Origin of the sequence: Streptomyces lunalinharesii, from assembly GCF_039532155.1 — a bacterium.
In the GTDB taxonomy this organism is placed as follows: Bacteria; Actinomycetota; Actinomycetes; order Streptomycetales; family Streptomycetaceae; genus Streptomyces; species Streptomyces lunalinharesii.
This window is the reverse complement of the sequence record NZ_BAAARK010000029.1, coordinates 1-56446: the sequence shown is the minus strand read 5'-3', so window position 1 is coordinate 56446 and position 56446 is coordinate 1. Positions and strand designations below refer to the sequence as shown.

Annotated in this window: 52 protein-coding genes and 1 pseudogene (1 of these 53 cut by a window edge); 21 read left to right on the top strand and 32 right to left on the bottom strand. The window is 72.4% G+C overall.

Annotated elements, in window-relative coordinates; translation table 11 throughout:
• From ABD385_RS31400 to ABD385_RS31380, 5 genes and pseudogenes are all read right to left on the bottom strand, one after another.
• Window positions 1–978: the 5' portion of an NAD(P)/FAD-dependent oxidoreductase gene (locus ABD385_RS31400; protein ID WP_344582409.1), read on the bottom strand. It extends 252 nt beyond the left edge of the window; 978 of the gene's 1230 nt are visible here — the first part of the coding sequence; the start codon lies at window positions 976–978; its stop codon lies beyond the left edge, outside the window.
• Window positions 979–1049: 71 nt separating this feature from the next.
• Window positions 1050–1754 (bottom strand): helix-turn-helix domain-containing protein, encoded by a 705-nt coding sequence (locus tag ABD385_RS31395; protein WP_344582408.1) that lies wholly within the window; start codon window positions 1752–1754, stop codon window positions 1050–1052.
• A 208-nt stretch (window positions 1755–1962) separates the two neighbouring features.
• Complete coding sequence (locus tag ABD385_RS31390; RefSeq protein ID WP_344582437.1) at window positions 1963–2838, bottom strand: Vgb family protein; 876 nt, start codon at window positions 2836–2838, stop codon at window positions 1963–1965.
• 57 nt (window positions 2839–2895) lie between these two features.
• A pseudogene (locus tag ABD385_RS31385) lies at window positions 2896–3486 on the bottom strand (alpha/beta hydrolase fold domain-containing protein); the annotation flags it as partial.
• Window positions 3487–3986: 500 nt separating this feature from the next.
• On the bottom strand, window positions 3987–4154 hold the full coding sequence (locus tag ABD385_RS31380; protein WP_344582407.1) for a hypothetical protein: 168 nt from the start codon (window positions 4152–4154) through the stop codon (window positions 3987–3989).
• Window positions 4155–4508: 354 nt separating this feature from the next.
• On the opposite strand from ABD385_RS31380, the gene ABD385_RS31375 reads away from it, so the two are divergent.
• Window positions 4509–5435: a DMT family transporter gene (locus ABD385_RS31375; protein ID WP_344582406.1), complete on the top strand. Its 927-nt coding sequence runs from the start codon at window positions 4509–4511 to the stop codon at window positions 5433–5435.
• A 123-nt stretch (window positions 5436–5558) separates the two neighbouring features.
• On the opposite strand, the gene ABD385_RS31370 is transcribed toward ABD385_RS31375, so the two are convergent.
• Window positions 5559–6941 (bottom strand): STM4012 family radical SAM protein, encoded by a 1383-nt coding sequence (locus ABD385_RS31370; RefSeq protein ID WP_344582404.1) that lies wholly within the window; start codon window positions 6939–6941, stop codon window positions 5559–5561.
• Window positions 6942–7195: 254 nt separating this feature from the next.
• Here ABD385_RS31370 and ABD385_RS31365 point away from each other — a divergent pair, with 254 nt between their 5' ends.
• Window positions 7196–8311, top strand: coding sequence for a DUF1152 domain-containing protein (locus tag ABD385_RS31365; protein WP_344582402.1), 1116 nt, complete (start codon window positions 7196–7198; stop codon window positions 8309–8311).
• Window positions 8312–8498: 187 nt separating this feature from the next.
• Complete coding sequence (locus ABD385_RS31360; protein WP_344582400.1) at window positions 8499–9200, top strand: metal-dependent hydrolase; 702 nt, start codon at window positions 8499–8501, stop codon at window positions 9198–9200.
• Here the strand turns inward: ABD385_RS31360 and ABD385_RS31355 are convergent.
• The 4 genes from ABD385_RS31355 to ABD385_RS31340 all read right to left on the bottom strand — a co-directional run bounded on the left by ABD385_RS31355 (window position 9193) and on the right by ABD385_RS31340 (window position 13240).
• Window positions 9193–9843 carry a nucleoside deaminase gene (locus ABD385_RS31355; protein WP_344582398.1) on the bottom strand — a complete coding sequence of 217 codons (651 nt, stop codon included), beginning with the start codon at window positions 9841–9843 and terminating at the stop codon, window positions 9193–9195. The genes ABD385_RS31360 and ABD385_RS31355 overlap by 8 nt on opposite strands.
• A 44-nt stretch (window positions 9844–9887) precedes the next feature.
• Entirely contained in the window at window positions 9888–10880 is a 993-nt protein-coding gene (locus ABD385_RS31350; protein ID WP_344582396.1) for a PDR/VanB family oxidoreductase, read from the bottom strand.
• Window positions 10881–10892: 12 nt separating this feature from the next.
• Window positions 10893–11951, bottom strand: a complete 1059-nt coding sequence (locus ABD385_RS31345) for a Rieske 2Fe-2S domain-containing protein (protein ID WP_344582394.1) — start codon at window positions 11949–11951, stop codon at window positions 10893–10895.
• 422 nt (window positions 11952–12373) lie between these two features.
• Window positions 12374–13240, bottom strand: a complete 867-nt coding sequence (locus tag ABD385_RS31340) for a helix-turn-helix transcriptional regulator (RefSeq protein WP_344582392.1) — start codon at window positions 13238–13240, stop codon at window positions 12374–12376.
• Window positions 13241–13311: 71 nt separating this feature from the next.
• Here ABD385_RS31340 and ABD385_RS31335 point away from each other — a divergent pair, with 71 nt between their 5' ends.
• A complete protein-coding gene (locus tag ABD385_RS31335; protein ID WP_344582391.1) occupies window positions 13312–14028 on the top strand; it encodes an SDR family oxidoreductase in 717 nt (238 codons plus the stop codon).
• Window positions 14029–14057: 29 nt separating this feature from the next.
• On the opposite strand, the gene ABD385_RS31330 is transcribed toward ABD385_RS31335, so the two are convergent.
• The 6 genes from ABD385_RS31330 to ABD385_RS31305 all read right to left on the bottom strand — a co-directional run bounded on the left by ABD385_RS31330 (window position 14058) and on the right by ABD385_RS31305 (window position 19071).
• Window positions 14058–14282, bottom strand: a complete 225-nt coding sequence (locus ABD385_RS31330) for a hypothetical protein (protein ID WP_344582389.1) — start codon at window positions 14280–14282, stop codon at window positions 14058–14060.
• Window positions 14283–14481: 199 nt separating this feature from the next.
• Complete coding sequence (locus tag ABD385_RS31325; protein ID WP_344582387.1) at window positions 14482–16203, bottom strand: acyl-CoA dehydrogenase family protein; 1722 nt, start codon at window positions 16201–16203, stop codon at window positions 14482–14484.
• 72 nt (window positions 16204–16275) lie between these two features.
• Window positions 16276–16833, bottom strand: coding sequence for a PadR family transcriptional regulator (locus ABD385_RS31320; protein WP_344582385.1), 558 nt, complete (start codon window positions 16831–16833; stop codon window positions 16276–16278).
• A 112-nt stretch (window positions 16834–16945) separates the two neighbouring features.
• Complete coding sequence (locus ABD385_RS31315) at window positions 16946–17518, bottom strand: dihydrofolate reductase family protein (protein ID WP_344582384.1); 573 nt, start codon at window positions 17516–17518, stop codon at window positions 16946–16948.
• Window positions 17519–17662: 144 nt separating this feature from the next.
• Window positions 17663–18403 carry an SRPBCC family protein gene (locus ABD385_RS31310; RefSeq protein ID WP_344582382.1) on the bottom strand — a complete coding sequence of 247 codons (741 nt, stop codon included), beginning with the start codon at window positions 18401–18403 and terminating at the stop codon, window positions 17663–17665.
• Between the two features lie 2 nt (window positions 18404–18405).
• Window positions 18406–19071 carry an ArsR/SmtB family transcription factor gene (locus tag ABD385_RS31305; RefSeq protein ID WP_344582380.1) on the bottom strand — a complete coding sequence of 222 codons (666 nt, stop codon included), beginning with the start codon at window positions 19069–19071 and terminating at the stop codon, window positions 18406–18408.
• 244 nt (window positions 19072–19315) lie between these two features.
• On the opposite strand from ABD385_RS31305, the gene ABD385_RS31300 reads away from it, so the two are divergent.
• Window positions 19316–19936 carry a GrpB family protein gene (locus ABD385_RS31300; RefSeq protein WP_344582378.1) on the top strand — a complete coding sequence of 207 codons (621 nt, stop codon included), beginning with the start codon at window positions 19316–19318 and terminating at the stop codon, window positions 19934–19936.
• An 11-nt stretch (window positions 19937–19947) separates the two neighbouring features.
• Here ABD385_RS31300 and truD read toward each other — a convergent pair whose 3' ends face one another.
• The 8 genes from truD to ABD385_RS31260 all read right to left on the bottom strand — a co-directional run bounded on the left by truD (window position 19948) and on the right by ABD385_RS31260 (window position 28327).
• A complete protein-coding gene (gene truD, locus ABD385_RS31295; protein WP_344582376.1) occupies window positions 19948–21009 on the bottom strand; it encodes a tRNA pseudouridine(13) synthase TruD in 1062 nt (353 codons plus the stop codon).
• On the bottom strand, window positions 21006–22529 hold the full coding sequence (locus ABD385_RS31290) for an MFS transporter (RefSeq protein WP_344582374.1): 1524 nt from the start codon (window positions 22527–22529) through the stop codon (window positions 21006–21008). Before ABD385_RS31290 ends, truD begins: the two co-directional genes overlap by 4 nt.
• 64 nt (window positions 22530–22593) lie before the next feature.
• The gene (locus ABD385_RS31285; RefSeq protein ID WP_344582373.1) at window positions 22594–23406 is read right to left on the bottom strand and encodes a 2OG-Fe(II) oxygenase; all 813 of its coding nucleotides are present in this window, start codon (window positions 23404–23406) and stop codon (window positions 22594–22596) included.
• Entirely contained in the window at window positions 23399–24862 is a 1464-nt protein-coding gene (locus tag ABD385_RS31280; RefSeq protein ID WP_344582371.1) for a hypothetical protein, read from the bottom strand. The genes ABD385_RS31285 and ABD385_RS31280 overlap by 8 nt, the downstream gene beginning before the upstream one ends.
• A complete protein-coding gene (locus tag ABD385_RS31275; RefSeq protein ID WP_344582370.1) occupies window positions 24847–25473 on the bottom strand; it encodes a 2OG-Fe(II) oxygenase in 627 nt (208 codons plus the stop codon). The genes ABD385_RS31280 and ABD385_RS31275 overlap by 16 nt, the downstream gene beginning before the upstream one ends.
• A gap of 15 nt (window positions 25474–25488) precedes the next feature.
• A complete protein-coding gene (locus tag ABD385_RS31270) occupies window positions 25489–26301 on the bottom strand; it encodes an SDR family NAD(P)-dependent oxidoreductase (protein WP_344582368.1) in 813 nt (270 codons plus the stop codon).
• A 357-nt stretch (window positions 26302–26658) separates the two neighbouring features.
• The gene (locus ABD385_RS31265; protein WP_344582367.1) at window positions 26659–27363 is read right to left on the bottom strand and encodes a tyrosine-protein phosphatase; all 705 of its coding nucleotides are present in this window, start codon (window positions 27361–27363) and stop codon (window positions 26659–26661) included.
• A 190-nt stretch (window positions 27364–27553) separates the two neighbouring features.
• Window positions 27554–28327, bottom strand: a complete 774-nt coding sequence (locus ABD385_RS31260) for a DUF6071 family protein (protein WP_344582365.1) — start codon at window positions 28325–28327, stop codon at window positions 27554–27556.
• A 372-nt stretch (window positions 28328–28699) separates the two neighbouring features.
• On the opposite strand from ABD385_RS31260, the gene ABD385_RS31255 reads away from it, so the two are divergent.
• The 5 genes from ABD385_RS31255 (at window position 28700) to ABD385_RS31235 (ending at window position 34752) form a co-directional block, all read left to right on the top strand.
• Window positions 28700–30070: a B12-binding domain-containing radical SAM protein gene (locus ABD385_RS31255; protein ID WP_344582364.1), complete on the top strand. Its 1371-nt coding sequence runs from the start codon at window positions 28700–28702 to the stop codon at window positions 30068–30070.
• Window positions 30067–31272, top strand: a complete 1206-nt coding sequence (locus ABD385_RS31250; protein ID WP_344582363.1) for an aminotransferase class I/II-fold pyridoxal phosphate-dependent enzyme — start codon at window positions 30067–30069, stop codon at window positions 31270–31272. The genes ABD385_RS31255 and ABD385_RS31250 overlap by 4 nt, the downstream gene beginning before the upstream one ends.
• Window positions 31273–31416: 144 nt before the next feature.
• Window positions 31417–32889, top strand: a complete 1473-nt coding sequence (locus tag ABD385_RS31245) for a carbamoyltransferase family protein (RefSeq protein WP_344582361.1) — start codon at window positions 31417–31419, stop codon at window positions 32887–32889.
• The gene (locus ABD385_RS31240) at window positions 32870–33640 is read left to right on the top strand and encodes a P-loop NTPase family protein (protein ID WP_344582359.1); all 771 of its coding nucleotides are present in this window, start codon (window positions 32870–32872) and stop codon (window positions 33638–33640) included. Before ABD385_RS31245 ends, ABD385_RS31240 begins: the two co-directional genes overlap by 20 nt.
• Complete coding sequence (locus ABD385_RS31235; protein ID WP_344582357.1) at window positions 33637–34752, top strand: methyltransferase; 1116 nt, start codon at window positions 33637–33639, stop codon at window positions 34750–34752. The genes ABD385_RS31240 and ABD385_RS31235 overlap by 4 nt, the downstream gene beginning before the upstream one ends.
• A gap of 73 nt (window positions 34753–34825) precedes the next feature.
• Here the strand turns inward: ABD385_RS31235 and ABD385_RS31230 are convergent, their stop codons facing one another.
• The 4 genes from ABD385_RS31230 to ABD385_RS31215 all read right to left on the bottom strand — a co-directional run bounded on the left by ABD385_RS31230 (window position 34826) and on the right by ABD385_RS31215 (window position 38684).
• Entirely contained in the window at window positions 34826–35992 is a 1167-nt protein-coding gene (locus tag ABD385_RS31230; protein WP_425585517.1) for an agmatine deiminase family protein, read from the bottom strand.
• A 109-nt stretch (window positions 35993–36101) separates the two neighbouring features.
• The gene (locus ABD385_RS31225) at window positions 36102–37196 is read right to left on the bottom strand and encodes an agmatine deiminase family protein (RefSeq protein ID WP_344582355.1); all 1095 of its coding nucleotides are present in this window, start codon (window positions 37194–37196) and stop codon (window positions 36102–36104) included.
• A gap of 295 nt (window positions 37197–37491) precedes the next feature.
• A complete protein-coding gene (locus tag ABD385_RS31220) occupies window positions 37492–38076 on the bottom strand; it encodes a TetR/AcrR family transcriptional regulator (protein ID WP_344582354.1) in 585 nt (194 codons plus the stop codon).
• 50 nt (window positions 38077–38126) lie between these two features.
• The gene (locus ABD385_RS31215; protein WP_344582435.1) at window positions 38127–38684 is read right to left on the bottom strand and encodes a TetR/AcrR family transcriptional regulator; all 558 of its coding nucleotides are present in this window, start codon (window positions 38682–38684) and stop codon (window positions 38127–38129) included.
• Window positions 38685–38863: 179 nt separating this feature from the next.
• Between ABD385_RS31215 and ABD385_RS31210 the strand changes: the two genes are divergently transcribed.
• From ABD385_RS31210 to ABD385_RS31175, 8 genes are all read left to right on the top strand, one after another.
• Complete coding sequence (locus ABD385_RS31210; protein WP_344582352.1) at window positions 38864–40405, top strand: serine/threonine-protein kinase; 1542 nt, start codon at window positions 38864–38866, stop codon at window positions 40403–40405.
• 409 nt (window positions 40406–40814) lie between these two features.
• The gene (locus ABD385_RS31205; RefSeq protein WP_344582351.1) at window positions 40815–41825 is read left to right on the top strand and encodes an agmatine deiminase family protein; all 1011 of its coding nucleotides are present in this window, start codon (window positions 40815–40817) and stop codon (window positions 41823–41825) included.
• A gap of 100 nt (window positions 41826–41925) precedes the next feature.
• On the top strand, window positions 41926–43581 hold the full coding sequence (locus ABD385_RS31200) for an ABC transporter substrate-binding protein (RefSeq protein ID WP_344582349.1): 1656 nt from the start codon (window positions 41926–41928) through the stop codon (window positions 43579–43581).
• On the top strand, window positions 43578–44537 hold the full coding sequence (locus ABD385_RS31195) for an ABC transporter permease (RefSeq protein WP_344582347.1): 960 nt from the start codon (window positions 43578–43580) through the stop codon (window positions 44535–44537). The genes ABD385_RS31200 and ABD385_RS31195 overlap by 4 nt, the downstream gene beginning before the upstream one ends.
• Window positions 44534–45391 carry an ABC transporter permease gene (locus ABD385_RS31190; protein ID WP_344582345.1) on the top strand — a complete coding sequence of 286 codons (858 nt, stop codon included), beginning with the start codon at window positions 44534–44536 and terminating at the stop codon, window positions 45389–45391. Before ABD385_RS31195 ends, ABD385_RS31190 begins: the two co-directional genes overlap by 4 nt.
• A complete protein-coding gene (locus tag ABD385_RS31185) occupies window positions 45391–46404 on the top strand; it encodes an ABC transporter ATP-binding protein (RefSeq protein WP_344582344.1) in 1014 nt (337 codons plus the stop codon). The genes ABD385_RS31190 and ABD385_RS31185 overlap by 1 nt, the downstream gene beginning before the upstream one ends.
• Entirely contained in the window at window positions 46397–47194 is a 798-nt protein-coding gene (locus ABD385_RS31180; RefSeq protein ID WP_344582343.1) for an ABC transporter ATP-binding protein, read from the top strand. The genes ABD385_RS31185 and ABD385_RS31180 overlap by 8 nt, the downstream gene beginning before the upstream one ends.
• Window positions 47195–47256: 62 nt before the next feature.
• Window positions 47257–48417, top strand: a complete 1161-nt coding sequence (locus ABD385_RS31175) for an agmatine deiminase family protein (RefSeq protein WP_344582342.1) — start codon at window positions 47257–47259, stop codon at window positions 48415–48417.
• A gap of 12 nt (window positions 48418–48429) precedes the next feature.
• Here the strand turns inward: ABD385_RS31175 and ABD385_RS31170 are convergent, their stop codons facing one another.
• From ABD385_RS31170 to ABD385_RS31155, 4 genes are all read right to left on the bottom strand, one after another.
• Window positions 48430–49377, bottom strand: coding sequence for a DNA-3-methyladenine glycosylase family protein (locus tag ABD385_RS31170; protein WP_344582434.1), 948 nt, complete (start codon window positions 49375–49377; stop codon window positions 48430–48432).
• A 224-nt stretch (window positions 49378–49601) separates the two neighbouring features.
• On the bottom strand, window positions 49602–50483 hold the full coding sequence (locus ABD385_RS31165) for a trypsin-like peptidase domain-containing protein (RefSeq protein ID WP_344582340.1): 882 nt from the start codon (window positions 50481–50483) through the stop codon (window positions 49602–49604).
• Window positions 50484–50857: 374 nt separating this feature from the next.
• On the bottom strand, window positions 50858–51436 hold the full coding sequence (locus ABD385_RS31160; RefSeq protein WP_344582338.1) for an MSMEG_1061 family FMN-dependent PPOX-type flavoprotein: 579 nt from the start codon (window positions 51434–51436) through the stop codon (window positions 50858–50860).
• Window positions 51437–51565: 129 nt separating this feature from the next.
• The gene (locus ABD385_RS31155; RefSeq protein WP_344582336.1) at window positions 51566–52336 is read right to left on the bottom strand and encodes an SDR family NAD(P)-dependent oxidoreductase; all 771 of its coding nucleotides are present in this window, start codon (window positions 52334–52336) and stop codon (window positions 51566–51568) included.
• 161 nt (window positions 52337–52497) lie between these two features.
• Here ABD385_RS31155 and ABD385_RS31150 point away from each other — a divergent pair, with 161 nt between their 5' ends.
• From ABD385_RS31150 to ABD385_RS31140, 3 genes are all read left to right on the top strand, one after another.
• Window positions 52498–53112: a TetR/AcrR family transcriptional regulator gene (locus ABD385_RS31150; protein WP_344582334.1), complete on the top strand. Its 615-nt coding sequence runs from the start codon at window positions 52498–52500 to the stop codon at window positions 53110–53112.
• A 108-nt stretch (window positions 53113–53220) separates the two neighbouring features.
• Window positions 53221–53451: a hypothetical protein gene (locus tag ABD385_RS31145; protein ID WP_344582332.1), complete on the top strand. Its 231-nt coding sequence runs from the start codon at window positions 53221–53223 to the stop codon at window positions 53449–53451.
• Between the two features lie 783 nt (window positions 53452–54234).
• Window positions 54235–56446: Pls/PosA family non-ribosomal peptide synthetase (locus ABD385_RS31140; RefSeq protein WP_344582330.1), on the top strand; the 2212-nt coding region annotated here is incomplete at its 3' end.

Sequence of the window (56446 nt, the reverse complement as noted above, 5' to 3'; positions counted from 1 at the left end):
CCGGAACCCGCCGTAGGCGCGCATCACCACGGCGCCGGCCAGCGTCGGGAACAGGCGCAGTGCCTTGGCGGCCACGGCGGCCAGCACCGCGGGCCGCAACCGGTCGTCGAACCCCACCCGGCGGCGCGACGAGCCCAGCAGGACGCTGCCGCCGCGGGTGGCTTCCACCACCGCCGAGGTCTGCAACGCCTCGGCGCTGCTGCCGACCGCGCCCACGTAGTCGGCGTCGTAGACCTTGTGGAAGACGGTCGGCGGCAGTGGCGCGGTGACCAGGACGTCACCGCGCCGGGGCCGGACGTCGACCGGTGCGCCCAGGCGCGCGGCGAGCACGCCGGCCCACGGACCGGCGGCGTTGACGAACAGGTCCGCCTCGACGGGGCCGGTCGTGGTGCGGACGGCCGTCAGCCGTGCGCCGCGGGTGACGGCGCCGAGCACCTCGCACCCGGTCCGCAGTTCCGCGCCGGCGGCGAGCGCGTCGGTGAGCAACGCGGTTGCCGCGGCGGCCGGTTGGACCTGGGCGTCTTCGGGGTAGTGCAGCGCCGCGGCGTGGTCGCGGGTGGCGAACGGTTCGGCCGCCGCGAGCGCCCCGGGGTCGAGCACGTCGGCCCGCACCCCCGCCGCGCGTTGGGCCGCGGCGAAGCGGGACAGGGCCCGCGCGCCGGCGTCGGTGGTCGCGATGACGATGCCGCCCTTGGCGTCCCACTCCACCGCACGGGCCGTGTGCGGGTGCCGTTCGGCGAGCGCGGCCAGCGTCTCGGGCCACAACCGGCGGGACAGCAGGGCAAGTTCCAGCTCCGGACCGGGCCCCTTGTCGGAGACCAGGACGTTCCCCTCACCGTGGGCCGTGGTGGCCCCGCCCGCGCCACCACGGTCGACCACGAGCACGTCGAAGCCCACCAGGGCCAATTCGCGTGCACAGGCGGCACCGATGATTCCGGCGCCCAGCACCACCACGCGGCTACCGAGCGTTCCCTTCATCGAACCCTCTCCGTTCGTCAGAACGAACGAGACGAAGGGAGGCTATGAGGTCACCGGAGACGTGTCAACGGTCACACCGGCTCCGGATCTCGGCCCGTCGGCGCACCCCCGTCCGGATCCGGCGGCGCCTCCTGCCCGGCCGCCGCCGCGTTCCGCCCGCCGGTCACCGGGTCCGACAGGTGCAGCCGCTGGTCCGCCCGGTACTGCAACAGCAGCACCGAGCGCACGGCGCCTTCGACCGCGGTGTAGCTGTGCGGCAGCGTCGCGTCGAACCCCACGTAGTCCCCGGGCCCCAGCTCCACCTCGCGGCCGTCCACCCGCACGCCCAACCTGCCGGCCTGGACGATGGTGTGCTCGGTGCCCACGTGTCCCAGCGAGTCCTGCCGGCGGCCGGCCCGCACCCGCTGGTCGTAGACCTCGAAGACGGCGTCGCCCGACTCGATCCGCCGCAGCGGGCGGAGGTCCACGCCCGCGCCGCTGAGCGCCTCCACCTCCTCGGCGCGCACCACGGTCAGCGCGCGGGCGGGGGCGGCGTCCAACAGGTCCGAGATCGGTACCTCAAGGACGCGGGAGAGGCTGAACACGGTCTCGATGGTGGGATTGCCGGTGCCGGACTCGACCTGCGACAGCGTCGCCTTGCCGATCTTCGAGCGCCGGGAGAGTTCGGAGATCGACCACCCCCGGTGGGTCCGCACCCGCCGGAGGTTGGCGGCCAGCCGCTCCCTGATCGACTCCATCGGCCCCTCGCAATGCCCCGCGGTCTCGGACGCGGACATGACCGTCCCCCTTCTCTCGCGCGCCCGCCCGTTCGGTATGACGTACGCATGCTCATGGATGCGTACATTATTCCGATCGCGCTTCGGGGGCGCCGGCAGTCCCCCCCCCACCATTGCGCGATACGGGCCGCCGGGCACGAACGGGGCACTGGCACGGCGGCAACTCCCCTTCCGCTCACCGGACTTGACCCCGCCCCGGGCGCTTCCGCTACTCGGCGGGCACCGCGATCCTGGCCAGGGAACCCGTCTCCAAGGCGCACCACAGGGCACCGCGGTGCTGGACGATGCCGTGCGGTTCGCTGGCCGGGCGGGGCAGTGCGTAACCGGTGATCAGACCGTCCGTGGTGATGCGCCCGACCCGGTTGCCGCCCCACTCCGTGAACCACACGGCGCCGTCGGGGCCGGTGGTGAGGGCGTGCGGTCGTGCCTGGCGGTCGGGCAGCGGGAACTCGGTGATCTCGCCGTCCGTCGTGATCCGCCCGATCTGGCCGGCGCCGATCTCGGTGAACCACAGGGCCCCGTCCGGTCCGACGGTGAGGCCCACCGGGGCGGCGGACGGCGTCGGCAGCGGGTACGTCGTGGTCCGCCCGTCCGTGGTGATCCGGCCGATCGCGCCGGCGCGGTTGAGGGTGAACCACAGGGCGCCGTCCGGCCCGGCGGCGAGGGCGGAGGGGAAGCCGTCGGGCACCGGGTACTCGGTGATCTCGCCGTCCATGGTGATCCGGCCGATCCGGTCGGCGGCGGACAGCGTGAACCACATCGCACCGTCGGGTCCCGCGGCGATGCCGAACGGCCCGCCCTCGGCGGTCGGCGGCGCGAAGGACGTGACGTCGCCGTGCACGGTGATCCGTCCGATCCGGTGGCTGCCGTACTCGGTGAACCACAGTGCGCCGTCCGGCCCTTGGGCGAGGAGCGTCGGGCCCGCGCCGACCGCGTGGACCGTGACGGCACCGTCCGCGTCCCGGCGCCCGATCGCCCCCTGGTGGACCAGGGTGAACCACAGGGCCCCGTCGGGGCCGTCCACGAGGGCGTACGGCCCTGCGTCGGGGCCGCTGACGGTGACCTCCCGGACCGGGTCGGCCAGCCAATGGGCGAGCCGGTCGAAGAACGCCTCCCCGGGCTCGGAGAGGTGGAAGGCGTGCGGCATGTCCTCGTACGCGTCGAGCCGCACGCTCACGCCGGCGGCGTCGGCGGCCTCGGCGAAGCGGCGGGCGTCGTCCCACAGGACCTCGTCGGTGCCGGCGGCGACCAGCAGGGGCGGCAGTCCGCGCGGATCGCCGTACAGCGGCGACTGCGGCGCCGCCTCGGGATCGGCGCCGGCCAGGTACTGACCGGTGACGGTCTCCAGGACGGCGCGGGACAGCACGTCCTTGCCGTCGTTGGCGGTCAGCGACGCACCGGTCAGTGCGAAGTCGGTGACCGGTGAGACCACGACGGCGGCGCCGGGTTGCTCCCGCCCGGTCCGCTTGAGCTCCAACAGGGCGGAGAGCACCAGGGTGGCGCCGGACGACTCGCCGACGAAGACGACCTCGTGCGCCGGAACGCCCTGGTCCAACACGTCCTGCCAGGCGGCGAGCAGGTCCTCCAGCGCGGCGGGGTAGGGGTGGGCCGGCGCCAGGCGGTAGTCCACCCGCAGGGTCGGCCTACCGGCCGCCTGCGACAGTCGGTAGGCCACGACGCGCTCCGCCTCGGGCATGGTGTGGGCGAAGCCGCCGCCGTGGACGTAGAGCACCGCACCGCACCGCGCACCCGGCGCGCGGACCCAGTCGCCGTGCACCTCGGCATCGGCCGGGAGCGGCGCGGCGATCAGCGCGCCGGCGCGGTCGCGGGCGGCCCGGGCAGCATCGGGCGCCGCGGGAACAGCAGTGACGTTCAGCAACGGTCCTCCGTCGTGAGGGGTGCGGGTGGTCGTCCCGCGAAGTCGGGGCGGGGCGGGCGGGGCAGCGATCGGGTGCGCAGCCGTGCGGTCGTGAACGCGTCGTGCCCGTGCGGGACTTGGGGATCGGCCGCGTCCGGGACGGCACCGGCCCTCCCGCGGCACGCCCGACCGAGGGAAGTTACGACGAACGTAAATTTATTCGCCGGGCAAGCCGAGCGTCAACATCAATACCTCGCGGGGCACCGCCGCCGGTCGCCACCACCACCGCCCAAGGGCCCCGGCACGTATGACTGCTCGTCAACGCCGCGGGTCCTCCCGGGCGGGCGCCGGTCACCGACGCCCGCCCGGGGCGTTCACCTCGGGTCCGGCCCGGTGTGTATGGAGTCGGCCCAGACGGTCAGCAACTGCTCGTACTCGGCTTGCTCTTCGGGCCACAGCGCGCGACCGGCGCGGGCGGCCATGAAGGCGCGTATGCGTTCGTTGGCCTCGGTGGTGGCCTCCGGGGCCCATGTGGGCGTCATGTCACCGATCATATGCGCCGAGAGGTTCTGCGGCTATTACCGCTTTTGGATGACATGCGCAAGCTATGCCCTTGACTTCGCTGTCGTGTACCTGGCCGGAGAGGCCGGGGCGTCGTCCACCCCGGAAACGACCTGCGGCTACCGGTGTTCGGCGCGGTCGCGGCGCCGGCCCGTGAACGTCCCTTGTTCGAGGGCGGGTTCGGGGGTACCTCCAACCGTCCGCCGCGGACCTGGTGCCTTCCCCCAATGGGGTGCGGGCGTGCGGAACTCGTAGCGTCGGGGCCAGGAATCGTCGGGTGTGCCGCCGCGGCGCGCTTGCCACGGATCCTGCCCGGCCCCTCGGATGGGGAGAGCGTGACGAGCGCAACGGGCACAGTGGAGCGTGCCGTCGTGGCGAGCGGGGTGGCGCCGGTCCTGGCTGCCGCCTTCCTCTGGGGCACGGTCGGCCCCGCCCAGATCCTGGCCGCAACCAGCGCGTCACCGGTGGCCATCGGTGCCTGCCGGATGCTGCTCGGCGGCTTGGTGCTGGGGCTGTTCACCGCGCGGCGGGCGGGCATCCGGTCCTTGTGGCAGCGGGGTGCCCGGCCGTGGATGGTGGTGAGCATCGCCGTCACGGCGGCCTTCCAGGCATGTTTCCTGGAGGCGGTGGCCCGCAATGGCGCGGCCCTGGCGACCGCCGTCACCTTCGGCACCGTCCCGGTCGTGTCGGGGGTGTGCGGCCGGGTGTTGGGCGGTGAACGGCTCGGCGGACGTTGGGTCGGTGGCACCGCGGGCGCGGTCGCCGGCATCGCGCTGCTGCTCGCTCCGACCGGCGACGGGCCGGCCGACGGCGCGGGCGTGCTGCTCGGGATCGTCGCCGGCGCCAGTTTCGGGGTGTACATCTCGGCGACCAAACGACTGGCGGAGCACGGGGCGGACACGGCCGCGGCGGCCCCGGCGAGCGTGTTCTGCGCGGGGCTGCTCGTCTCGCCGTGGGTCCTCGCCCACCCGCACGGGCTGGCCGAACCGCGGACTGTGGTCCTGATCGGCTGGTTGGCGCTGGCCACGACGGCCCTGGGGTACCTGCTGTTCACCCGGGGGGTCCGGCACCTCAGCGGGGCGACGGTCGGCACGCTCAGCCTGGCGGAACCGTTGGTGGCCGCGGTGTTGGGGGTGGCGTTGTTGGGCGAGCGGTTGAGCCCGCCGGCACTGGTCGGTGCGGTGCTGCTGCTCGGCGGGCTCGTGGTGGTCTCCGTGCCGGGCCGGCGCCGCGACCGCCCCGGGGACGACGACCGGGGGTGACGGGGACTGCCTGCGGACGCGTGGCCGCCCGTCCGGCGGGCGGGGAGCACGTCCCCCCGCCGCCCGGACGGTGGCGGGCGAGGGGACGTGCGCCTCAGCGGGCCGCGGGCCCTGGCCTACCGGTCAGCGGTCCCGGTAGGACGCCATGGCCTCGTTCACGCGCGGCGAGAAGAACAGCGGGCCGATGGCGTCCGCCCAGGCGGTCCCCTCCGGTGTCAGCCGCAACAGTCCCCCGTCGTCGTCCAGCCAGCCGCGCTCGGCGAGGAGGGCGAGTTGGGGGCCGAAGTCGTCCTGCGGAACGGTGCCGAACTGGGCGCGGTAGCGCTCCACGCGCAGGCCGTCCGACTCCAACAGCATGCCGAGGACGAACATCCGGCGGCGCTCGTCGTCGTCCATGCGGAACGACCACTGCGCGCGGTGGAACTGCTCGGTCGGCGTGGCGATGTAGTCGTCGATGATGCGCCGGACTTCCGGCACGGCGACGGCGTAGTCGGTGGTGTAGTGGAGATCGGTCGTGAAGGACCGGGCGCCCACCCCCAGGCCGACCATGCCGGCCTGCTGGTTGTACTCGTTGATGTTGCTGTCGTCCGCGCCGTCCACGGCGGCGGTGCCGATCCGGCTGAAGACCCGCATGGAGGTCTGCCGGTAGCCGGCGGCGAGCAGGTGGTCGCGGCCGTAGCGGTACAGGCGCAGCCGTTGTTCGTCCCAGAGTTCGCCGCTCTTGTCGTGCCGGGCCATCAGTCCGGTCAACGGGCGGACGTACAGCGGGTAGAGGTAGATCTCCTCCGGCTCCCAGCTGAGCGCCGCGTCGAGCGAGACGCGGAAGCTCTGCTCGGTCTGGCCGTCGATGCCGTAGATGAGGTCGATGTTGAGGATGGGGAAGGCCGCCTCCTTGAGCCTGGCGAGCGCGGCCTCCACCTCCGTGCGCTTCTGCGGGCGGACGGCGGCCCGGGCCTCCTCGTCGACGAAGCTCTGCACGCCGATGCTGAGCCGGGTGGCGCCGCGTTCCGCGAGGACGGCGATGCGGTCGGCGGTCGCGGTGGCGGGAGAGGTCTCGACCGACCACGGAACGGCCTTGAGGTCCGCGCCCATGACGTTCTCGCAGATGTCGCACAGCCGGACCAGTTCGTCGGCGGTGAGGTACGTCGGGGTGCCGCCGCCGAACGCCGCGAGGGTGAACCGGGGGGTGCCGTTGGCGTCCAGCGCCGCGCGGGTCGCGCCCGCCTGGCGTTCGAGGGTGTCCAGGAAGCCACGGGTGACGTCCTGGGGCGCACCGGTCCGGGTGAAGAGGTTGCAGAAGCCGCAGCGCATCTCGCAGAACGGCACGTGCACGTAGAGGGAGAGCGCGTCGAGGCGCTCACCGGCCCACAGGTCGGACAGGAGCGGCCGGTCTTGGCCGAGCCGGTACGCCTTCTGGTGCGGGTAGGCGTAGACGTACTGCTTGTAGGGCGTCGTCGGCTCTTCGGGAACGGAGGAGGTTATCTGGAGCGGTAACGAGGTTGCCACTTCCGCGGGGTTTCCTTCCAGGTCGGATCGGATCCAGACGGATCTGTCGCGCCACGTGACAGCTTGGTCTACAACCAGTCACCGAAGACATCGGGCGAACCACCGAAGTACGCGCCCGCACCGCGGCTGATGTTGGAAGCTTCCGCACCTTGCACATACCACCGATATCTGATCATAAGAAACTCCACGGGTGGTCCCGGTGGAAATCGAGACACCCTGGAATCAGCCCCCGCTTTGGGATATCCATGTCGTCCATGAAGCGACTTCTCATAGCGGCCGGAGGTGGCGGTGACGCCATCACGACGGCGATGGTGCACGCCGCTCTCCACGGGGCCGACGCACCCGCCCTGGTGCTGACGTACGCCTGGGAGCGGCTGGTGGTGGACCCGGTGCCGGGGCCGCGTCGGCCGTCCGACTTCACCGGCACCGTGCCGGCCGGCCCGACGCTGCGCCTGGTCACCCCGACCTCCGCGCCCCGCCCGCCGGCAGGTTCGCTGCTGCCCCGTCTGGCCGCCGACCTGCGGCCGGAGTTGGGCCTGCTCGACCCCTACGGCGGCGCGGTGGGACTCGCGCAACAGATCACGGAGGCCGCGGCCTACTGCCAGGCCGACCGGATCGACGTCGTCGACGTCGGCGGCGACGTTCTGGCCGACGGCACCGAACCCACCCTGCGCAGCCCCCTCGGCGACGCCCTGGCGCTGGCCGCCTGCGCGCACACCGCCCTCGCCACCGCGGTGCACGTCGCCGGGCCGGGACTCGACTCCGAGGTGCCCGAGTCCGCCCTCCTGCCCCTGTTGGGGACGCCCCTGCACATGCTGACCGCCGCCGACACCGTGGCGGTGGAGCGCGTCTTCGACTGGCACCCCTCGGAGGCGAGCGCCTTGTTGGTCGCGGCGGCTCGGGGCACGCGCGGGGTCTGCGGGACGCGGGACTCCGCCCGACCCGTCACGCTCACCGCCGCCAGTCCCCACGTCTACCGGCTCCCCCTGGCGCGCGCCCTCGAAATCAACCCCTTGGCACGGGCGTTGGCTGGGACCACCGCGCTGGCGGCGGCGGAGCGGGCGAGCGAGCGGGTGTGCGGGTTCTCCGAAATCGCCCGGGAGCGTGACCGCGCGGCCCGGCTGGCACCGCCGGCGGCCCCGGCTGCCCCCGTCGACGACCGCGCCCTCGCACCGCAGGCACTGGCCGAGCGCTTCGCGCAATGGGAACGGGCGACCGTCCGGAGCGGGATCGCCTACGTCACCACGCGCCGCATCGTCGAGGAACTCGACCTGGGTCAGGACGAGTTCGCGACCCTGCGGACCCACCTGAGCACGACGGCCCCGACCCGGCACGTCCCCCCGCTGTGGCGACTGGCGGCGGAGGGCTGACCACGGCCGACGCCCCGCCCTGGGTGGTCCGCACGCCAGGCACGGGCGGCGCGGATCCCGTCGGGCGGGGCGTTCCGTTGCTGCGGGCGCAGTCCGCCCGGTACTCCGGGCGGACACGCTGGTAGCGTCTGCGCCGTTGTTGAGTGCGTGTCACCTGCACGCACCGTACGGGGAGGACGAACGCACCATGATGGGCCATTCGCACGCGATGAGCGGTGCCCTGCTCTTCGCGGCCACCACACCCTTCCTGCCCCCGCTGGTGATGCACGCCCACCTCGCGCCGCAGGAGATCCTGATGGGCACGGTGCTGTGCGCCGGCGCCGCGCTGCTGCCGGACCTGGACCACCACGACGGCACCATCGCCAACTTCCTCGGTCCGGTGTCCAAGGTCCTGTGCCGCTTCGTGGCCTGGATCTCGGGCGGCCACCGGCACGCCACCCACTCGCTGTTGTTCGTGGTGCTGATGACCGTGGGCACCTGGGCCGGTGTGACGTACCTGGGACGGCCGTTCACCCTCGGCATGACCTTCTTCCTCCTGGCGCTCGCGGTCCGGGCGCTCAACCTGTGCCCGCCCGGCCACGGGTTCTCCGCGTGGAGCACGATCGTCGCCATGGCCGGGATCGGCACCGCGGTGATCGCCAAGTTCATCCCCTCGGCGCCGGGCTGGCTGCCGTACGCCGTCGGTCTGGGGTGCCTGGCCCATCTGTTGGGCGACTCCATCACCAAAATGGGCGCCCCGTGGCTGTGGCCGCTGAAGAACCGCTACGAGATCGTCATCATCAAGCACAGCGGCAACAAGCTGGAGACGGAGATCCTCACCCCGATCATGGGCGTGGCCACCGTGGTCCTGCTGTGGTTCACGGCGCTGTCGCCGCACACCTTCAGCTGAGGCCGCGCCCCGGCCTCGGGTCGGGGGCGTCCGCTCGCGCGCCGTGGGTTCCGCGGGCGTTGTAGACCACGGCGTCGTCGCGTTCGGCGTAGTCCTTCAGGACCTCGATCGCGTCCTCGCGCAGGACGTTGCGGTGGACCTGGATGCCGCGGCGGAGGAACTCCTGGACCCAGTCGTCGTGCAGGGGTCCTTCGTCGAAGCCGGTGAGGCTTTCGAGTTCGCTCCCGTCGCCGCCGATGACGAGTCTGCGGACCCCGGACCACATCGCCGCTCCGTAGCACATCACGCAGGGACGCCAGTTGACGACGAGTTCGAGTTCGGGCGTCCCGGACGCGCCGAGGTCCCAGGCGTCGAGGCGGATCTGGGCCAGTGACAGCGCGACGACCTCGGCGTGCGTGGAGGACAGTCCGGAGTCCAGCACCAGGTTGACTCCGGCGGAGACGATGCGGCCGGTCCCGGTCACGACGACCAGTGCCGCGAACGGGCCGCCGGTGTCCTCGCGGTGGTTGCGGGCCGCGAGCCGGTTGACGAGGCGGACCCGGTCCTCGTCGGTGGGCAGGTGTTCGGGGACGTCGGCCAACTCCGACAGCACCCAGGCGGGGAGCTGGACGTCGAAGGTCGTCGCGAGGGGGGAAGCGTCCATGGAGCGGGTTCCGGTTCTGTCGTGAGCGGTGGTGGGCGGCATGGTCAGAGGTCCAGCAGGAGTTCGGGGCTCTTCGCCCGCGAGCAGCAGAGCGTGATCTGGTTGTTGGCGGCCCGCTCCTCGGCGGTCTGGACCTCGTCGCGGTGGTCGGGGTCGCCGGCCAGGACCGGAGTCAGGCAGGCCCCGCACATCCCCTGCTCGCAGGAGAGCGCGACCTCGACGCCGTTGGCGGCCAGCACCTCCGCGATGGTCCGGTCGCCCGGCACCGGATAGCCCTGCCCCGTGCTCGCGATCCGCACGGTGAACTCGGCGCCGGTGGAGCCTTCAGCGTCGCGGCGCACGGCGCCCGGGGTCGCCGGCGCGAACCGTTCGATGCGGAGCTGGTCGTCGCGCCAGCCGACCGCCGTGGCCTCCTTGATCACGTGGTCCATGAAGGGGCCGGGGCCGCAGAGCTGGACGACCGCCTCGGGGTCAGCGGTGCGCAGGGCGGCCGGGAGTCCGGCGCGGACGCCCCCGTCCACCTCGTCGTAGTGGAACTCCATGCGGTCGGCGTAGGGGGCGGCCCGCAACTCCTCCAGCAGCGGCGCCTCCGCCGCGGTGGAGGCGTAGTAGAGGAAGCTGAACTCCGCCTGCCGCCGGGCCAGGACCTCGGCCATCGCCATCAGCGGGGTGACGCCGATGCCGCCCGCCACCAGGACGTGGCGGGCCGCGTCGGCCAGCGGGAAGTGGTTGCGGGGTGCGGATATCCGCAACCGGGCGCCCACCGCCACTTCTTGGTGCAGCGCGATCGACCCGCCGCGACCGCCCGGGGTGCGCCGTACGCAGATCAGGTAGCGGCCGGTGTCCTCGGGCGAGCCGAGGAGGGAGTACTGGCGGATCAGGGACGGCCCCATGTGGACGTCGATGTGGGCGCCCGGTTCGAAGGGCGGGAACGACCCGCCGTCGACGGGCCGCAGTTCGAACGTGCGGCAGCCGCCGGAGGCGGAGGCCAGCGTGATCGCGTGGACGACGGCTTCGAGGGCTCGGGGAGCGTGCACGGCCATCCCCGATCAGGCCGTGAAGAAGTGGCTGAGGCCGAGCCGGCGCAGGCCCTGCCGGTAGGCGATGGAGCTGCGGTCCGCCGGGATGTGGACCTCCAGCTTCGGGTCGAGCGGAAGGTTCTCCGGCTTTTGGACCTCCACGATCGCCGCGTCCTCCTCGAAGACCTGCTGGTTGAAGTCGTACACGTCCTGCACGGGGCGGTCGGTGTCGAAGTTGCGGGCGATCGGGCAGAACATCCGGGTCTGCCGCGCCGACATCGGGGAGGCCGCGTTCATGATGTTCAGCAGTCCGTCCTCCGGGAAGTGCACGACCAGCGTGGCGGTGAAGGGCAGGTGGACGGTGAAGTGCCGGAGCCATGCGAAGCCCTCGGGCGGCGTCTTGGTGCCCTTCGGGTAGTTGCTCACCGAGCACGTGTAGCGCGCGGAGAACCCGTGCTCGTCGGGGACGGCCGTGTAGTCCGGCACCGCCGTGTCGTCGGGGTCGCCGAACGAGTCGACGTGGATGAACCCGAAGTGCGCCACGTCGATGAACCCCTCGACCTGGCGTCCGGCGAACGCGGCGATGTCGATGGGCGGGCAGTTGATCTGCTGGAACCCCGCGTCGTCCCAGTGCTGCATGCGCGGAACGACCGCCGCGCCCGCCGGATCCGCGACCGCTTCCGGGGTCGGGCGCAGACAGGTCCACACCAGCCCGTACCGCTCGACGGCGGGGAAGGTGCGCAGGTGCAGCTTGGCGGGAATCTTCGACGCGGGGTGCGCGGGCACGGCCGTGCACCGTCCGCCCGCCCCGAAGCGGAGGCCGTGGTAGGCGCAGGTGATGCCCCGTCCGTCACCGGCGCCCAGGCTGAGCGGCACACCGCGGTGCGGGCAGATGTCGTGGGCGACGACGACGGTGCCGTCGACCCGGTAGGCGACGAGCGTCTCGTCCAGGAGGCGCACCGCCACGGGCCGGTCGCCGACCTCCCGGGACAGGGCGATCGGGTACCAGTGCCGGGCCAGGATCGCCCAGTCCTCGGGGTCGAACGTGCACTCCCGAGGCAGCGCGGGCAACGATGCGGCGGTGGTCATCTCAAGTCCTTTCGGATGGTCTACATCAATTCCGCTGGTGTTTTCCGGCAGGGCGGAACACACGAAGTACCGGCTGGAAAAGGGCAGCGGAAAACGGTGAGCGGGGCGTGGCACGGTCACCGATAAACGACGGCTCACAGGGGAACGGAAGAGCCGAAGAACGGGTGGGTCGCAGCGCGGACGGGCGTCAGGCGCGGTGTGCGGCGGTGCGGTGAACGCCGCTGCCGTGCGCGATGCGCCCCCGTGTCCAGGGCGAACCGAGCGGCCCGGAGGGCAGGCGCGCCGCGTTCAGGTCGGTCGTGACCACAGCACTTCCTCCCTTGCGTCGCCCGGGCGGGCGAGCGACCGGCAATTGGCCACCCGCTCCCGGGAATTCCCTCGAACCGTGCCCAGGAGATTACCGAACGGCCCTGCCGAATTGGCTATGCCGGACCACCGAAAGACCCGAGAGGACCGCCCGACGGCTCTGTAGAAAAACACGAAATCCGTTCCAGCCGGCGCAGCGCCCGAGCCGAGGGGGAGCCCGGATCGGCCGTGATCAGGACGACTTCCTGGTCGTCCTCGGGAACGAGGAGCACGTCGCAGTTGAGCCGGAGGCTGCCCGCCGTCGGGTGGTCGACGGACTTGGTGCGGTGACCGGGGGCGTGCACCGGGCGGGTCTCCCAGAGGTGACCGAACTCCTCGCTGCCGGCGCGCAGTTCGGCGAGCAGCGCGGCCAGCTGCCGGTCGTGCGGGTAGCGGTCGGCGGCCCGGAGCAGCCGCGCGACCACGACGTGCCCGAACTCCTCGGTGCTGGAGCTGTCGTGGCTGGGCCCTCCCCCGAGGAACCGGCGTCGGGCCAGGTTCACCGTCCCCTGGCCGAGGTCGTCGCCCAGGAGTGCCTGGGCCAACGGGTTCCAGGCGACGACGCCGTAGGCCGCGTCGGTGACGAGCGCACCGGTCTCCGGCAGGCGTTGCAGCATCCGGGCCACGTGCGGGCGCACCCGCCGAACCGCGCCGCCGGCGGGCGGCGGCGCGCCCGTCCCGGCCAGGCGGAACAGGTGGCTGCGTTCGGCCGGCGTCAGGCGCAGGGCCCGGGCCAGTGCGTCGAGGATGCGGGGCGAGGGGCGGGGGCCACGGGCCTGTTCCAGGCGCACGTAGTAGTCGACGGACATGTGGGCCAGCTCCGCCACCTCCTCGCGGCGCAGCCCGGCGGTGCGGCGCGGGCCGCTCGTGGGCAGTCCGAAGTCGTGCGGGTGCAGGGCCGTGCGGCGGTCCCGCAGGAATCGGGCCAGTTCCTGCCGCGCCATGGTCGCTCCCTCCGCTGCCTGGTACAGGTCGTCCCTGGCAGCGGGTTCGGCGCCAGGGGACCGTGGGTGTCATGAACGATCGCACGGCACTGGTCACCGGTGCCAACAAGGGAATCGGCAAGCACATCGCCCGGCTGCTCGCCGCGGAGGGCTTCGGCGTGTACGTGGGCTCCCGCGACGCCGGACGCGGGCGGCAGGCCGCCCGGGAGATCGGCGGCGGCGCACGCCTGTTGCTCCTCGACGTGACGGACCCGGACCGCATCGCCGCGGCCGCGCAGCGGGTGGACCGGCTCGACGTGCTGGTCAACAACGCGGGCGTCGCGCCGTCGCTCGCCTCGCCGACCGACACCGGCCTGGACGACCTCCGGCGCACCTTCGAGACCAACGTGTTCGGGGTCGTCGCGGTCACCAACGCCTTCCTGCCCGCCCTGCGCCGCTCCCCGCACCCCCGGATCGTCAACGTCTCCAGCGGGACCGGCTCGTTGACCTGGAGCACGCACCCGAACCCCCAGTTCGCCCCCGGCAGCGGCGGTGCGGCCGCGTACCGGTCGTCGAAGGCCGCCCTGAACGCCCTGACCGTCCTGTACGCCCGCACCCTGGTCGAGGAGGGCTTCAAGGTCAACGCGCTGGCCCCCGGTCTGCGGGCCACCGACCTCAACTCCCGGGCGGCCGAGGCGGGTGGGGACCCGGCGGAGGCCGCCCGGGGCGCCGTACGGCTGGCGCTCCTGCCGGACGACGGGCCGACGGGCGGGTTCTTCTCCTGGGACGGTACGCCCGTGCCCTGGTGACTTCGGCGCCCCGCGAGGCCCGACGAACCTCAGATGCCGAGGCCGACCAGGGCGCCGAGGTTCGTTTCGTAGCCCGCGTCCCGCTCGGCGCCGGTGTCCGCGGAGGCGGCGGAGGCCGCTCCGACCGACAGCAGGACGGCCATCAGGGGAACCGCGACGAGCCGGCGGAGCCGGGAGCGGTGCGGGGCGGCGCCGGTGGCGGGGCGCTCCTGGTCGACGTCGTGGGTGTGCGCTGCCAGCTGCGTGGGGTTCATGCGACAAGGGGTAGTGCATGCGCGGGCGCGTGGCGCGTGGCGCGCCGTGGAGGCGGTGCGCGAGGGCACGTTCGGCGGGTCGTCGGCGGGCAGCTGTGACGCCGGTCCCCGTCCGCCGGTGCCTCGTTCCGGCGCGGACTGCTCGCCGCCCCGGGGCCGGTCGTCCGGCTCCGGGGCGGCGAGCGGGTCGCGGGGTGCGTTACGGCGCCATCTCGTACGCCCCGGCCAGTGCCTCGACGCGCTGCCAGACACGGGCGGACCGGGCCTCGTCGGTGACCGGGCGGCGGACCGCGCCCAGCGCCCAGCGCTGCTGGTCCTCGGTGGCGGAGTCCTTGCCGTGCAGCTCGACGGCGTGCGCGGAGAAGTCCCGGACGAGGACCGCGAACAGCTCGTCCAGGACGTCGCTCTCCAGGCCGGTCAGGTCCGCCTGCTCCAGGATCAGCTGGCCGTGCACGACCAGGGCGAAGAGCTGGCCGACGGCGAGGAGGAGGTCGAGGTCGCGGCTCTGCTCCTCGTCGGGGGCGGCAGTGGTGACGAACTCGCAGAGCGCGTCGGCCTGTTCGCGGAAACGGGCGACGTTGGGCAGCTCGGCGTAGCGGTCGTAGGCGGTGCGCCAGTCGTGGAAGCGGATGGCGCCCAGGCCGCGGGCGGGCCCCTGCCGGAAGAGGAAGGCGTCGTCGGTCGCGTCGAGGCGGGTGGGCACCGGCGCGTACTCGGCGGGGTTGAGCAGGTGGTTGCCCATGAACTTCAGGATCAGGGCGAGGTTGACGTGGACCGTGCCCTCCAGCTTCGGCAGGCCCCGGATCTCGGTGGCCGCCTGGGCGAAGTAGGTGTCCTTCTCGAAGCCCTTGGCGGCGATCACGTCCCACATCAGGTCGATGACCTTCTCGCCCTCGGTGGTCACCTTCATCTTCGTCATGGGGTTGAAGAGCAGGTAGCGGCGGTCGTCGGGCCCGGCGGAGCGGAAGTAGTCGACGGCGCGGTCGCTGAACAGCTTCATTCCGACGAGGCGGACGTAGGCGTCGGTCAGTTCGCGGCGCACGTGCGGGAAGGCGGTGACCGGGCGGCCGTAGAGGATGCGGTTCTGCGCGTGGGTGACCGCCTCGTACATGGCGTGTTCGCAGATGCCGATGGCGCCGGTGCAGAGGTTGAACTTGCCGACGTTGACGGTGTTGAGCGCGGCGTCGAAGGCGGCGCGCCCGGTGTGCAGGACGTCGTCGGGACCCACCGGATAGTCGTCGAGGCGGAACTCGCTGACGTACTTGGAGGAGTCGACGACGTTCTTCACCAGGTGGTACGCGGGGTGGCGGCTGTCGGCGGCGAAGAAGACGTAGCCGTCCGGGCCCTCGACGTCGGTGCGGCGGCCGAAGACCGAGACCAGGCCGGCGGCGTTGCCGTTGCCGATGTAGTACTTGGCGCCGCTGGCCCGGAAGCCGCCCTCGCCGTCGGGCTCCAGCAGCATGTCGGTGGAGTAGATGTCGGCGCCGTGCGCCTTCTCGGAGAGGCCAAAGGCGAACACCTCGCCCTGGTCGAGGAGGGCGGCGGCGCGGTCGCGGGCGGCGGCGTTGTCGCTCTGCCAGACCGGGCCGAGTCCGAGGATGGTGACCTGCCAGGCGTACCAGTAGTCCAGCCCGTAGAAGCCGAAGATCTCGTTGAGGGCGGCTATCCGGGCGGTGTCCCAGCGCTTGTCCGGCTGCCCGTCCGCGGCGGAGGCGGGGGTGAGGAACTTCGCGAACAGCCCTTCCTTCGCGGCGAATTCGAGGAAGTCCGCCAGCCAGGCACGGGAGCGGTAGTCCTCGATGAGCTTGCGCTTGCCGCGCGCCTCGAACCAGTCGACGGTGGCGCGCAGCAGTCGCCGGGTCTCGGCGTCGAAGTGCGCGGGGTCGTAGGTGCGGGGGTTGAACAGCAGGGAATCCGCCATGGGAGGACGCCTTTCCGAGCTCGGTGGTGTGGGGTGCGGGGTGCGGTGCGGGGCCGTGGCGCCCGCGCGGGGTCAGGGCGCGGGGCGGAGCCGGTGGAGGGTGGCGAGGACGTCGTCGAGCCAGGCGATGGTCATCCGCTCGTAGGCGATGCCGCCGCGCAGCACGACGTGTTGCAGTTCCTGTCCGGCGTCGAGCGGGGCCTCGGCCCCGGCGCCGGTGAAGTCGCGCTGCTCGCCCGCGAGGTAGTGGGTGAGCCGGTCGGCGTGTGCCTGGCGGTGTCGTTCGACCTCGCGGATCAGGGCGGCCGGGTCGTCGAAGACCGCGCCGCGGATCTTGACGGCGAGGTCGTGCCGGACGCTCTCGGGTTCGACCGGTTCGTGGAGCCACCCGGAGAGGGCGGCGCGGCCGGGACCGGTGACGGAGTACTCCTTCTTGTCCGGCCGGCCCTGCTGCGGCACGTCGCGGACGTCGATCCAGCCGTCCTGTTCCATCCGCTTGAGCACGCGGTAGATCTGCTGGTGGGTCGCGGTCCAGAAGTAGCCGATGGACCGCTCGAAGCGCCGGGACAGCTCGTAGCCGGAGCCCGGTTTCTCCAGCAGGGAGACGAGGATCGCGTGTTCGAGCGCCATGCCCCGATCTTGCTATGCAACTCGTTGCATAGACAAGCGGCACCGCCCGGGTGAGACGCGGCTCACCCGGGCGGTGCCCCCGGTCGGACGGCCGTCACGGCCGGCGACGTCGTCAGCGCACGACGTCGAAGACCTGCTTCTGCACGCCGTTGGCGTAGACGTCGTGCTCGACGAGCTTCAGCTTCTGGGCGTCCTTGTCCGCGGCGCTGAACAGGCGCTTGCCGGCGCCGAGCAGCAGCGGGTAGACGAGCAGGTGGTACCGGTCGATGAGTCCGGCGTCCGAGAGGGCGCGGTTCAGCGCGGCGCTGCCCTGGACGATGATCGGCCCGCCCTCGGTCCGCTTCAGGTCGGCGACCTCGTCGAGCGAGCGCAGGATCGTGGTCTCGCCCCAGTCGGAGACCAGCTGGTCCTTGGTGAGGGCGGTGGAGACGACGTACTTCGGCAGCGTCTTGTAGCGGGCGAACTCCTGCATGCCGGGCCATACCGGGCTGAACGCCTCGTAGCTGACCCGGCCCATCAGGACCGCGGTGGCCTCCTCCTGCTCCCGTCCCTTGATCTCGAACGCCTCGGGGACGAACTCGACGTCCTTGAAGGTCCAGCCGGCGTTGCGGTAGCCGGCTTCGCCGCCGGGGGCCTCCACGACGCCGTCGAGGGAGACGAAGGCCGTGCTGATCAGAGTGCGCATGGGTGATTCCTTGGTTTCTCGGGTGCGGGCGGCTTCTCGTGCGTGCCCGGCGCGGGTTCCGGTCGGTCGGCGGCCGGTGCGGGCCGACGGGGCGGTGGTGGAGCACGCGGGGCCGGACGGCTCGGACCCGCGGTGACCGCGGTGTCAGGCGAGGGCCGCGGTCAGCCACTCCTGCCAGGCGGCCTCGGCGCCGGGCGCGTGCGGGCCGAAGAGGTGGTGGAACATCAACGCCGGGCCGCCGATGCCGTGGTGGAAGGTGTAGAGCCCGTCGTCGGTACGGACCTCGAAGCGCTCGTCGTCCGCCCAGACGACCTCGCCGTCCAGGGGCGGCAGGCCCGCCGGCTCCGCGTGCACCCGGGTGCCGACGGCGATCGGGGCCGGCAGCGACAGGGCCCGGAAGAGCGCCGCGCGCACCTCCCCCGCCGGCCGCTCGCCCGGCATCGCCACGGCGAAGACCGGAACGCCGGTGCGGCCGCGGAAGTGCCCGAGGTACTGGCCCAGGGTGTGGAGGTGGAACGGCCAGCCGCGGCGCAGCGCGTCGTACTCGTCCTCCCAGTCGTCGCCGAGCAGACCGCTGTGGACGACGCGGAGCACGGTGCTGCCCTGCTCCCGGCCCTCGATCAGGTACTCGAACGCCATGAAGCGGCCGTCGTCGGCGGTGGCCGTGCGGGTGGCGAAGCGTCGGCCCGGCTCGTAGGCGGTGACCACCGCCTCTTCGCGGTGGCCGCCGGTCACCATCCCGGCGACACCGCCCTCGCGCGCTTCGACGTCGTTGCGCCCCATGAACCAGGAGTCGATCCCCGGCCCCGTGGCGATGGCCTCCCAGACCTCTTCCGGGCTCGCCGGCAGGGTCGTCGCCAGCTCGATCTCGAACGGATGGGTCATCTTCACGCGTCCTGTCCTGCGGTGGTGTGCGTCGTTGTGGTCCCCCCGGACTGCTGCGGATCCGGCTGCCCGCCCGGGTCCGTGGGCTGCGCGGCGGGGATCTGGTGGAGCCCGACCACCACGCGGTGGCTGCGGCCCCGTGGGGCGGACTCGTCGTGGTAGCGGCCGACGAGGTCCGCCACGGTCCGGGTCAGTTCGTCGGCGAACGCCGCGCGGTCGGCCGCGGACGCGAACCGCACCTCACTGTCGATGCCGAAGGTGGCGACCCGCTTGCGGGCCCGGGAGGCGCCGCTCAGCAGGGCCCCGACCTCCTGCACCAGCCGGGACCCCAGCGCCAGCAGCCAGTGGGCGGACAGCTGGTCCGGCGCGCGGGACGGATCCGGGCTGACGGCGCTCAGGGCGCTCGGGGAGATCACGTAGGAGGCGGCGGTGGCCTGGTAGATCCGCTCGGTGACGTTCCCCTTGCGGCGCTCCTCGGCGAGCTCGACCAGTCCGTGGCGCTCCAACTCCTTCAGGTGGTAGTTGACCTTCTGCCGGGGCAGCCCCAGCCGGGCCGCCAGCATGGCGGCCGAACCGGGCTCGGCGAGGGCGGCGAGGATTCCTGACCGTATGGGGTCCAGGGACGCCTCGGCCGCGGCGGGTTCTTCGATCACGGCGACATCCAGCACCGTTCCAGAATCCTACCGACAAAAAAATTTGTCAAGGAAAAACGAACTGTCGGCGTGTCCTCGCCCGGCGGGCCCACAGGAGCCCGCTCCCGCGCCCTCCCCCGTCGGGACCCGGGCCGCGCTCCGTACGCCGGCCCGGCCGCGCGGCGGAACGCGGGCCTCGCTCCGGACGACGACCTGGTTCACCGGTTTCAGGGATGTGCCGTCCCGCACCCCTTCGTGCCGGAGTGCCTACAATCGCCTGATGCACAAGGACAGCTCCCCCGACGTCGTAGTGGTCGCGCCCGATCCCGGCTGGACGGTCCAAGGCGAGGACCTCGCAGAAGAGTTGTACGGCCTGCTCCGGCCGCTCGCGCTCCATGTCGAGCACATCGGCAGCACGGCGGTCCCCGGCATGGCGGCCAAGCCCGTGCTCGACCTCCAGGTGAGCGTGCGCGAACTGGCGGAGGCCCAGGCGGCGTTCGCCGGACCGTTGGCCGAGCGGGGCTTCGTCCTCGCGCCGTATCGGCAGGACCACGTTCCCGCCGGCAGTGACGACGATCCGGCGCGCTGGACGAAGCGGCTGTGGACCCGTCAGGGCCATCAGGGGCTGGACGTCAACCTCCATGTCCGGCGGTCCGGTTCGCCGAACGAGCGACTGGCGCTGCTCTTCCGTGACTGGTTGCGGGCGCATCCCGAGGCGGTACCGGCCTACGCCCGCTTCAAGCAGGTGCTCGCGCAGGCCCTTCCGGACCTCGCCAGCTACGCCGACGTCAAGGACCCCGTGGTCGATCTCGTGGTCGCCGTCGCCGAGCCCTGGGCGCGGGCCACGGGGTGGCAGCCGTCCGCCACGACGACGGCTCGGCCCGCGGCCCACCGGCGCTGACTGCCTCCTCCCTACGGTTCGCTCGTCGCGGCCGTGCGGGCGGTCCAGGCGACCCACTGCGCCACCGCGTTGGTGGCGTAGCAGCCGGTGGGCAGGAAGAGGACGAGTTCGCAGGCGTACCGGCCCGGTGTGTCGGTGTCCTCGCCGGTCCGGTCGACGCGCACCCGGGTCTGCACGACCGTCGGGCGCAGGCCCTCGGTCCGGCGGACGGCCCCGTCGGTCCAGCGGTAGCGGGCGTAGGGCAGGGTCGGCGCCTGTTGGAGCAGGGACAGCACGTCGTCGCGGTGCGTGGCGAAGGCGTACGGGATGCCGTCGCGGTGGGTTTCGTCGAGCGGGTGCCGGTGGAGGTGCCGCAGCCGTGCCGTCAGTTGGTCGTTCCAGACGTACGAGGCGTGCGCGCACAGGTAGAAGGCCCTGACCCGGGGGTCGAGCGCGGCGAAGAACTCGGCGGCGGGTCCGGAGAAGTGGCGGGCGTGCTCGGCCTCCGAGGACTTGGAGTCCCGGACGAGGTCGAGTGCGGCCCGGTGGTCGTCCGCCAGCAGGGCCCGGCCGATGTGGTGGGTGGTCTTGGGGCCGCCGGCCACGCCGAAGCGCTGGGTGTCGTAGTAGTTGACGAAGAACAGGTCCCTGGTGCGTTCGCCGAGTCCGTCGAGGGCGGCGGCGAACGTGGGGCTCAGCCCGCGGACGGTGATCCGGAAGCCGTTGCCCTCCAGGTGTCCGGCGCGCAGGTCCTGTCGTCCGTAGCCGTGGGGGGTGAGGCTCATGGCGCGGTCGCCGGCGGCGTGGCGCGCGTTGAACTCGGCGATGCGGTCCGGGGAGAGGCCGCCGCGGCAGGCGAGGTGCTGTTCGGTGACGGCGTCCTCGTCCTTGAGTCCGGCCGCCGTCACGTCGGACGCGGGGACGCCGCAGACCTCGGCGATCCGGTCGATCGCCTCGAACGTGGTGTAGCCGCGCTTGCGCAACCTCAGGTACTGGTAGGGGGCGTCCGGTTCGTCCTGGACGGGCAGGACGAGGGTCTCCTGGACTATGAAGTCGGTGTGGCGGGCCTTGAGGACGGGGTGCTCCACGGTCACTTCGTGCCTTCCGTGCTGAGGGAACTGGCGGGATCCGGACGGTGCGTGCCGCCGCGCAGGAGGGAGACGCCGGTGGCGGCCAGGCAGAGGAAGAACAGGACGAGCAGGGCCGTGCGGTGGGATTCGGTGAGGCTCCGGGCGCCTGCGGACACCACGCTGAGCGGTGCGCCGATGTCGTCGGGGGACGGGGTCCTCGACGGCCCGTGGACGGCCACCAGGGCGAGCGAGAGGACCGTGCTGATCAGGTATCCGGCGCTCTGGAGCACCGAACGGACGCCGTTGGCGATGCCGCGCCGGTGCGGCGGCACCAGCGTCATGAGTTCGCCGGTGTTCGGCACGCCGAAGATGCCGGCGCCCGCGCCGGTGAGGAACAGCCCCAGCCCGATGAGGACCGTGGGCGCCGGCGGGCCGAGTGCGATCACCAGCAACGCGATGCCCAGTGCGGACGTCGCGGTGCCCGCGCTGGACAGCACGCGGGCCGGATGGCGGGCGGCCAGGCGTCCGGCCAGCGGGGCGGTGAGCATGGCGCCGACGGACATGAGCATGACCTGGAGGCCCGCGGCGAGGGCGTTCAGGTGCTCGACCGTCTGGAGGTAGAGGGACATCACCAGCACGACGGAGAAGTACGACACCGACGTCAGGAAGGCGGCCACCAGCGCTATCGTCCGCCGCCGGTCGTGGAAGAGCCACGGGTCCATCAGGGGGTACCGGCGACGGCTCTGCACCACGGGGAACACGAGCAGGGCGGACACCGACAGGGCGGCGCTGAGCAGCACGGTCGTGCTCGTCCATCCCCCCGTGCCGCTGCCGTCCCCGCGGCCGCTCCCGGTCAGTGCCAGCGCTCCACCGCCCAGGAACACCACGGACAGCAGGGCACCCGCCACGTCGAACCGTTCGGCGGAACCGTGGCCGTGGTCCGGGCGCAGGAGGGCGGCGGACCAGGCCAGGGCCGCCAGTCCGGCGCCTGCGCTGGTCCAGAAGACTCCCGACCAGCCCCAGGCCTGCGTCAGCAGTCCGCCCAGGAGAGGTCCGGCGGCCTGGGTGGCGGAGATCAGTATGGCGTTGATGCCGAGGGCCTTGGTCAGCCGCTCGGAAGGAAAGGCGTCCGCGAGCAGTGCGGTGGTGTTGGTGATCACCGCCGAGGCACCCACGCCCTGGAGGACCCGGCCGACGACGAGGATCCAGGCGTCCGGGGCCAGGGCACAGCCGATGCTGGCGACGGTGAACGCGGCAATGCCGGCCAGATAGAGCCGACGGCGTCCGAAGAGGTCCGCCAGGCGTCCCCAGACCAACAACAGGACGGTGCTGGCCAGGAGATATCCGACCATGATCCAGCTGGTCTGGGCGGCGGACGCCTCGAAGTGCCGGACGATGTCGGGCAGGGCCACGTCCAGGCCGCTGGTGTTGAGCCCGGTCAACAGGGCGGTGAACGAGGTCACGGAGAGCACCCGGCGGCCGTAGCCGATCGAGGGCGGGCTGGGGGCCGGGGCCGTGCGGACGGTGTCGTGGGGGCGGGTCAAGGAAGGGATCCCCGATCGGTCGCGGGACTGACGCGGTCAGTAGAGCAACCTGCGCGACGGCCTCTCAGTCACGCGCCGGCCCGGGGCCCGTACAGCCACCCGTTGCGCCGGGCCGCCGCGCGTCGTCGAGGGTGCGGTCGTCCGGGGGTGCCTCCTGGTGGCCGGAGCCGGTGTCGGCGGTGGGGTCGATGAAGTGCAGCAGGAGGGTGCGGCGGTCCTGGCGTGCGTCGGCGGAGACCGGGGTGACGGAGTGCCAGGAGTCGGCCGACCGGACCAGCAGCACCGAGGAGCCCTGGTGGGGCGCGACCTCGGTCGTGACGTCGTCGGGTGCGCACGAGCCGAGGATGCGCAGCGTGCCGCGCCAGTGGGCCGGCCACTGGGAGTTGAAGTACCAGAGCTGGGTGACCACCTTGTCGGCGCGGTCGGTGTGCGGTGCGATCCAGTAGCCGGGGCCGTAGCGGACCGCCCGGGCCTCGACGGCGCAGTGGTCGAGCCGACGGCCGGTCGCCTCGGCCACGGCGGCGCGGTACTCGGGTGCGGCCAGCTCGTCGACGAGCCGTCGCCACAGGGGCGTGAGGGCGTGGCGGCTGTCGGCGACCGGGCGGCCCTGGGTGATCAGGGGGAGGTTGCGCGTGCGGTAGGTCTTCTCCGCGCCGTGGCCCGTGCGCTCGGTCAGGTGGAAGCCTCGGGTGGGGAATTCGGCCTCCAGTCTGCGCGCCGTCTCGCCGGCGGCGGGGCCGTCACACAGGGTGTCGGGGATCTCCGCCCAGCGGTAGGGCCGCTCGGCCAGTTCCGCCCGTCGCAGCGCGGACAGGTCCAGGAGGCGGTCGGGGCTCCGGGACGGGGTGGCGTCGGGGGGTGACGGGACGTCAGGCATGGCTCCTCGTCTCCTGTTCCGGGGCCGGGGTGGCTCCGGGGGTGATCCGGGCGCCGAGGGAGCGGAGTTTGGCGGGGAGCCCGGCGTAGCCGCGGGCCAGGTGCTCCACGCCGTACAGCCGGTGCGGGGTGCCGGCGGCCAGGGCCGCGAGCAGCAGCGCGGCGGCGGCCCGCAGGTCGTTGCCCCGCAGCGGACCGGGCGCCGGATGCAGCGGGCCGGGGAGGATGCGCAGTTCCTGACCGTCCACCGTGAGGCGGGCGCCCATGGAGCGCAGTCCGTCGACGTAGCCGAACCGCCCCGCCCAGACGGTCTCCACGAGCGCCGAGGGCCCCGAGGCCGCGAGCAGGAGCAGGGCGAAGAGGGGTTGGGCGTCGCTGTACACCAGGTGGGAGGCGGCGATGACGCGGTCCGGTGCCAGGGGGCTGGTGGCGGGGCGGACGTGCAGCAGTGCGCCGTCCCAGGCGAGCGGGACGCCGATGGTCCCCAAGTGGTGCAGTTCCGGGGCGAGTCCGTCGCGCACCAGGTCCGGGCGGTCCAGCCGCAGGGTCAGGTTGCGGCGGAGCAGGGCGCTCGCGGTGATGAACGTGATGACTTCCATCAGGTCCGAGGGCAGGGTGACGGAGGTGGCGCGAAGGGGTCCGTCGGCGCCTTGGACCTCGATGGCCTCCGGTCGGACGTCCACCGCCACCCCGGCTCGCGCCAGCACCCGGGCCAGTTCCTGGGCGTCGGGCTTGGGGTAGGGGTGCCGCAGCACCGTGGTGCCCCGGGCGGTGGCCGCCGCGAGCAGTGCGGTCTTGGTGGCGCCCGAGTAGTGGGGGCCGGTGGGGAGGCCGCGGTGCGGGTCGGGCGTGGCGAAGTCGCGCAGGTCGATCACCGCGCCGCGCAGTCCGCGGGGGGCCGTCGCGGTCAGGCCGGCACCGTCGGTGGTGCAGCGCGCCCCGAAGCGTTCCAGCACCCGGGCGAGGTGTTCCACCGGTCGGCCGCCCCGGCTGCCGCCGCCGATCCGGCAGCCGCCGTGCGCTCCGGATTCCACTTGCCCGTGCCGGGCCAGCAGGACCGGGAGCAGGTAGGCGCCGCCGTGGACCCGGGCCGACCAGTCGGCCGGGACGCGGTGCCCGTTCAGCGGGGACGCGTCGATCCGCACCCGGTCCGCGGCCTCGTCGACGTCCACCCGGGCGCCGAGTCGGGTCAGCATGGCGGCCAGTGCCTGGCGATCGGTCAACTGCGGCGCGTTCTCCAGGCACCAGGGTTCCTCGGACAGGCACGCGGCGGCCATGGCGGGCACCATGAGGTGCTTGAATCCGGCCATCCGCAGCTCGCCGCCCCGGGGTGGACCGGCCTCGACGTCCCAGTACGGCTCGTGGTGGAACGGGGCGCCGGAGGGCGGCGAGGTCGCCGCAGCGGCGTCGGTGGTGTCTTGGCCGGTGGGCGGGGCGGGCGTCAGCTGGGGTTCCACATCTCCACCTGGCAGGTCATCCGGAAGTGCGGGGCGTGGGCGGACACGGGGGCGACCGCGTGCCAGGAGCGTTCCGAGCGGGCGAAGAGCACCGAACGGCCCCCGCCGGGGACCACGGTGGCGTACGGGTCGTCGGACAGGTCGGGTCCGCCGCGGACTTCGAACAGTCCGCCGTGCTCGTGCGCCCAGTCGTCGTTGAGGTAGAGGACGTGGGTGGCGCGCTTGCCTGGTTTGTCGGTGTGCGAGGAGATCCGGTCGCCGCCCTGGAAGACGAAGAGTCCGATGTCGAACGTGGTGTCGCTGACGTCGACGCCGATGGTCCGGGCCACCCAGTCGCGGTAGGCGTCCCCTTGGAAGTGTGCGACGAGCCGGTGCCACGCCTCGCCGACCTCGGCCAGGCCCGGCTCGGCGGCGCCGCGGTGGATCAGCGGCAGGACCGCCATCCGGTAGGTCTTGTCGCCGGCGCCGGTGCGCTCGGCGGGGTGCAGTGCGTCGGGCGGCGGCATCTGCTCCCGGAGCAGCCGGCAGGTCGCTGCCGGGATGACGGAGTGGGCCACCGCCCATGGGTACGGTTCGCCGTGTCGTTCCACCGGCGCGTGCAGGTCGAGCACGGGCGTGTCCTTCGGTCAGTCGTGCTGAACGGGCAGGGGCGGCGCCGCCTCCGCGGCCACCGGGGCGTCGGGCTCTTCGGGGGCCTGCGGCGTGCGGGCCCCGTACGACACTTCGGGGGTGCCCTCGGAACCGGGGGCACGGCTGCGCAGGATCTGCACTTCGGTGAAGGGCCGGCGTTGGTCGGCGGCGATGTCCCAGACGATCCGGGCGACCCGGTCCGGGTCCATCATGGCGCCGAAGTCCAGGGCGAGCCCGGTGTGGAAGTCGGGTACGGCCAGCCCGCCGGGGTTGACCAGCGTGACGCGGTTCTCCGGGTGCGCCGCGAGCAGTTCGGGCACCAGGTTGCGCACGAAGGTCGCCTGCGCGGCCTTCAACCCGCAGTACAGCGACTCCCGTTCGCGGCGCTTCCACGAGGACGAGGAAGCGACCGTGATCAGGTGGACGGGCCCGCCGGCGGCGGCGAGCAGGCGGCGGAGGAAGTTGACCGGGCCGGTGAACAGCAGCCGGGTCAGCTGCTCGACCTCGTCCTCGGTGGTGTCCGCGAGCGTCTTCTTCAAGAACGCCCCGGCGACCCAGAGCACGTAGCAGGGGGTCGGCAGCTCGACGGGGGTGTCCTGCACGCTGCGCGGATCGCACAGGTCCAGGTGGCGGGGCAGCAGGCCGTCGTCGGTGAGGGTCTCGGCGGTGCGTCCGTAGACGACGGTGCGCAGTCCGCGGTCGTGTGCGGCCAGGGCGAGCGCCCGGCCCAGGCCGTGGGTGCCGCCGATGACCGCGGCGCCTCGGAAGCGCTCCGGGACGGGTGGAGTGGCGGAGGTGGGTGGGCTCATGGGTGCTCCTGTGGCCGGCGGTCGGGGTGAGTGCGGACGGACGGGGAGCGCGTCGGAGGCTTTCGCTGCCTCGGGGAGGAGGCAAGGAGCTGGCCACTGCGGCAGGTGCCGGCCGGTGTACCGGTGTGCGGCGTTCTGGTTGTGTCGCGGCTGACCTTCTCCTTGCCTCCACCTTTGGGCAGGGAGCCGTCGCGCGGTGCTCCGGGGTCGGGTACGGCGTGCGGCGGGGGCTCGCCGGGCGGGGGTCTCGGGGCGGTCGGGCGGGGGGATCACGGCGGTCGGGCAGGAGGATCACAGTGGTCGGGCGGGGGAATCCGGGTGGTTGGGAGGGGGGATCAGGTCGGCCGGGTCGGAGCGTCAGGGTGGTTGGGCGGGGGACTCGGACGGAGCGCGGAGTGCGTGCGTGACGGCGGCGAGGTCTTCGGGGCGGGCGCCGGCCCGCAGCAGTGCGTCCCGCACGCTGCCGTGCCGCTGCCGCACCTCGGCCAGCCAGGTCCGCATGACCACGGCGGGGGTGTCGAGGTGGACGAGGTAGTCCTGGCGCGTCCAGCCGTGGGCCCGCCACTTGTCCGCGAAGCGGTCGACGAGCGGGCGCAACGCGGTGCCGCTGGCCGCGTAGTCCGCGACGATCCACTCGTCGGGCACTCCCGCCAGGGCCAGAACCGCGGCCACCACCACCGCCGTGCGGTCCTTGCCCAAGTGGCAGCAGACCAGGAACGGTTCGTCGGCGGCCTCGGCCAACGCACCGAACAGCGTGCGGACGGCTCCGGTGGCGCTGCTGAAGAGGATGGCGTGGTAGTAGCGCACGTAGTGCTCGGGGGTCGGCCGGGGGACGTGCACGAGGTCGCGCGGGTATCCCGCGAGTGGGGTGCGCGACCATCGCACGCCGCGTGCGAGGAGTGCCGTCGGGTCGCCCGAGCGTTCCGTCTCGCGCGCCGAACGGAGGTCGATCACGGTGCGCAGGCCGTGGTGAGCGGTCAGTTCGGCCGCGCGGTCCGGGTCCATGGTCGCGCCGGCGCCCGCTCGCCAGATACGACCGCCCGCGATCCCCACCGGTGCCACGGCGCGCAGGTTGACCGCATCGGACGCCGGTCGGGGCGGGTGCGGTGCGGGAGGCGGCGGGCTCATCGGGCGGGCGGGGCGCCAAGCGGCCGGTGACGGGCCGCGGTGCGGGTGGTGTGCATCAGAGGTGCCTTTCCCGGTGGGGCGGCCGGTCGTGCCCGGGGCGCCGGCCGTTGCGTACTGCGGACGGTCAGGGGTAGAGGAAGTCGCGGTTCGCGGGTCGGAAGGCGCGTCGACGGCCGAAGGCGGGGCCGGTCGGCGGCGCGGCGGACGCTGCTGCGGGGCGTCTGAGCAGTTGGCCGGCCGCCACGTACGCGGCCAGCTTGTGCGCCCACGCCTCGTGTCCGTCCTCCGCCGGGTGCCGTCCCTTCCATCCGGTGCCGGACGCCCTGAGCACGTCGGCCATGGAGCCGTCGGCGGCGCCGAAGCCGTAGAAGCGGGACCGGTCCACCATCTCCACCCCGGCGCTCTCGGCCAGCCCGCCCCGGCCGATGCTGTCGAAGGAGCCCTCGATGGCGTCGAAGAAGAGGTAGGGGATCCGGCACTGCTGCAAGAACGCCTGGAGAGACAGGATCTGCGTGAGCAACCGGGCCCCGCACTCGCGGTCGTGCCAGGCGAACTTCCGGTAGAGGTCCGTCAGTTGCTGGACGTCGGGGTGCTGTTGCGGCTGGTAGGGAATGACCTGCCGGAATGCGCCGTCCACGTAGAACTCCCGGCGCATGGCACCGGACCAGCCGACGACGACCAACAGCTGTCCGTCTTCGGCCGCTTCGCGGTGGGCGGCCAACCAGTCGATGGTCGTGCGGACGATCCGGTCGTTCGATCCGGAGATCACGGCGTCGTTCACCACGCGGTCGGCGTCCAGGAACTCCCCGATTCGCCCCGGCCAGGCGTTCTTCTCCCGGTAGTTCCGTAGTTCCGGATCCGGGTCCCGATCGTCCACCAATTCGGCGCCGTACGTCATGGAGCAGCCATTTGCGTAAATCAACATATGATTTACCCCCAGGTGCGCGGCACGGAAGCAACGTCAAAGTGGGCAGGCTTCCGCCGCGGTTCAGAATTGAAGCAGCCTTCCTCCGCATTCGGCAACCTGCCGCATATCCGTCCCGCGAACTTCGGCCATGTGACGGAAGGGGGGCCTGAGGGGCAAGTTATCGCGATCAATTACCGTCACGTCAGGGCATGGACGATGCCCGTGCGAGTACGGACCACACCGCCGAGTACGGAAAATCCTTCGGCTCAAAATTACCGAATGAAGGGGGGCTCGACGCGGGTAGGGAGACCCGCAGGTTTTCGCGCACTGTGCCCGCTCCGCCCGCTAGGCAAGGAAGCGCACATGACCGACGTATTACTCATCTGGCCGCCCCACGTGCCCAGTTACTTCAACGCCGGCCACCACAGCCCGCTGTACATGGTCGCCGGCCATCTGCGCCGCCGGCCGCAGCCGGGCCGGGTGGACACCTGCGAGGCCGGCACCCTCAGCATGAACTGGAAGGGCGTCGGCGACCTGCTCTACCAGGGCCGCTACGACGTCATCGCGGTGATGAACGACTTCGACGCGGTGGACGGCCTGGCCCGGTTCGCCGAATACGCGCGGGCCCTGTCCCCGCAGAGCCGACTCATCACGTTCGGCCGGCTCTCCAGCCTCAACCCCGGATTCTTCCGGCAGTTCGACCTGGACGCGGTCGTGCAGTCCGGGGACTACGAGTGCGGCGTCGCACACTACGTCAACGCGCTCGCGGCCGCCCGCCCGGAAAACGCCGGTGCGACGGGGCTGCCCGGTGTCGCGGTCCGGCACGGTGACCACTGGCGCGAGCCCGCCGGCCAGGGAGATCGACTGGCCCCCGAAGAGTGGTCCCTACCCGACGTCTCCGAAATTCCTTACCAGGATTACGACCGGTTCTACTCCCGGGACGAGCACAAATTCTGCGGCATCCCCTTCCGGCGCGAACTGGTCGTGCCGGCGGCCCGCGGCTGCCCGGTCGGCTGCGAATTCTGCGAGGTCCCGGACATCTTCGGTCTCCGCGAACGCCGGCTCCCCGTGGACACCGTGATCGACTACATCCGGGACAGCTACGCCCGTCACCCCTTCGAATACGTCGCCTTCTACGCCCCCACGTTCACCCTGGATCGACGGTGGGTCCATCAGCTGTGCGAGCGGTTCATCGAAGGCCCGGTGTCACCGCAATGGAAATGTGCGACCACGGTCCACCACCTGAGCGAGGAACTGGTCGCCCTGATGGGGCGGGCCGGTTGCGTCCGCATTTCGGTGGGGTTGGAAACCCTGGAGGAAGCGGGTCAGGGCGTACTGCCCCGCAACAAGCGGATCGAAGCGGAACGGTTCCGGTCGCTCGCACAGTGGTGCACCGGGGCCGGAATCGAACTCAACGCGTTCATCATCGTCGGACTGCCGGGCACCTCGATCCAGGGCGCCTCACGCACCATCGAACTCGCCCGCTCGCTCGGCGCCCGCATCCGCCCGACCATGTACACCCCGTACCACTCGATGACCGGCGAGATGACGACCCGTCAAGTCTCCCGATTCAACCGACAGTTGATCACGGATGACCGTTCCGTCGACGCCGCGGACGACGACCGGGGCGCCGGCCGGCAGCGCGCGGCGGACGCCCGGTACGCCCTCCTCTTCGGAGCGGAGGAGCGGCTCACCGACGTCCACGAACGCATCCCCAAACGGACTGCCCCTTGACCGGCCCGGAACCCCACGCCCCCACCGGCACGCACACGGTGAGCCTGCACGGCTTCCCCTTCCCGCTCGGCACCGAGACCCGCACCCTGACCTGGCAGCCCCGCGCACTGCGCCCCGGCGTCCTCAACCTCAAGAGCTGCGAGCTCCAACACCCCTGGAGCGAGGAGCTGGTGGGGCGCGAACTGGCCGCGCTCTCCCTGGCCGAGACCCTCGCCTACCCCGTCCAGGACCACGCCCTGGCGCAACTCGCCGCCTACCACGGACTCGACCGCACCCACATCCTGCTCACCGCCGGCTCCGACTACGGCATCGGTCTCGTCGTCGACGCCCTGGTCCGCCCGGTCGGCCGGCTGCTCCTCCAAGAACCCGCCTTCGAAGCCTGGCGGCACTACGCCCAACTGCGCCGCGTCCACGTGACGGGCGTCCCCGGCACCACCGGAACGCCGCCGGCGGCCGACCCCGCCCCCCTCCTCGACCTGCTGCGGTCCACCCCGCGGCCGGCCGTGGCCGCCGTCACCAATCCGGGCAGTCCCAGCGGCCTGCGGTACCCGCCGTCCGCGATGCGCCAACTCGCCCGGACCGCCCGGGAACACGGCCACCTGCTCGTGATCGACGAATGCTACGGGGACTTCGTCCACACCTCCCACGCACCGCTCGTCACGGAGTTCTCCAACGTCGTCGTGGTGCACTCCTACTCCAAGACCTTCGCCCTGGCCGGACTGCGCATCGCCGCCCTGCTGGCCCACCCCGTCCTGCGCGAACACCTCGGCCGCTTCCGCCCCGAGAACGCGGTCGGCGCCCCGGCCGTCGCCCTGCTGACGCGCCTGGTGCCGCAGGGCGACCGCTGGCGGGAGATCTGGCGAGACGTCCGCGCCATCCGGCAGGGCTTCGTCGACCACGTCCTGGCCGCCCACCCGGACTGGCGCGTGCTCGAACCAGGCGCCAACTTCGCCACGTTCTGGTCGCCGGATCCCGACACCGCCGATGCCGCCCGCGACCACCTCGCGGCGCACCGCATCCGCGTCCGCTCCCTGTCCGACGTCCCCGGGCTGCGCGGCTGCTTCCGGGTGTCCCTGGCGGACCGGCCGCAGATGCGACGCGTCGCCCGGCTCCTGGACGACGTCACCGACCGCGCGACTCCCCCGACCGCCGTCCCCCTCCCCGCACGGGAAGGCCCCCCGCCCGACGCCCGGCCCTCGTGACGGCCGCAACCGCCGGCCTCCGTCCCGCGACCGCCGTCACCACGGCGACGAGGCCCGGCCGGGCTGCGGGCGCGCCACGGCGCGGGCCGCCCGGCGGGCCCGGCCCGAGCGCCCCCGTTCCCGCACACCTGGAGGTGCCGCACCATGGCGCACATCCTCGGCCTGTCCTGCCGCAGCCACGATGCGGCGGTCGCCGCGGTCCGCGACGAGGAACTCGTCTTCGCCTCGCACTGCGAGCGGTACAGCCGACGCAAGAACGACCCCGCGCTGGCTCCTGCGGCACTGTCGGCGGCCCTCGCCCACCTGGACCGCGTCGACGACGTCGTGTACTACGAACGCCCCGTCCTCAAACGCACCCGGCAGCTGCGCTCCGGACAACTGGGCCTGGCCGCCGACCCGGTCGGACTGCGCGCGTACCTGCGGCGCTTCCCGCAACTGCGCCGAGCCCGGTTGCACGTCGTCGACCACCACCGCTCGCACGCCGCCGGCGGCTACTACACCTCCGGTCTGGCCGAGGCCGCCGTGGTGGTCGTGGACGGCATCGGGGAGTGGAACACCGTCTCCCTGTGGCACGGGCGCGGCGACCGCCTCGACCGGGTGGCCACCGTCAACTACCCGCACAGCATCGGCCTGTTGTACTCCGCCTTCACCCAACGCACGGGCTTCAAGCCCAACGAGGAGGAGTACATCATGATGGGTCTGGCCGCCTACGGGACGCCGGACCTCGCCGACCTGATCTGGCACGACTTCGTCGCACGCGACGACTGGCCGCACTTCCGGCTCACCCGCTCGGTGCACCGGGGCATCTCCGACTGGCGGCCCGAACTGACCGACCGGGCCACCCTCGCCGCCAGCGCCCAGGAAGTGACCGAACGGCTGCTGGACGGGCTGTTCGCCTGGGCGGCCAAGGAAACGGGCTCCCGCAACCTGGTCTACTCCGGTGGCGTCGCGCTCAACTGCGCCTACAACTCCCGCCTCGCCCGCACCGGCCTCTTCGACACCATCTGGATCATGCCCAGTCCCGGCGACGCCGGCAGCTCGGCCGGCTCGGCTCTGGCCCATCTCGGCCGGCACGTCCGGTGGCCGGGCCCGTACCTCGGCCACGACATCGGACGGGAACCGGACATCGAGGAGGCCCTCGCCTCGCTCGTCCGGGGCGAGGTGCTGGCCGTCGCCCACGGCCGGGCCGAATTCGGTCCCCGGGCGCTCGGCAACCGCAGTCTGCTCGCCGACCCCCGCCCGCCCACGGCCAAACGCCGGGTCAACGCGATCAAACGCCGCGAGCCGTTCCGGCCGTTCGCCCCCGTGGTACTGGAAGAACACGCCCACACGTACTTCGACCTGCCGGTACCGACCAGCCCCTACATGCAGTTCGTCGCGCGGGCCCACGATCCCGAGGCCCATCTGGCGGTCTGCCACGTCGACGGCACCAGCCGCGTGCAGACCGTGGACGCGGGCCAGAACCCCTTCCTCCACCAGCTGTTGCGGCGCTTTCACGAAGAGACCGGCTGTCCGATGCTGCTCAACACCAGCCTCAACATCAAAGGCGAACCCCTGGTCAACACCACGGAGGACGCCATCCGGTTCGGGAAGCTCCATGGCATCCGCGTCCTGTGAGGCGCCGCCGGGCCCGGCGCCCCGGCGGATCGTCGTACTCGGCAGTCCGGGCAGCGGCAAGACCACCTTCTGCCACCTCCTCGCCGCCTCGACCGGCCTCCCCCTCTACCACCTCGATGACCTCTACTGGTCCGCGGGCTGGTCCCGCCCCGGCGAAGCGGAGTGGGCCCGCCTCGTCCACGACCTGTGCGCCCTCCCCCGATGGATCGCCGACGGCAACTACGCCGGCAGCGCCGAACCGCGCGTCCAGGCAGCCGAGTTGGTGGTGCTGCTGGACCGTCACCCGCTCCTGTGCGCGGCGGCACTGGTGCGCCGCTCGTTGCGCCTGCGCCGCTCGGCGCCCGCTCCCCCGCCCCACGACGCACCGCGGGCGACGCCCGACGGCGGACGACCAAGCCGGCGGTCGACGCTGCCGAGCGCGCGGGAGTACGTGCCGCGCCGCCTGCGGAACACCGACGCGCCGCCCGTTCGCAGCGTCACCGCGCTGGTCCGCAAGGCACTGCTCTTCCGGCGCAGGGACCTCGTCGTCATCCACACCGCGCTGCTCCGCACCGGCGCTCCCCTACGCCGCTGCCGCACCCGGCGCCAGGCAGCGGCCCTGCTCGCCGCGTTCGCCCCGGCCCCACGACCGGCAACCGGCCGGGACCGCGCCCCCGTGCCGCCGGAGGGTCCACCGCCGAACGGCACCGCCCTCCTCCCCTGCACCTGCCCGGCCGCCGCCACGGCGACGCCCCCCTGGAGAAGCCTGTGAACACGCCACCCGACCGCCCGGAGCCCGCTCCCGGCCTCGCCGAGATCGCCGACGTCGTCACGCCGTTCGCCGTACGGGCGGCGGCCACCCTCCGGCTCGCCGACCACATCGCCGCCGGTCACACCCGGCTCCCCGACCTGGCCGAGGCGGCCGGCGCCGAGCCACGGGCCCTGTGCCGGCTGCTGCGCTTCCTCACCTGCCGCAACGTCTTCGCCGAGCCCGAACCCGGCAGCTACGCACTGACCGACCTGGCCGAGGAGTTGCGCTCGGACCACCCGGCGAACCTCCGGCAGTGGCTGGACGCCGACGAAGTGGCCGGCAGGCTCGACGCCACCTTCCCCCATCTGGTGGCGGCGGTCCGCTCCGGCACCTCCGTCTACGCGGAGGTCCACGGCGCGCCGTTCTGGGAGGACGTGGGGGCGTCCGCCGCCCGGACCGCCTCGTTCGACCGGCTGATGGCGCAGGTCGCCCAATCGACGAGGGGAATCGGCACCGCCTACGACTGGTCGGACGTGCGGCACGTGGTCGATGTCGGCGGGGGCACCGGTGCCCTGCTCCGCGAAGTCGTCGAAGCCCACCCGCACCTGCGCGGCACCGTCGCGGACCAGGCCGGTTCGGTGGCCGAGGCGCGCCGCTACCTGGCCGCGCACGGCCTGGACGACCGCGCGGACGCCGCGACCTGCGACATGTTCACCGCTCTCCCACCCGGCGGTGACGCCTACCTCCTCTCCCGCGTCCTGGCCGACTGGGACGACGAGCAGGCCGTGCGCATCCTGCGGACCTGCGTCGCCGCCCTGCCCGACCACGGCCGGGTGCTGGTGGCCGAACGCGTGCTCCCCGACCCGCCGGCACCCGACGCACCGGACGGCGAAGACCTCTCCGAGATCCGGCGACTGACCTCGCACGACCTGCGGATGCTGGTCCTCTTGGGCGGCCGGAAGCGGACCGCAGCCGACTACGCACACCTCGCCGCCCGGACCGGGCTGCGCCTGCGCACCTCGCACCGGCTCCCCGGCGGCGCCACCGTCATGGAGTTCCGCCGCGCGCCGCTCAACCAACGGGCCGACGCCGCCACCCCCGAGCCACCACGGCACACGCCCTCCGCTCAGTGACCTCGCGTCGCGACGCGCGGCTCCGCGGCCCGGCCCCCGGCCCGCCGGTCCGGGGCGGCGGCGCTCGGGTCCGCTACTTGGCCGGCTTGCCCGGCTGGTCGTGGGTCGAGCAGTGGATGCCGCCGCCGCCCGAGGCGATGGTGTCGATCTTCACCTGGACGACGTCGCGCTGGGGGAAGTGGTCCTGCAGGATGCCCTTCGCCCGGTCGTCGGCCTCGGCGTCGCCGAAGCGCGGCATGAACACGGCGCCGTTGGCGACGTAGAAGTTCGCGTAGGTGGAGACGAAGGCGTCGCCCCGGCCGGTGATCTTGTCGAGGTCCGGCTGGGGCAGGTCGACGACCTCCAGCGACTTGCCGCGCGCGTCGGTGGCGTCCTTGAGCACCGTGCGGGCCTGGTCGGCCGCGCGCGACCAGACGTCCGGCGGACTGTCCGGGAAGGCGCGGTCCACCAGGACCACACCGGGTGCGGTGAACCGGGCGATGCTGTCGACGTGCGCATCGGTGATGTCCTTGCCGCGCACCCCGGCCAGCCAGAGCACCTTCTCGATGCCGAGGCTGCTCTTGATGTCGGCCTCGATCTGGTCGCGGCTCCTGCCCGGGTTGCGGTTCTTGTTGACCACCGAGCTCTCGGTGATCAACAGCGTGCCCTCGCCGTCGGTCTCGAAGGAGCCGCCCTCGGCGACCAGCGGGGCCTTGGCACGCGGGATGTCGTACTTCTCCAGCAGGCGGCGGCCGACCTGGGCGTCGTTGCCGTGCTCCTGCTTGTTCCCCCAGCCGCTGAAGTTGAGGTCGACGCCCAGGAGGTGCCCGGAGTCCTCGACGAACAGCGGGACGGTGTCGCGCGCCCACAGGTCGTCCACCATCAGGGGGATCACCTCGACCTGGGAGCCACAGGCCCGCTGGGCCGCGTCCTGCTGCTCGGGGCGGGCCATCAGCACCACCGGCTCGTACTCCGCGACGGCACGGGCCACGCGCGCGATGTCCTCCCGGACGGACGGCAGTTGCTCGCCCCAGACCGACTCCAGGGCCGGCCAGGACATGAAGGTGCGGGTGTGGCTGTCCCACTCGGCGCCGAACCGTCGTCCCGACGTCTTCTGGGAGGGGGAGGGGGAGGCGGAGGCGCCGGGGGTCTCGCGCGGACCGCAGGCCGCCGCGCCGAGGGCGAGGACGCCGATGCCGGCGAAGGAGCGCAGGACCTTGCGGCGGGACAGGGGAGGAAGGGACACAGAGAACTCCGGCATTCCATTGGCGAGCCTGCATTCAGGAGGAATTCGGCCTGAATTTCGGCTTGTGCGGGTGAAGGGTATGCGACGGCCCGAACAATTTCGGGCAGGTCTGGACGGTGGCCGCCTACGGGACGGGTTGGTGCATCGTGGAGCAGTGGATTCCACCGCCGCCGCCCATGAGGCGGTCGACGTCCAGCTGGACCACCTGGCGGCCGGGGAACGCCTCGGCCAGCGTTCGGCGGGCCGCGGCGTCCGTCCGCGCGTCGCCGAACTGTGCGGTGACGACGGCACCGTTGACGAGGTGGAAGTTGAGGTACGAGTCCACGAACGTCGAGCTGCGCGAGCGCACGCGGTCCGGCCCGTCCACCCGGATGACCTGGAGGCGACGCCCCTTGGCGTCGGTCGCGGCGGAAAGGATGGCGTACTGCTCGCGCGCGTCCCTGGCCCAGACGTCGTTCCGGTCGTCCGGGGGGACCTGCACCAGGACGACACCGGGGCGGACGAAGCGCGAGGTGACGTCGATGTGGTTGTCGGTGATGTCCCGGCCGCGCACCCCGGGAACCCAGATCATCTGCTCGGCGCCGTACGCCGCCAGGACCGCCCTTTCGATGTCTTCCCGGCTCATGCCGCGATTGCGGTTCTTGTTCACCAGGCTGCTTTCGGTCGCCATCACCGTGCCGTCACCGTCGGTCTCGATCGAGCCGCCCTCTCCGACGAATTCGGCCTCGCTGAAGGCCATTCTGTTGAATTCGGCGACGGCCCAGGCCACCTCCGCGTCGTCGTGATGCGCCTGCTTGCGTCCCCATCCGTTGAAGTTGAGGCCGACGGCGTCGAGGGCGCCACGGCCGTCGCGCCGGAAGACGGCACAGGTGTCGCGCATCCAGAGGTCGTCCGTGGGGATCGAGTCGACGACGGTGACGCCGGGGCCGCAGGCGGCCGTCGCGTCCTCGGCGGTGACGTCGTCCGGCGCGCACATGATCACGGGCTCGTACGCCGCCACCGTGCGGGCGACCAGGGCGATGTCCTGTTGGACGCCTGCCAGGTGGCGCCCCCAGATGGACCGCCGCGACGGCCACGACATCCAGGTCCGCGCGTGGGGGACGTCGTCGGCCGGCACCCGCCAGCCGTGCGCACCGGCGTCACCGGCCTGGGCCCCGGGCGAGGGACGCGGCCCGAGGAGGGCGTCGAGCAGCCACTTGCCTACGGGGAGGTCGTTCATGGAGGGCTCCACATCGAATCCGTGAGTGCGGGCGATCGTTGGCCGCGGGTCCCGTGCGGACCGTGGGCGCAGCGGTCCCGTCGCCGCCGTCCGGAGACGGGCGCGTCGACGACGCGCACTGCGCGATCGGGTACGGCCGCACCACCTACGCCCGGGATGCCGTCGCGGCGGGGCGTAGCGCGTGAGTCCGGGCGCGTCAGAGACCCGGTATCACCATGTTTCCCACTGTGACACTGACTGGATTTTCAGTCAACTCCTCTGTCAGGTGCGTCCCCTTTTCGCGTCCATCCGGGGGTCAGCCCTGCGGGCTCCCGGCCAGCTCGCGTTCCAGCGCGGCGGCGACGTGCGCCCGGGCCTCGGCGGTGCCGAGCAAGCCGGCCAGCCAGCGTCCGCTCAGCCCCTCCACCAGGGAGGTCAGCCGGACCGCGGCGGCCCGCGAGTCGACCGTCGGGGGAATGCTTCCGTCGTCCTGCCCGTCCGCGATCAGCTCCGCGACGTCCACGAGCCACCGCTCGGTCAGCGACGCGAGCGTCGGCCGCAGCCCGTCCTCGAAGGTCGCGGCGGCCCGCACCTCGCCCCAGACGGCGGAGTTCTCCCGCACGGTGGTGTCGTCCTGGAACTCCGTCGCCAGGAGGGAGAGCAGCAGCTCACGGACCGGGGCGCCGCCGACCGCCGCGACGTCGGCGTAGCTCTCGGCCCGGTCGTTGACGTAGTCGAGGGCGCTGGTGACCAGTCCGGCACGGTCGCGGAAGTGGTAGTAGATCAGGGTCTTGGAGACGCCCGCCTCGGCGGCGACGTCCTCCACGCGCAGCCCGCGGACCCCGCGCAGGGCTATCACGCGGCAGGTTGCTTCCAGCAGCTTGGCTCGTCGGGTAGTCACGTGCGTACAGTAACCACCGGCGCGCCCCGAGGCGGCGGACGTGCCCGCCCCTACCGGCGCTCCAGTCGCGCCAACTCCGCGTCGACGGCATCCCGTACGAGCGCGCGGGCGTGCTCCAGGGGCAGGACGCCGCTGAGCCACCGCATGCTGAGCCCCTCCACCAGGCCCGTCAGCCGCTCGGCGGCGACGGTCAGGCCGGCGGCGGTGGCCAGCGGGCGCATCCGGCCGAGCAGTTCGGCGATCTCCTGGACCCAGATCAGCGTGGCCCTGGCCAAGTCCTCCCGCAGGTCGGGCTCGAAGATGGCGCTGGCGCGCAGCTCGCCCCACGCCGTGCTGTTCTCGCGCACCTCCGCGTCGTCCTGGAGCTCCAGGAGCAGGGCCTGTTCGAGTTCCTGCCGGGGGCCGAGGGCGGGGGCGTCCGGGGCGCGATCGGTGGTGTAACCGGCGGCGCGGTCGTTGATGAACTCCAAGGTCCGGCGCAGGATGCCGGCCCGGTCCTTGAAGTGGTAGTAGATGAGGGCGGTGGACACCCCGGCCTCCGCCGCCAGCTCCTCGACGCGCAGTCCGCGCACCCCGCGCCGGGCGATGACCCGCGCGGCCGCCTCCATGATCGCTGCTTTACGGTCACTCACGGTTACCCACCTTAGCCCTCTCCCCCGTCCTTCCGCCCCGAAATCCAGGTTGACTGGACTTTCAGTTAGCATCATGGCGCTCGGCCGTCGACCCGGCCCTCCCCGATCGGTCCTCGGCGGCCCACCTCCGCCGCTCCTTCCGAAAGAGCCACACCATGACGACCCACCGTCCGGGCGCGCTGCCCACCCCCGCGGCCCTGGCCGCCGACGATCCGGAGGAGATCGGCGGGTACCGGCTGCACGCCCGGCTCGGCTCGGGCGGCATGGGGCACGTGTACCTCGCGTACACACCGGGCGGCCGGCCGGTGGCGCTCAAGGCGGTGCGGCCGGAACTCGCCGGCGACCCCGAATTCCGCCACCGCTTCGTGCAGGAGGTGGCCAACGCCCGGCGGATCCACGGCCTGTACACCGCGCAGGTCGTGGACGCCGGCGTCGACGCCGTCACGCCGTGGCTGGCGACGGCCTACGTGCCCGCCCCCTCGCTGCACGAGGTGCTCCGCCGGCACGGTCCGCTCCCGGTGCAGACGGTGCTCCTCCTCGTGGCGGGCATCGCGGAGGCGCTGCAGTCGATCCACGGCGCCGGCGTGGTCCACCGCGACCTCAAGCCGGCCAATGTGCTCGTCGCCGCCGACGGCCCCCGGGTCATCGACTTCGGCATCGCGCGGGCCGCCGACGCCGTCGCCCTGACCAGCGCCGGTCTGCGGATCGGCACGCCCGCCTTCATGGCCCCCGAACAGGCCCTGGGGCGCACCGCCACCGCCGCCACCGACGTCTTCGCGCTCGGCGCGCTGGCGGTGTACGCCGCGAGCGGCGCGCCGCCCTTCGGCGACTGCCCCGAATCCGTGGCCCTGTACCGGGCGGTCCACGAGCCGCCCGACCTCGCCCGCGTACCGGTCGCACTGCGCGACCTCCTGGGGCGGTGCCTGGCGAAGGACCCCGCCGACCGTCCCACCACCAGCGCGGTGATCGAGGCCGTGCGGGCCCACCCCGCCGTGGGTGCGCAGGTGCGGTTCACCGAGGGGTGGCTGCCCACGGCCGTCCACACCGAACTCGTCCGCCACGGCGAACCGTCCCCGCCGGCCCGGGCACCCCACGCCCAGCCCACCGTCACGGCCACCTCCCCGTCCCTCCCACCGGTCGAGGGGCCGAGCCCCTCGGCGCCGGCCCCGCCGCGGCGCGGGCGACGCCTCGTCCGTCGGGTCGTACCGGCGGTGGTCGCCGCGCTGCTGCTCGGCGGCGGTGCGGTCTACTACTTCGACTACCCGCCCGAGGACGCCGCGTCGTCCGCCGGAACCGAGGAGTCGGAGGGCGCGCCCGAAGACGCCTACGGCCCGGGATACGCGGGCGTGGAACTGACCTCCCCCGATTCGGGCTACGAGTTCGACCTCCACAACGGCAAGGTCGTTCCGGATTCCAGCGTCGACTGGTACCTGTCGCGTTCGGCCACCGCCTTCGCGGTCCCCGCGGACAGTGACGCCTTCGTCGCCCCCGGAGACAGCCTGACCCTCGGCGACTGCCTCGCCGGGATCGACAGCGCCCCCGCGTCCGCGCTGAAGTTCGACGCGCTCGAAGACCAGCACCCCTTCTGCGTCCGCAGCCCCGACGGCCGGGAGGTCGCGATCGTGCGGCTGGTGGAGGCCGCCCCCGGGGGCGGTGCGGTGACGGTCTCCCTCAGTCAGTACCGCAACGACGGCTGAGCCCACCGCGCCCCTCCCCCTCGAAACGGCAGGTGCCCGGCACGCACCTCCGTGTTCGGGGAGACTCTTGCGCCCTTCCTTGACTGAATTTTCAGTCAGTGTCACTCTTCACGCGGAACGACGCCGCTCACCTGCCACGGAAGGCGGCGCAACGATGCACGGGCGCCGGGCCGGCGCCCACCCGTAGGACCCCGTGACACGCGCAGGATTCTTCGTCGAACTTCTTGACTGAATTTTCAGTTCGGGGCAAGATTCCCGCACATCGAAGGTCCACCCCGTGCTGGACCTCTCAACGCGCCCTGGTTCACCGGCAATCGCCTTGCTTCTGCCGCCCAGGCGCCCCGGCCTCGCACCCCGGCCTCCCGGCCTCCCCTCCTCCCGTCCGGAAAATCCGGAGAAGAGAGTTCCCATGAGCCTCCGCATGCCCGCTGAGTGGACCGCACACGAGCGCTGTCTGATGGCCTGGCCCACGCGGCCCGACCTGTGGGGCACCGTCCTGGACGCAGCCCAGCAGGAGTACGCCGACGTGGCGCGTGCCGTCGCCCGGTTCGAACCGGTGACCATGGTCGCGCCGCCCGGCCACGGCGACGGGGCCCGGGCCCTGTGCGGTCCGGGGATCGAGGTGCTCGAACTGCCCATGGACGACTCGTGGTTCAGGGACTCCGCACCGCTCTTCGTGCTCGGCCCCGACGGCCAACGGGCCGGCGTGGACTTCCGCTTCAACGCCTGGGGCGGCAAGCACCGACCGTTCGACGCCGACGACCGGATCAGCGGCCTGCTGCTCGGCGTGCTCGGTGACCCGTCCGTGCGCTCCGAGATGGTCCTGGAGGGCGGCGCCGTCACCGTGGACGGCGAGGGCACGCTCATCACCACCGAGCAGTGCCTGCTCCACCCGAACCGCAACCCGGGGATGACCCGGGCGGAGATCGAGGCCGAGCTGAGGGCCCGGCTCGGCGTCAGCAAGGTCATCTGGCTGCCGTACGGCGGTCTGCTGGACACCGAGACCGACGGCCACGTGGACGGCGTCTGCGCCTTCGTCGCCCCCGGCAAGGTCGTGGTGCAGCTGCCCGACGACCCGACGCACCCGGACCACGCACGGATGCGGGCCAACCGCGCGGTGCTGGCGGCCGCCACGGACGCCCGCGGGCGCCACCTGGAGGTCGTCGAACTGCCGCAGAGCGCGTTCGTCGAGGTCGCCGGTGCGCGGGTGGAGGTCGGGTACCTCAACTTCTATCTGGCGAACGGGGGCGTCGTCGTCCCGGTCGCCGGCCTGCCCCAGGACGCCGAGGCGCTGGCCGTCATCGCCGCGGCCTGCCCCGACCGCACGGTGGTGGGCGTACCGGCCCGGGTGATCGCCCACGGCGGGGGCGGGGTGCACTGCATCACCCAACAGGTTCCCGCCGTGGCGCCCGGGGCCTGAGCGCACAGCGCCCGCGCCGGCCCCGGGCCGTCCGTCGCCCGGACGGCCCAGGGCGGCCACCCTCGCCCCGACCCGCCGTGCAAGGAGAGGAACCGCATCGATGCCCGCACCTCCACCCCGCCCGAGGAGCCGCCCTCCCCGGTGGCGCGCCCTCGCAGCCGGGGCGCTGTCCGCCCTCCTCCTGACGTCCGCCTGCGCGGGGCCGCCCCGTTCCGGCGCCGCCGGCACGAGCACGGACTTCCGGTTGTCCGCGCGCACCCCGGCCGCCAAGGGAGGGATCGACTCCTTCAGTTGGGCCCTGTACGCGGAACCGTCCACGCTCGACTACGTCTCCGCCTTCGACTACCCGCAGAACATGATCCTCTCCAACGTCTGCGAGAGCCTGATGCGGTGGACGCCCGGGCTCACCATGGCCCCCGGCCTGGCCCGGAAGGCGACCCATCCCGACCCGTTGACCTGGGTCTACGACCTGCGGCCCGGCGTGCGCTTCCACGACGGCGGCGTGCTGAGCGCCGACGACGTGGTCTTCAGCCTGAACCGGCAGCGGGACCCGGCCAACGGGTCGGCGTGGGCCTCGGTCTTCAAGAACGTCGCCGCCCTGACGAAGACCGGCCCGCTCCAGGTGACCGTGCGACTGGCGCGGCCCGACTCGCAGTTCCCGCAGTACATGGCCACCACGGCCGGAGTGGTGGCGAGCCGCTCGGGGGTACGGGCGGCGGGCCGGGACTACGGCACCTCCGGCAGCCTGGACTGCACGGGTCCGTTCCGGCTCGGGCCGTGGGACAAGGGCCAGTCCCTCGAACTGCGCCGCTTCGACGGCTACTGGGGCGCCCGGGCCAAGTCGGCGAAGGTGGTGTTCCGCTTCCTGCCCGACTCCGCCGCGCGGACCAAGGCGATGCTCGGCGGCGAGGTGGACGGCGGATACCTCATCCCCACCGAGAGCTACGCCGCACTGCGCTCCAGTGGTGTCGGCTCCCTCTTCTTCGGTGAGGGGCTGAGCACGGTCAACGTCAACGTGACGAACATGCACGGCCCGCTCGGCGACGTCCGGGTCCGTCGCGCGCTGTCCCTGGCGCTGGACCGACGTGGTTTCGTCAAGACCGGTCTGAGCGGGGCCGGGGCGGCCACCGGCTCCCTCACCACCAAGGCCGCCTGGGCCGCCGCCCCCGCACCGGTCAAACGCGCCGCCTTCGACGGACTGCCGCCGATCGAACGGAACGTCGCCGCGGCCCGCCGGCTCGTCGAGGAGGCGGGCGCCACCGGCAAGACGGTCACCCTCGCCACCAGTTCCATCGGCCAGGACGTGTCACTGCTGGCCACCGCGGTGCAGGCGGCCGGCACCCGGATCGGACTCGACGTCCGCCTGAAGACCGTCGCCCCCAACGCCTTCTCCGCGCTGTTCACCGACCCCGAGGCGCGCAAGGGGATCGACATGTTCCCGGAGACCTACTACGACTCCATCACCGATCCGCTGGACCTGCTGAGCAACTTCCAGACGGGCGCCTACCAGAACTACGCCGGCTACCACGACCGGGCCTACGACGCCCTGGTCGACCAGGCCCGGGCGACCGACGACCCGGCCCGACGCCTCGCCGTCGAGGCCCGGCTCCAGCGGAAGGCAGCCGGGGAGGTCCTGTGGATCCCCGTCGCCGAGTGGCCCACCGCCGTGTTCCTCAACAACCGGATCACCGGCGCACCCACCACCATCTCCTACCTCTACTACCCCTGGGCCGCCGACGTCGGGGCCGCGCGATGAACTTCGTGCGATTCGTCCTGCGACGCGTCGCGGAGATGGCCGCCACCCTGCTCGGCGCCTCCTTCGTGATCTTCGGCGCGATGTACCTGGCGCCCGGCAACCCCGCCAGCTTCCTGCTGTCGGGACGCTCCGCCTCGCCGGAGACCCTGCGCGCCATCAACGCCCAATACCACCTCGACGCCCCGTTCGCTGTCCGGTACGCCCGCTGGCTCGGCCAGTTGCTGCACGGCGACTTCGGCCGCTCGATCACCTACCGCACCGACGTGTCCCGGCTCCTCGCCGACCGGCTGCCGGCCACCCTGCTGCTGGTCTTCATGGCGCTCGTCCTGGTGCTGGTCGGAGGGCTCGTACTGGGCCGGATCGGTGCGGTCCGCGGCGGCGCCGTGGACGCCACGATCCTGATCACCACCGCGCTCGCCGTGGGCACGCCCTCCTTCGTCGCCGCGGTCCTGCTCCAGGGGCTGTTCGCGCTGCGGCTGCACTGGTTCCCCGCCGGTGGTACCGGCGAGGGCTTCGGGCAGTTGCTCTGGCACCTGACCCTGCCCGCGCTCGCCCTCGCGCTGTACCTCATCGGCATGCTGGCGCGCGTCACCCGCGGCGCCATGCTCGACGTCCTGGGCCAGGAACACGTCACCGTGGCGCTCAGCCGCGGCGTGCCGAAGCGCCGGGTCATCGGCCGCCACGTGTTCCGCAACGCGCTGGGCACGGTGCTCACCACCGGCGGCCTGATCGTCTCCACCCTGCTGGTGTGCACCGTCCTGGTCGAGTCCGCCTTCGGCGTCGGCGGCATCGGCCAGCTCCTCGAACTGTCCATCACCACGAAGGACTTCCCCACGGTGCAGGCCATCTCCCTGATCATGGTCGGGCTGTTCATGGCGGTGAACCTCGTGGTCGACCTCCTCCATCCGCTGGTCGACCCGCGCGTCACCTACCGCCCGGGGAGGTCGATCGGATGACCGCCGTCGTCCCCCTGCGCAGACCCGGTTTCGCCCGGATCCGCACCGCGGGCGCACCGCTGTACCTGCTCTGCCTGGCGTGCGTCGCCCTGCTCGTACTGGCGGCGCTGCTCGCGCCCTGGCTCGTTCCGGCCGATCCCAACGCGGTCGACCTGGGCAACGCGCTCGCCGGACCCTCGGTGGGCCACCCGTTCGGCATCGACGCCTCCGGCCGGGACACCCTCTCCCGCCTGCTCGTCGGAGCCCGCACCTCGCTGCTGGGACCGCTCGGGGTGGTCGCCTTCTCCACGCTGACCGGTGTCGTCGTCGGCGCACTCGCGGGATGGCGGGGCGGCTGGTGGGATTCGGTCCTCTCCCGCAGCACGGAACTGGTCTTCGCCTTCCCCGGGATGCTGCTCGCGATCCTGATCGTCTCCGTGTACGGCGAGGGGCTCATGGCACCCGTCCTCGCCCTCGCCGTCGCCTACCTCCCGTACGTCAGCCGGCTGACCCGGTCCCTGGTACTCGCCGAACGCGAACGTCCGCACGTCAGCGCGTCCTTGGTCCAGGGGCAGTCGGGCCTTGAGGTCTGCCTGCGACACGTCCTGCCGAACATCGCCCCCGTCGTCCTCGCCCAGTCCACCATCAACTTCGGTTACGCCCTGATCGACCTGGCCGGCCTGTCGTTCCTCGGCCTGGGCGTCCCGGCGCTCACTCCCGACTGGGGCCGGATGGTCTTCGACGGCCAGACCGCCGTCCAGGAGGGCTACCCCCTCTCGGCGATCCTGCCCTGCGCCGCGATCGTGCTGACCGTCGTCGCGTTCAACGTCGTCGGCGAACACTGGGCCGACCGGGTCGCCAGGAGGGACCGCTGATGCACGCCCCCGTTTCCCCTCCCCCGCTCGACACCGCTGCCGTCCTCGACATCCGGGGGCTGCGGCTGCGGCTGCCCCGCACTGCCCGGCCGGTGCTGGACGGCGTGGACCTCACCGTCACCGCCGGCGAGACCGTCGCCCTGGTCGGCGAGTCCGGCTCCGGCAAGACCCTCACCTCGCGCAGCGTCCTGCGCCTGCTGCCGCCGGGGGCCGTCGCGGAGGGCCGGATCACCGTGGCCGGTGCGGACGTGCTGACGCTGACGCCCCGGCAGCTCCGCACGCTGCGCGCCGGCACCGCGGCGATGATCTTCCAGGACCCCCGGGCCGCCATCAACCCGCTGCGCCGCATCGGCGACTTCCTCACCGAGAGCCTGCGCCTGAACGCCAAGACGCCCGCCGCCGCGGCCGAAGAACGCGCCGGCGCGATGCTCGAAGCCGTCGGTCTGCCTCCCGCACTCCTGCGGCGCTACCCGAGTCAGGTCTCCGGCGGCATGCTCCAACGCGTCATGATCGCGGCGGCGTTGATGGGGGAACCCGCCCTGCTCCTGGCCGACGAGGCCACCACCGCCCTCGACGTCGTCAGCCAGGCGGAGATCGTCGCCCTGCTCACGGACCTGCGTGCCCGGTTCGGCACCGGGCTGCTCTTCGTCACCCATGACCTCGGCCTGGCGGCGGCCATCAGCGACCGGGTGTGCGTCATGTACGCCGGCCGGATCGTCGAATCGGCCCCCGCCGGGGCCCTGTTCGCCCGGCCACGCCATCCGTACACGGCCGCGCTGCTCGCCGCCACCCCGCGCATCGACGCACCGCAGGGCCGACTCGACGCCATCGAGGGCCAACCTCCGGACCTGCGAACGCAGTTGAGCGGCTGCCCGTTCGCGCCGCGTTGCGCGTCCGCGACCGCCGTCTGCACCGAGCGGACGCCCGCCACGGGCGCGGTGCCGGGCGACCCCACCCACCTCGTCTCCTGTCACCACGGCGACCGGCTCGAAGGGAGCACCGGCCATGCCTGAGCCCGCTCTGGTCGTCAGCGGACTGTCCCGCTCCTACGGCACCGTCCGCGCGGTGGACGACGTGACGTTCGCCGTCCCCGCCGGCGGATCGCTCGGCATCGTCGGCGCGTCCGGTTCGGGCAAGACGACCACCGCCAGGATCGTCGTGGGCCTGGAACGCGCGGACGCCGGCGAGGTCGTGGTGCGCGGCCGGCGGCGCGGCGACCGGGTCCGCGGACGGGCCGCCCGCCTGGCGCGCGCCCGCGAGGTGCAGATGGTCTTCCAGGACCCCTTCCTCTCCCTCGACCCGAGGGTCAGCGTCGACGCGACGTTGCGGGAGACGCTCCGGCTCCACTTCCCCCGGGTCGACCGCTCCCGCCGCACGGCAGAACTCCTCGACCAGGTGGGACTCGGCGCCCGGGCTGCCGGGGCACTGCCCCGGCAGCTCTCCGGCGGCCAGCGGCAACGGGTCGCCATCGCGCGGGCGTTGGCGGTGGAGCCCGCCGTCCTCGTCCTGGACGAGGCCGTCGCCGCACTCGACGTCTCGGTGCAGGCACAGATCCTCAACCTGCTCGCCGACATCCGCGCGCAGACCGGCATCAGTTACCTGTTCATCACCCATGACCTCGGCGTGGTGCGCTGCGTCACGGACGACGTCGTCGTCATGCACCAAGGACGGATCGTCGAATCCGGCAGCACGACGCACGTCCTCGACTCCCCCCAACACCCCTATACCCAGCTGCTGTTGGACTCCGTCCCCCGCCCCGGGTGGGACCCCCGGGGCATCGCCACGGCCCGACGGACCCCGTAGCCGCACCGGCCCCGGAACGGATCCGTACGCCACTGATCCACCCGACTGATCGGAGAGCAGAGATGGACGACCGCTTTGCACGACGAACCCCCGTCAGCCGCACCCTCGCCAGAAGGAGCTTCCTGGCCGCCACCGGCCTCGCCGCGGCCGGCGCCGCCTGGTCGGCGACCGGCACCGGCAAGGCCCTGGCCACCGGCTCGGCACCCACCACGGCGCAGGGCTTCGCCGTACCGATCGACACCGTCGCCCACAGCAGGACCTGGATGGCCTGGCCCGACGGCACCGATGTCTGGGGGTCGAAACTCCCCGGCGTCCAGGCGAACATCGCCCTGATAGCCCGCACGATCGCGCAGTACGAACCCGTCACCCTGTGCGCCAACCCCGCCAGCGCACCGGCGGCCCGGAACGCCTGCGGCCCCTCCGTGACCGTTCTCGACTCGATCTCGGTCGACGACTGCTGGATGCGCGACAGCGGCCCCGTCTTCCGCACCGACGGCGCCGGCGGCCTGGACGCCGTCGGCACGAACTTCAACGGCTGGGGCGGCAAACAGCGCCACGCCCAGGACGCCTTGGTTGCCGAACGGATCGCGGCCCACCTCGAAGTGCCGTTCACCGCCGCCGGCTTCGTCGGCGAGGGCGGCGCGGTGGAGACCGACGGCGACGGCACGCTCATGGCCACCAGGAGCAGCCTCGTCAACACCAACCGCAACCCCGACCTGACCCGGGCGCAGGTCGAAAGCGCGCTGTGCGACGCCTACGGGGCCACCAAGGTGATCTGGTTCAACGGCGTGACCGGGCGCGACATCACCGACGACCACGTCGACGCCACCTCCCGGTTCCTGGCCGCCGCCTCCGGTCTGGTCCAGATGCCGCTCGCCACGGACACCGACGCCTGGTCACAGGACGCGCGCCAGCAGTACCGGATCCTCTCCACGGCCACCGACGCCCGCGGCAACCCGATCGCGGTCACCCCGCTCCAGGGCCCCGACTACGCGCTCATCCGCTCCACCGCCCCCACGTTCGTCGCGGCGTACGCCAACTACTACGTGTGCAACGGCGCCGTGATCTCCGCCCAGTTCGGCGACGCCCGCGCCGACGCCGCGGCCAAGGCGACGCTCCAACGGCTCTTCCCGGACCGCGTCGTCGAACAGCTCGACGTCGACGGCCTCGCCGCGGGCGGCGGCGGCATCCACTGCGTCACCCAGCAGGAACCACGCCCCTGACCCGCACCGGCGTCATCCCGTCCGGGGCGTGTCCTGGGCGCGGACGCGGAGCAGGGTGGCGACCCAACTGCGGTAGGGCCGCCACCCGTCGGCGACGTCGGCCAGTCGCGCGACGTCGGCGGCGGCCGGGGCGCCGAGCCCGTACGCGGCGGCGACGGCACGGTGGACGCGCGGTTCGTGGCGGGGAAAGACGTCGGGGTGTCCCGCGCCCCGGATGAGGACGAGTTCGGCGGAGAAGGGGCCGATGCCGGGCAGTGCCCGCAGTTCGGCGAGGGCGTGGTCGGCGGGCAGGGCGCGCAGGCGGGCCGCGTCGAGTTGCCCGTCGAGGGCGGCTTCGGCCAGCGAGTGCAACCGCTGGATCTTGACGTCGGTCAGACCAGGCACGTGGCGGACGGTGCGCAGCACGGCCGGGGTGGGGAACGCGTGCAGGGTCCGGCCCGCGAGGTGGACGCGGGGTCCGTGCCGGCGGGCGATGCCGGCCTTGATGGCAGCTGCCTGGGTCATGCGGATGCGGTTGCCGATGACGGCCCAGGCAGCGGCTTCGTAGGGCGAGTGGAAGCACACCGGGCGCAGCCCCGGGTGGTCCGCCATGAGGCCCGCCACCACCGGATCCGCGGCAAGGGCCGGGAACCCGGTGCCGTCGACGTCGAGGGAGAGGATGCGGGCGAGCTGCGCCCGTACGACCTGGTCGGCCGCGGCCCCGGCGGTCGCCGCCTCCGCCGGGGCGGGGGCGCCGGGGTCCACGGTGCACTCGGCCCGCACCATGCCGGGGCCGCCGCCCGTTCCCGGGTCCTGCCGGACGGTGGCCGCGACCACGGAGGTCCCGTCGTCGGCGGGGAACGCCAGGCGGAGGAGCTCGTCCGCGGCGCGCTGGTGACTCGCGGGGGTGAAGCACTCCAGGAATCGGCTGCTGGCGGCGAGCGAGAAGGGCCCGGCCGGGGCGAAGGAGACGGCGGTCACGGTCGGGGCTACGAAGTCGGGGCCGTCGAGGGTGACGGACATACGGATCCCTCCTGATGTCAATATTTTGACATCAGGAGCCTAAGGCGCCACTCCAGACATGTCAAAACACTGACATGTCTGGTGAACCGAGCCGGCCGACCCGCTCACCGCACGAAGGACGCCACCCACCCTGCGGGCCCCGTGCACGCGGGTGCGCGGGGCCCGGTTCCGGGTCGTGCGGGTCAGTGCCGGACGGCCGACGGCTTGGGCAGGGTGCAGCCCGAGGCGTTCAGGTCCAGCTTGTTGCCGGCGCCGAAGCACTTGGTGATGAAGTAGGTCTCCTGCGCGTAGCCGATGCCGTCGTGGACGGTGACGTTGCCGTTCTCATCGACCTCGCACGGGTTGTTGAGGGTGCAGCGCTCACCGTTCTCGTTGATGGTGTTGTTGATGGCGGTGACCTTGCCGGTGGCGTTGTCGACCACCGGCGAGCCGGACGTGCCGCCGATCACCTTGCACTCCGGGGTGTAGCGGACCGAGTCCTTCCAAGTCCAGTCACCCTCCTTGACGGTGGGTGCGAACCCATCGATGCCGCAGGTGTAGGTCTTCTTCCAGTAGCCGGAGACGACGCTGATCCCGGCACCCTTGGTCGGGTGGTCGGCGGACAGCTCCAGCGCCTTGATGCCGTACTTCTGCTCGATCTGCGCGTACGTCGAGCTGGTCTGATACAGCGTCACATCGGTGTCGGTCATCGTCGAGTAGGCGACCTTGGTGGCCCGGAGCGTGCCGAGGTTGCCGGCTGACTTGTCCAGGACGGTGAAGCTGCGGCTGGAGGGCTGGTCGACTATCACCTGCCCCGCCGACGGCATCCCGCTTTCCAGGCAGTGCCCGTTGGTCATCACCAGCGCGGGGTCGTTCGGCTGCGAGGCGGGCATCTTGACGATCGACCCGGAGCAGTCGTCCAGCGCCACCGTGCCGGCGAAGTCGACGGCCTTGGTGCGCGGGGGCTTCGGCTTGTGGTGCGCCGGGGCGGGGGCGGGGGCGGCGCCCGCCGGGGCGGCGGTGGCCAGCAGGGCGGCGGCTCCCATGACGGCGGTGGCCAGGGTGCCGACGAGAGGTCGAGACATGTGGGGTCCTCTCAACTCTGTGTACCGGCGCGGCAGGACGCGGGTTCCCGTCCACCACCGCCGGATTTGTCATGCGCATTCTGTGCCGTAGTGCGCCCCGCGGCAATGAAATTCGGCGAACGAGGAGAAATTGATGCGGAGATCACGAAGGGTTGCCTGCACACCGGAGTGCGTGCGCGACGACACCGGGCCGGCCGCGCACTCCCGTTGAACCTTCGATGCCGGCACCCCCACCCCCACCGGCCTGACGCTCCGTCACCCAAGTCCTCAGGCACGGGTGAAGCGGCCCCCGCGCGGCCAGAACGCGCCCGAGGCGGGCGTCTTCCAGGCACACTGCCGGCGGACGCCGCGTAGCCGGACGGGCGCGGACTCGGCTAGGCCGGCTGCCCGGCGGCCCGCCCCCAGGTGTCCGGGCTCCACAGTCCGGACCGGTTCAGCGACTGCGGGCAGTGCAGGTAGACCTCGTCGACGTCGAGGAGCAGGGCGAGCCGCGGCCGCTGCCCCTTGACCGCCATGTCGGCGAAGAAGGGGGCGTCGGTGAGGATGCGCGCGCGGCCGTTGACGCGGAGCACGTCCTTCGCGCCCGGTATGAGGAACAACAGACCGGCACGCGGGTTCGCCAGGACGTTGTGGAAACTGTCTCCGCGGCGGTTGCCCGGCCAGTCCGGCAGGGCCAGCGTGCGGGCGTCGACGACGTGCGCGAAGCCGGGGCCGTCACCGCGCGGCGACACGTCGCAGTTGCCGTGGGCGTCCGCCGTGGCGAGCAGGCAGAACGGCGAACGGGCGAGCAACTCCCGGTCCCGGTCGTCCAGTTGGTCGTGCACCTTGTCGATCACCGCGGGGTGCGGCTCGCCGAGGATCTCGCGCAGCCGCTCCGGGGAACGCAGCTCCACCAGCCCGTCGCCGCCCCCTTGGGCCGTGCGGGATTCCAGGGCGTGCGTGACGTGCGGCAAAGCCGGCTCCTCAGGTCGTACGTGATGCTCCAACGACGACTGCGGGACACCGCCGGAGGGGGTTGCCGCACCCACCCTAACCGACAGCAATTAGGTTAGCCTCACCTTATGACCCGTCGGCCGATGCGGCTAGGCGGCGATGACTGCGACCCCGGTCCGACCGCCGTCGACGTCCACGACGGTTCCGTGCACGAAGGCCGCCTCGTCGCTGGCCAGCCAGACCGCGGCGTGGGCGACGGCGTCCGGGGTGCCGACGCCGCCGGCCGGGGTCCCCTTCATCATGACCTCGCCCGGATGGGGTGCGCCGCCGGCCGGGGCCGGGGACAGGATGACGCCCGGCGAGACGGCGTTCACCCGCACGCCCATCGGGCCGAACTCCGCGGCCCAGGCCCGGGTGAGCGTCTCCATCGCCCCCTTGGTGGAGCTGTAGAGCGCGCCACTGGGCACGGCCAGCCGCGCGATCCACGAACCGAGGTTGATGATCGCCCCGCCGCCGGACTCCGCCATGCCCGGGACGACGGCCGCGGTGAGGAAGAACGGCGCCTTCACGTTCACCGCGTAGACCCGCTCGAACGTGGCCTCGTCGGTGGCGAGGGTGGGCGGGGCCGGGTAGACGCCGGCGTTGTTCACCAGGACGTCGAGTCGCCCGCCCAACGTCTCGCGGGCCCGGTCGGCCAGGTCCCGGGACGCCGCCGCGCTGCCGTCGAGGTCCGCCGCCAGGAAGTCGGCCCGACCGCCGGCCGCCCGGATGCCTTCGACGACCCGCGTCCCGCGTTCCCGGTTGCGCCCGGACACGAGGACGTGGGCGCCCTCGGCGGCGAACGCTTCGGCGATCGCCCGGCCGATGTTGCTGGTCGACCCCGTGACCAGCGCGGTCTTGTTCCGCAGTCGCTCACCCATGATGTGTTCTCCCTTGCCCTTCGGTGTGCGGACCACTGTGCGCCGCGAAAAATGGACCAGCAAGTCCAGACTGGCCCCAACGGGGCTCCGCACGCGGCGGCTTGAGTCCCGTGCATAAAGTGGACCTGACGGTCCAGTGAGGTGGAGAGGGAGACGGCACGATGACGGACGCACCGACCGCGAAGGGGCGCGCCACACGGGCCCGCATCGTCGAGGGGGCCGCGGAGGTACTGCGCGAACAGGGCGTCGCCCACACCACGCTCGACGACATCCGCGGCCGCACCGGTACGAGCAAGAGCCAGCTCTTCCACTACTTCCCCGCCGGCAAGGACGAACTGCTCCTGGCGGTGGCGCAGTTCGAAGCGGACCGCGTCCTGGAGGACCAGCAGCCGCACCTGGGACGACTGGACTCGTGGGAGTCCTGGCACCGGTGGCGCGACGCGGTGGTGGAACGCTACGAACGCCAGGGCGACCACTGCCCGTTGGGGACCCTGTTCCTCCAGGTCGGTCGGTCCAGCCCCGGAGCCCGGGCGATCGTGACGGAGCTGATGCGCCAATGGCAACGGCACCTCGCCAGCGGCATCCGCGCCCTGCGGACCAACGGACTGGTGGCGTCGGCCCTGGACGTGGACCGGACGGCCGCCGCGCTGCTGGCGGGCGTCCAAGGAGGAGTGACGATCATGATGTCCACGGGCGACTCCACCCACCTCAAGGCGGCGCTCGACACCGGCATCGAGCACCTCCGCACCGCCGCGGGCGAGCCGGCACGGACGTGACGACCGTCCGCCGGCCGGCCGCGGGCCGCCGGCGGACGGTGGCCGGTCCGACGGTTACCCGGCCGCGGCGACTTCGTTGCTGTGGATGTGCGAACCCTTCGATTCCTCATGGCACTGGCCCTGGCGGCGCTGGCCGCCGGTACCGCCGTCGGCGCCGGTCACGCCGCCCCCGCCCGGCCCGACAGCAGGACCGGCACGCCGGCGGACCGCGGACCGCTCCGCTGCCCCCAGTGGTTCCGGGAACCCCACTGCGTGGAACTCCTGGGCGGACCGTACGAGGGCTGCCCCTGCAACAGGGACCGGCCGCCGTGGCTGCCACGGGGTCCGCAGTCCCGCTGACGGACCGTCGGCACCCGTGACCGCGCCGGCCCGCCCGCCCGCCGCGCCGCCCACGCCGTGCGGTCGAGGTGTCGGATGCTCACTGTCGTTCCCTCACATCCCGGGTCTGCGGGGCACAGGCAGGCACGCCACGCGTTCGCGCGTCGTTCCAGTATGCGGCGGGACGCCCTTCGGTGCCCGACACGGTTCGGCGTCACTCGACCGGGCCAGGGCCCGAGGGTTTGGCAGCGCCCGTCGAGTCCGCTGCGCAGGCCCCGGAACAGCGCGCCGGACGGCCCTCGCTGCACCGCTCCGGCGCGCGCATTCGATGGTGACCCCCGGGGGCCTCGGGTAGCGTTGCGGCCATAGGTGAATAAAGAGCTGTTCAAACCGGAGGATTTGAGGGTCGGGCGATTCCCCTAAAAGGGGACGCCGAGCCGAGAACCCGAATTTCCCGTCCCACCCGCGGTCGGCGCGAAGGGAGGTGCCGAATTCTTCCGGTCCGACGTGCCTGATGCGTCGGTCACCATCGGACCGGCTCAGGATCGCACTTCGGGGCACGGTCCTCCGCGCGCTTTCCGCGCACGGGGCACGAGACGGGTCGGTCGCCCTCCGGTCTCGATCGACGCAGCTCAGGCTGCTGGAACAGCTCGGTCGACACACTCATCGCCGCCGGAAGCACCCGGTCCGAGCACGCCGAAGCTTCTCCGGCACTGCGGCACCTCATGGGTCGTTGCCGACCGCACTCCTGGTGAGTCGGTTTCCGCCGACAAAAGCAGGTCATGAGGCGCTCAAGGAGCTCACATGGTGAACGAATCCACCGACGGCCTGTCCGGCGGCACCGGTGAAAACGACATATCCCGGACGGGCAGCGGGGAATCCGTGGCCGGCCTGGAACGGGCCTTCGCGGAATTGCTGGCCAAGGTGATGACGCGCACCGAACCGATTCCGGCCGACGGTCATTTCTTCGCCGATCTCGGCGCGGACTCCATGGTGATGGCCCATTTCTGCGCCCGGGTCAGAAAGCGGGCGGACCTGCCGTCGGTGTCGATGAAGGACGTCTACCAGCATCCGACCGTCCGGAGCCTGGCGGCGGCGCTGGGCGCGAACGCCCCCGTGACCTCGGCTCCCGCGCCGCGCACCGCACCGGTACCGACCGAAGCGCCGCTGCCGGGCAGCACCGTGCGCTACGTGCTGTGCGGGGCCCTGCAGTTGCTGTTCTTCTTCGGCTACTCCTACGTCCTGGTGCTCACCACCACCCGCGGCTACCAGTGGGTGTCCCGTGGATCCGGTCCCTTCGCCCTCTACGGACGGGCGGTCGTCTTCGGCGCCGCCGAGTTCCTCGGCCTGTGCGCCTTTCCGGTCGTGGCCAAGTGGCTCCTCATCGGACGGTGGACGGCCCGCGAGTTCCCGGTCTGGGGGCTGACGTACCTGCGCTTCTGGATCGTGAAGGTGTTGGTGCACGCCAACCCTGTCGTGCTGTTCGTCGGCAGTCCGGTGTACGTGCTCTACCTGCGGGCGCTGGGAGCCCGGATCGGCAGGCACGTCACGATCCTCTCCCGCTCCGTCCCCGTCTGCACGGACCTGTTGACCGTCGGCACCGGGTCGGTGATCCGCAAGGACGCGTTCCTCCTCTGCTACCGGGCCCATGCCGGACGGATCCAGACCGGGCCGGTCACCCTCGGCCGGGACGTGTTCGTCGGCGAGCACACCGTTCTCGACGTGCACACCGCCATGGGGGACGGCGCGCAGCTCGGGCACGCCTCCGCCCTGCAACCCGGTGAGGCGGTACCGGCCGGCCAGCACTGGCACGGCTCTCCCGCGCAGCCGACGGAGGTGGAGTACCTGCGGGTGGCGCCGGCCCGGTGCGGCACGGGGCGGCGCGCGCTCTTCGCCGCGGCCGGCCTCGCCAGGTCGCTGTTGGTCGTCCTGCCGTTGACCGTGTTGGTCCTGGCCGTCCTGTGGGCCAAGGTCCCGGTGTTGGGGGACGCGGGGAAGCTGAGCGGACTGGAGTTCTCGTCGGCGGCGTTCTACCTGAACGCGCTGGTCCTCTCCCTGGTGCTGTTCTTCGGCTTCGTCGTCGTGGGACTGGCCGTGGTGTGCACCGCTCCGCGACTGATGCGTCGAGCGGTCGAACCCGGGGTGGTCTACCCGCTGTACGGCTTCCGCTACGCCACGCACCGCTCGATCGCGCGGCTGACCAACGTCAAGTTCTTCACCTGGCTGTTCGGTGACAGTTCCTACATCGTCCACTACCTGCAACGGTTGGGGTACGACCTCTCCCCCGTCGAGCAGACCGGCTCGAACTTCGGCAGCGGCGTGCAGCACGAGTCGCCGTTCCTGAGTTCCATCGGGAGCGGCACGATGGTCGCCGACGGCCTGTCCCTGGTCAACGCGGAGTTCTCCAGCACGTCCTTCAGCGTCGCCCGCACGACGATCGGGAAGCACAACTTCCTCGGCAACCACATCGCCTATCCGGCGGGCGGGCGCACCGGCGACAACTGCCTGCTGGCGACCAAGGTGATGGTGCCGCTGGACGGGGAGGTCCGCCAGGGCGTGGGCCTGCTGGGCTCACCGAGCTTCGAGATTCCGCGGTCGGTGGAGCGCGACAGCCGCTTCGACCACCTGCGCAGCGGCGACGAACTGCACCGACGACTGGCCGCCAAGAACCGCTACAACCTCCGCACCATCGCCCTGATCCTGGTCGTCCGCTGGCTGTACTTCCTCGGGTTGGTGCTGTTGAGCCTGGCGACCACCACCCGGGACGACGCGGTCGGGCACCTGTTGGACGCCGGGTTCCTGGTGTTCGTGATGGCCTTCACCGCCGGGTACTACGCCTTCGTGGAGCGGTACACGCTGCGGTTCCGCCCGTTGCAGCCGCAGGTGCGGTCCATCTACGACCCGTACTTCTGGCACCACGAGCGGCTGTGGAAGGTCCCCGACACCCACTTCAACGCCTTCAACGGCACCCCGTTCAAGAACCTCGTCTGGCGCCTGCACGGCGTCCGCCTCGGAC

Excerpts from the sequence above, each read along its gene's own strand:
- ABD385_RS31200 (WP_344582349.1), top strand. The coding sequence starts at position 41,926 with ATGCCCGCACCTCCACCCCGCCCGAGGAGCCGCCCTCCCCGGTGGCGC.
- ABD385_RS31310 (WP_344582382.1), bottom strand. The coding sequence starts at position 18,403 with ATGACCCATCCGTTCGAGATCGAGCTGGCGACGACCCTGCCGGCGAGC.
- ABD385_RS31150 (WP_344582334.1), top strand. The coding sequence starts at position 52,498 with ATGACGGACGCACCGACCGCGAAGGGGCGCGCCACACGGGCCCGCATC.
- ABD385_RS31195 (WP_344582347.1), top strand. The coding sequence starts at position 43,578 with ATGAACTTCGTGCGATTCGTCCTGCGACGCGTCGCGGAGATGGCCGCC.
- ABD385_RS31365 (WP_344582402.1), top strand. The coding sequence starts at position 7,196 with ATGAAGCGACTTCTCATAGCGGCCGGAGGTGGCGGTGACGCCATCACG.
- ABD385_RS31215 (WP_344582435.1), bottom strand. The coding sequence starts at position 38,684 with ATGGAGGCGGCCGCGCGGGTCATCGCCCGGCGCGGGGTGCGCGGACTG.
- ABD385_RS31210 (WP_344582352.1), top strand. The coding sequence starts at position 38,864 with ATGACGACCCACCGTCCGGGCGCGCTGCCCACCCCCGCGGCCCTGGCC.
- ABD385_RS31255 (WP_344582364.1), top strand. The coding sequence starts at position 28,700 with ATGACCGACGTATTACTCATCTGGCCGCCCCACGTGCCCAGTTACTTC.
- ABD385_RS31270 (WP_344582368.1), bottom strand. The coding sequence starts at position 26,301 with ATGAGCCCACCCACCTCCGCCACTCCACCCGTCCCGGAGCGCTTCCGA.
- ABD385_RS31360 (WP_344582400.1), top strand. The coding sequence starts at position 8,499 with ATGATGGGCCATTCGCACGCGATGAGCGGTGCCCTGCTCTTCGCGGCC.
- ABD385_RS31325 (WP_344582387.1), bottom strand. The coding sequence starts at position 16,203 with ATGGCGGATTCCCTGCTGTTCAACCCCCGCACCTACGACCCCGCGCAC.
- ABD385_RS31355 (WP_344582398.1), bottom strand. The coding sequence starts at position 9,843 with ATGGACGCTTCCCCCCTCGCGACGACCTTCGACGTCCAGCTCCCCGCC.
- ABD385_RS31145 (WP_344582332.1), top strand. The coding sequence starts at position 53,221 with ATGGCACTGGCCCTGGCGGCGCTGGCCGCCGGTACCGCCGTCGGCGCC.
- ABD385_RS31320 (WP_344582385.1), bottom strand. The coding sequence starts at position 16,833 with ATGGCGCTCGAACACGCGATCCTCGTCTCCCTGCTGGAGAAACCGGGC.
- ABD385_RS31185 (WP_344582344.1), top strand. The coding sequence starts at position 45,391 with ATGCACGCCCCCGTTTCCCCTCCCCCGCTCGACACCGCTGCCGTCCTC.
- ABD385_RS31165 (WP_344582340.1), bottom strand. The coding sequence starts at position 50,483 with ATGTCTCGACCTCTCGTCGGCACCCTGGCCACCGCCGTCATGGGAGCC.
- ABD385_RS31345 (WP_344582394.1), bottom strand. The coding sequence starts at position 11,951 with ATGACCACCGCCGCATCGTTGCCCGCGCTGCCTCGGGAGTGCACGTTC.
- ABD385_RS31300 (WP_344582378.1), top strand. The coding sequence starts at position 19,316 with ATGCACAAGGACAGCTCCCCCGACGTCGTAGTGGTCGCGCCCGATCCC.
- ABD385_RS31340 (WP_344582392.1), bottom strand. The coding sequence starts at position 13,240 with ATGGCGCGGCAGGAACTGGCCCGATTCCTGCGGGACCGCCGCACGGCC.
- ABD385_RS31315 (WP_344582384.1), bottom strand. The coding sequence starts at position 17,518 with ATGCGCACTCTGATCAGCACGGCCTTCGTCTCCCTCGACGGCGTCGTG.
- ABD385_RS31230 (WP_425585517.1), bottom strand. The coding sequence starts at position 35,992 with ATGCCGGAGTTCTCTGTGTCCCTTCCTCCCCTGTCCCGCCGCAAGGTC.
- ABD385_RS31155 (WP_344582336.1), bottom strand. The coding sequence starts at position 52,336 with ATGGGTGAGCGACTGCGGAACAAGACCGCGCTGGTCACGGGGTCGACC.
- ABD385_RS31180 (WP_344582343.1), top strand. The coding sequence starts at position 46,397 with ATGCCTGAGCCCGCTCTGGTCGTCAGCGGACTGTCCCGCTCCTACGGC.
- ABD385_RS31380 (WP_344582407.1), bottom strand. The coding sequence starts at position 4,154 with ATGACGCCCACATGGGCCCCGGAGGCCACCACCGAGGCCAACGAACGC.
- ABD385_RS31190 (WP_344582345.1), top strand. The coding sequence starts at position 44,534 with ATGACCGCCGTCGTCCCCCTGCGCAGACCCGGTTTCGCCCGGATCCGC.
- ABD385_RS31330 (WP_344582389.1), bottom strand. The coding sequence starts at position 14,282 with ATGAACCCCACGCAGCTGGCAGCGCACACCCACGACGTCGACCAGGAG.
- ABD385_RS31395 (WP_344582408.1), bottom strand. The coding sequence starts at position 1,754 with ATGTCCGCGTCCGAGACCGCGGGGCATTGCGAGGGGCCGATGGAGTCG.
- ABD385_RS31335 (WP_344582391.1), top strand. The coding sequence starts at position 13,312 with ATGAACGATCGCACGGCACTGGTCACCGGTGCCAACAAGGGAATCGGC.
- ABD385_RS31245 (WP_344582361.1), top strand. The coding sequence starts at position 31,417 with ATGGCGCACATCCTCGGCCTGTCCTGCCGCAGCCACGATGCGGCGGTC.
- ABD385_RS31285 (WP_344582373.1), bottom strand. The coding sequence starts at position 23,406 with ATGCCTGACGTCCCGTCACCCCCCGACGCCACCCCGTCCCGGAGCCCC.
- ABD385_RS31260 (WP_344582365.1), bottom strand. The coding sequence starts at position 28,327 with ATGACGTACGGCGCCGAATTGGTGGACGATCGGGACCCGGATCCGGAA.
- ABD385_RS31225 (WP_344582355.1), bottom strand. The coding sequence starts at position 37,196 with ATGAACGACCTCCCCGTAGGCAAGTGGCTGCTCGACGCCCTCCTCGGG.
- ABD385_RS31205 (WP_344582351.1), top strand. The coding sequence starts at position 40,815 with ATGAGCCTCCGCATGCCCGCTGAGTGGACCGCACACGAGCGCTGTCTG.
- ABD385_RS31175 (WP_344582342.1), top strand. The coding sequence starts at position 47,257 with ATGGACGACCGCTTTGCACGACGAACCCCCGTCAGCCGCACCCTCGCC.
- ABD385_RS31240 (WP_344582359.1), top strand. The coding sequence starts at position 32,870 with ATGGCATCCGCGTCCTGTGAGGCGCCGCCGGGCCCGGCGCCCCGGCGG.